The following is a 50,895-nucleotide window of genomic DNA, read 5'->3' as shown; positions in this document are numbered from 1 at the left end:
AAATACAAAATCCCTCAGGTTTTTACGTTGATCCACTTTTCGGACTGCCCCTTGACTAGTATAGCAACAAAAAGCCTCTGCAATTTTTATAGCAGAGGCTTTTGTGATCGCGACAGGATTCAAACCTGTAACCGGCTGATCCGTAGTCAGCTACTCTATTCAGTTGAGCTACGCGACCTTGATTATTTTATGAAAATTTGTGACCGCGACAGGATTCAAACCTGTAACCGGCTGATCCGTAGTCAGCTACTCTATTCAGTTGAGCTACGCGGCCCTCATTAATCGAAATTTGTGATCGCGACAGGATTCAAACCTGTAACCGGCTGATCCGTAGTCAGCTACTCTATTCAGTTGAGCTACGCGACCTTTTCTCTTAACGGGTGCAAAGGTACGTTCTTTTTTTGAATTAGCAAATAAAACGAGATTTTTTTTCTTAAAATATTATTCAACAAAACGATAGTTAAAGAGCTGCCAGCCGATGGTTAGCCCGACATTCCATTCCTTTTTCGGTGAACTATAATGATTTACATACGCAGATATAGCTCCAAAAGGCAGATGGCAGATGACTGAGACTTCTCCCATGTATTCAAAACGGGAAAAGGCTTTCCCATAAAATGCCCTATTCAACGTATTCTTTTCTATTGGAAATATCGGCATGAATCCATAGAATTCGGTACGGAATTGGAACATGTCATTCAACACATAGATAGGTTTAATACCTGCTGCCATATACTGGTTGGCACGAAAAGCTTCATTATACATCAATTTGCTATGTGGGGTCGGTGCAAATTCTCCCGCCTGCATCATTGTAGCCGTATAATTCTCTGAAAAATTCTTCGATGAATACAAGGCTTCCACCATCCAACCCAACGTAAATTTGGGACTCATAGAGTGGTAGGCTTCCTTCATGTATGATATCTGCAACCACGATTGCCGCTCTTTCGTAGAACTTTGCTCAATAGGTGACGGGTTGCCGGGAATAAACTTCTCCTTACCTGTAAATATTTGAGCTATCAACTTTTCAAAGTATCCTCTCGTCGCATATTGACGTGTGTTCAATGTACTTCCATAAAAGCCTATAGCTCCTCCCAACAGCTTATATGAACTCTTATCGGACCGGTCCTTATCGAAATCAATCACATTGGACTGGAAGTAATTATCCTCCAACCTGCCATACCCTAAACTAAACTCTGCACGTTTGTTAGCCAAAAAAGGTAAAGCTACCATCAACTTTACAAAACGTTCGTCTTTTGAATTAAATGACGGCTTATCGTTCCTTGAGAACAATTTATCCTTCTTATAATAGTCAAAGGTACTGATGGATGCAATAAAACGATAAGATGTAGGAATATGGGTAGGCAAATCAAACCTCGCCATCAACTGGGCATTATTGTAAATCTTGCCCAACTGACCGTCAAAAGTGATTTCCTTCGAATAATAATTCAAGTTTTGATAACCCAATCCCAAATAAATTTGATTCGAACTGGTAGTAGAAACACTTCCCCCCAAACGTACAGAGAAATTATCCTCCATCTTCACCTTCAGATGCAATTCATACAAATCACTCTCGGTATCGTAAACTGCATGAGGAATAATCTCCGAAATCATATTATCCGCCAATAAACGGAAGTATCCCCGTTTCAAGTCTTCATAAGTAAATACTTCATGGGCTTCATCGTGAAATTCTTTTCTGATATAGGCTTGCTGCTGTGCATTGGCTCCTTCAATATAGATATCCCGAAACCGAAGTTGCGGTAAGTTACTCCGGTAAACCAAGCGCCTTAAACGCACATTATCAGCGTTTACCCGCCGATGGATACGCCTCTTTATGGAGTCCATCATACTGACAGTACGATTATAACCGATATCATGCAGTTCCTGCAGACGGTCAAAGTCCAACAAGTTTACGTCATCGTACTTGAAATTCATGACAATGCCTAATGAGTCAGGAATGGAATAGTCCGTTTTTTGCATGACCATGTTCTCTATCTGGCTCATCAGTTCATTCTCTTTAGGTTTACTCGGATTGGCTGCAACTACGCTGCCTATAATAATATCCGGATGAAAGTCTTCCCGCATCACATCTGTCGGGAAATTGTTATAAATGCCTCCGTCGTAGGCCAGAACACTATCTATCTCTATGGGTTTAAATACAAACGGAAAACTCATAGAAGCACGGACAGCATCTCCCAAATCACCTTTTCTCAGTATCAGAGGCTTTTTATTATAGACATCGGAAGCTACACAACGGAAAGGAACGAATAAATTGTTGAAATTGCCGTCACAAGCCGCTGTTGCGCGTGCAAACAACTCCACAAACACCAAGTTCATCTGTATGGGATTAACCATACTGGTAGGGATTATTTGTGGCTTTACATGCAATGAGTCTTTAAAAGTAAAACGAATGTTAAAAAACTCGGGGGTAGGGCGTCCTTTCTTGAAATAATATTCATATTTCGATTCTACCTTTCCAGAATACCAGCGTTTGAAGTCCGGCGAACGCAACAAAGCCTCCATGTCATCCGGAGAATAGCCCATGGCATATAAAGAACCGATGATTGCCCCCATGGACGTTCCTGTGATATAGTCAATGGGAATGTTATTTTCTTCCAACGCTCGGATTATACCAATATGTGTCATGCCTTTCGCTCCGCCGCCGCTTAGGACAAGTCCCACTCTCTGAGCCTGCAACATCGGCAAAAGGCATAGCAGAAACGACAAAAACAAAAGAAACCTTTTCATGATTATGTAATTCCTAGTAAAATATATTAAATATTCAAAGCTCAAATATAGGCAATTGTTTCCAAAAACCTCGTATTCAACGAAGAAAAACATATTATTATTGGCAAAATAAATAAAAAAAGGGTATTACAACTCTTGCGAATCGTAATACCCTTGCATCTATTATGCAAATTTAAAGGGGCTTATTTAATAAGATCAATACTTCTTTTGACAAAGTTATTCAAGGCTTCACCTTTCAACATTCCATTCTGAAGCAATGCCAAATCAATCAACTGGCGAACGACTTTATTTTTAGTTGCATAATCTGCAAAAACACCTTCTTTCCGAACTTTAAGCTCGTCCCATTTCTTATCCAGTGCTTCTACCTCGTCTTTTTCAGCAGTAGAAATGTCTTCAGCTTTCTTGTCTTCCTGTTTCTTTCTCAACTTTTCACGAAGTTGATTAACCTCATCCATTTCTTTCTGAACAGGAGCGATCACTGAGGCACATTCCTTGTCTTCTTCCGCCAGAACTTCTTTCACCAACTTATGGTCGGAATTCAATACCAAGTTAAACATATCCGGCATTTCGCCATAGAAGCTCATACCCGCTTGTATATTGGCCATTTCCTTCATGCGGCGCATATACTCGCTTTGGGTAATCATTATTGGAGAAGCATTCTCACCCAAAGCCTGTGCTATGACATTGAATTCTGTTTTTTCCATTTTCGGCAACTGACTCTTGAAAATGGAAGAAAGGGCTTCTTTTTTGCCTGCTTCCAAGGTTTCGTTCTTCTTTTCTTCTTTGACAATCAAATTATCAATCACGTCACTGTCTACACGAGTAAAACGAACCTTCTCAAACTTTTGCTCCAACATACTTACCAGTGCAATGTCCAGCTGCCCATCCATTAAAAGCACATTATAGCCTTTATTCTTGGCAGCTTCAATATAGCTGTATTGCTCGTCTTTGTGGTTGGCATACAGATAAATCAAATTGCCCTCTTTGTCAGTCTGGTTATCTTTAATCAAGGTCTTATACTCTTCAAAAGTATAGTATTTGTTATCCGTATCAGTGAAAAGGGAAAAGTCCTTCGCTCTATCATAGAAATCTTCTTGTGTAAGCATTCCATAATTGATAAAGATCTTCAAATCGTTCCACTTCTCTTCAAACTGCTTGCGATCACTCTTAAAGATGGACTGCAGGCGATCAGAGACTTTCTTTGTAATATAAGTAGAAATCTTCTTCACATTCGCATCACTCTGCAAGTAAGAACGAGATACGTTCAAAGGAATATCCGGAGAATCAAGCACGCCATGCAACAAAGTCAAGAAATCGGGAACAATGCCTTCTACTGAGTCTGTCACATATACTTGATTACAATAAAGCTGTATCTTATTCTTATTCAGCTCTATATTGCTCTTCACTTTCGGGAAATAAAGAATACCGGTCAGATGGAACGGGTAATCCACATTCAGATGAATCCAGAACAACGGTTCATCCGACATCGGATACAAGTCGCGATAGAACTTTTTATAATCCTCATCCTTCAAATCGCTGGGTTTCAAAGTCCATAACGGATTGGACTCATTTATAATATTATCCTCTGCTGTTTCCACCTGCTTGCCATCTTTCCATTCTTTCTTTTTGCCGAATGCAATGGGAATAGGGAGAAAACTGCAATATTTCTTCAACAAGGAGGAGATACGCGACTCTTCAAGAAACTCCTTACAGTCATCATCAATGTAAAGAACTATGTCAGTACCACGATCTGCTTTATCAGAATCCTCAATTGTAAACTCAGGACTGCCATCACAGGTCCATTTTACAGCTTGAGCACCTTCCTTACAAGACTTAGTGATGATTTCTACCTTCTTAGCCACCATGAAAGCGGAGTAGAAACCAAGTCCGAAGTGACCAATAATGGCATTCGCGTCATTCTTATATTTCTCAAGAAAATCATTTGCACCGGAGAATGCAATTTGGTTGATATATTTATCAATTTCTTCCGCCGTCAGACCAATACCACGGTCAGATACAGTAATTGTATCTTTTCCTAAGGAAACATGAACAGTCAAATCGCCCAATTCACCCTTGAATTCACCGATGGAAGATAATGTTTTCAACTTCTGTGTAGCATCAACGGCATTAGAAACCAACTCACGGAGGAAAATTTCATGATCACTGTATAAGAATTTCTTGATAACGGGGAAAATGTTCTCTGTAGTTACCCCAATATTTCCTTTCTGCATATTACTATTTATATTTTTAAGTTTATATTTTTATTCTCTGGCAAGCAGGAAACAAAAAAAATGCCAGTCCCTCAGGACTGACATTTTGACGGTCTTTTATAGAAATTTATTGTGCTTTCTTTAAGCTCAATTCATCCTTTTCCTTATCGACGGAAACATTTACCATGTCTCCGGGTTCCAGTCCGGAAGATATAATCAGTTCCGAAAGTCCGTCCTCCAGATAATTCTGAATAGCCCGCTTCAACGGACGCGCACCAAACTGCACATCATAGCCTTTTGTGGCAAGAAATCTTTTTGCGTCATCATTCACAACAAGTTTATAACCAATAGCTTCGATACGATCATACAAGCCTTTCAATTCAATATCGACAATTTTTGTAATTGCCTCCAAAGACAATTGATCGAAGGTGATGATTTCATCAAGACGATTCAAAAATTCAGGAGCAAACGTTTTATTCAATGCTTTCTGTATCACATTACGAGAATGTTCCTTATCATCCGTCCGGTTCTGTGCGGCAAAACCGACGCCACGTCCAAATTCTTTCAATTGGCGAGTACCGATATTGGATGTCATGATGATAACCGTATTCTTGAAATCAATAGTTCTGCCATAATTGTCAGTCAAACGACCTTCGTCCAACACTTGCAACAATATATTGAATACATCCGGATGCGCTTTCTCTATTTCATCCAGTAATACGATAGAATAGGGTTTACGACGTACCTTCTCAGTCAGTTGCCCACCTTCTTCATACCCCACATATCCGGGAGCGGCACCAATCATGCGGGATACAGTATATTTTTCCATATACTCGCTCATATCAATACGTATCAGCGCATCGGAAGAACCAAACATATAATTGGCCAACTGCTTGGCTAAATGCGTCTTGCCAACACCCGTAGGACCAAGAAACATAAATGTTCCTATGGGGCGGTTGGGGTCCTTCAAACCGACACGGCTACGTAAAATTGCCTTTACCAGTTTCTCGATTGCAGGATCCTGGGCGATAACCTTGGCCTGCAATTCTTCTTTCATCCCAGCCAGTTTCACGCCTTCAGCCTGTGCCATCCGTTGCACCGGTACTCCGGACATCATCGAAATAACATTTGCAATTTCCTCTTTACCCACAATCTGACGATCATCTTTCAAACGAGCCTCCCATTCGGCCTTCATTTCATCCAAACGGGATGCAAGTTCCTTTTCACGGTCACGATAACTCGCCGCTAACTCAAAATTCTGTGATTTTACAGCTTCAGCCTTTAAATTACGGGCTTCCTCTATCAATTTTTCCTGTTCTTCTATTTCTTTCGGGACATTTATATTCGTCAAATGCACACGTGAGCCTGCTTCGTCCAACGCATCAATGGCTTTATCGGGAAAATTACGGTCTGTAATATAACGGTCTGACAACTTGACACATGCCTCAAGAGCTTCATCCGTGTAGGTCACATTATGATGATTCTCATATTTTTCCTTGATATTCTTCAATATCTGAAGTGTCTCTTCAGCAGTAGTAGGCTCTACTATTACTTTCTGAAAACGGCGTTCCAATGCCCCGTCTTTTTCTATATTCTTCCGGTATTCATCAAGGGTAGTGGCTCCGATACATTGGATTTCACCACGTGCCAAAGCAGGTTTCAACATATTGGCGGCATCCATAGATCCTGCCGCCGCTCCGGCTCCCACAATAGTATGAATTTCATCAATGAAAAGAATTACATTCGGATTCTTCTGCAATTCATTGATAATAGAGCGAATACGTTCTTCAAATTGTCCACGGTATTTGGTTCCGGCCACTACAGAAGCCATATCAAGCATTACAACTCTCTTGTCAAACAAGATGCGGGAGACCTTTTTCTGTACAATGCGCAACGCAAGTCCTTCCACTATTGCAGACTTGCCGACACCCGGTTCACCAATCAACACAGGATTATTCTTCTTACGACGGCTCAGAATCTGCGCCAAACGCTCAATTTCCCGCTCGCGGCCTACTACAGGATCAAGCTTGCCTTCTCCTGCCGCACGAGTCATATCCATACCAAAATTATCCAATACCGGAGTATCATTGGACGACTTCTTTGCTGCCGTTCGCGCAGAGGGTTCTGCACCCGGATTACGTGAAGCGCGGGACGTATTCATGTCTTCCTCCTCATCTTCATCATCTTCAGTAAATCCCATGCCTGCATTCGGATTGGTTGATTTCATCGAAAGCTGCTCAAATACAGATTGATAATCGACACTGTTTTCTTCCAGTACAGTTGCAGCCAAATTATCACCGTCTTTCAATATCGCCAATAAAACATGTTCCGCATCGGCTGTCGCACTCTTTAACAGACGTGCTTCCAGCATACACATTTTCAAAATTTTAGCCGCCATAGGAGACAGGGGTACCTCTGCGTCAGGCAATAAGGTATCATCCTCTGCATCTTTCAAAAAACTCTCCAAACGGCTCTTTACCCGCTTTAAGTCTATATCAAGCTTCATCAATATCTCAATAGCTTTCCCTCCGCCGTCACGTAACATGCCAAGCAAAAGATGCTCCGGACCGATATATCTATTTCTCAATCTGTTAGCTTCTTCTTTGCTATAGGTTATAATATCTGAAACTCTTTGTGAAAATTGATTGTTCATATTCTTTTTTTCTCCTCAATTAAAGGTTATCAACAACAAAGATACGCAATTATTAATTCAACGTATCATATATTTAACTGATTTGATAATAACAAATCCTGTGCCACAAATTATACGGATTTATTTTATCTCCATATACCTTATAATAATATCAGCAACATCTGATACAACACAAATTTTGATGGCAATCCAAAGTAGCAACAAAGTTTATGCAGGAAAACTTTTGTATATCGTAAAAAAGCAGTACTTTAGCGTGGTTTTTCATGAACCCGAAAATGTATAATTAATAATCTTTTTAAATGCTTGAACAAGACAGAATTATAAAGATTAACATCGAGGAGGAAATGAAGTCATCGTACATTGACTACTCTATGTCGGTCATTGTTTCGCGTGCCCTTCCGGATGTTAGAGATGGTTTTAAACCCGTTCACCGAAGAATTCTTTTCGGAATGATGGGATTAGGAAACACGTCAGATAAACCTTATAAAAAATCAGCCAGAATTGTAGGTGAAGTTTTAGGTAAGTACCACCCTCACGGTGACTCTTCCGTTTATGGCGCACTTGTACGTATGGCACAGCCTTGGGCCATGCGATATATGATGGTGGACGGACAAGGTAACTTTGGTTCGGTAGATGGTGATAGTGCAGCCGCTATGCGTTACACAGAATGCCGCTTAAGAAAAATCGGTGAAGATATGATGCAAGATCTCGACAAAGAAACTGTTGACATGCAAAACAACTTTGACGATTCTCTACAGGAGCCTACCGTCATGCCAAACCGCATTCCCAATCTTCTGGTAAATGGAGCATCTGGTATTGCTGTAGGTATGGCTACCAATATGCCGACCCATAACTTATCAGAAGTAATCGATGCTTGTGTAGCGTACATTGACAATAATGAGATAGATATAGAAGAACTCATGAATTATGTCAAAGCTCCTGACTTTCCTACAGGAGGTTACATATATGGCATGAGTGGTGTACGTGAGGCTTATCTTACAGGACGCGGACGTGTCATCATGCGTGCAAAAGCCGAAATTGAAACTGGTTCTACACATGACAAAATCGTTGTAACGGAAATCCCTTATGGAGTTAACAAGGCGGAGTTAATCAAAAACATAGCCGATTTAGCCAACGAAAAGAAAATAGAAGGTATTGCCAATGCCAATGATGAATCGGATCGTGAAGGCATGCGCATCGTGATTGATGTAAAACGGGATGCAAATGCTAGTGTAGTACTGAATAAGCTCTACAAAATGACATTACTGCAAACCTCTTTCGGGGTAAACAACGTAGCATTGGTGCATGGCCGTCCACGTTTGTTGAACCTGAAAGACTTGATCAGATACTTCATAGAACATCGTCATGATGTGGTTATTCGCCGTACACAATATGATTTGCGCAAAGCCAAGGAACGTGCGCATATCTTGGAAGGTTTAATTATTGCATCAGATAATATTGATGAAGTAATCAAGATTATTCGTGCCGCTAAAACCCCTAACGATGCCATTACCGGCTTGATGGAACGATTCCAATTGACTGAAATCCAGTCTCGTGCCATTGTTGAAATGCGTTTGCGACAGCTTACTGGGCTTATGCAGGATCAGCTTCATGCTGAATATGAGGAAATTCAGAAGCAGATTGCTTATTTAGAAGAAATTCTTGTTAACGACGAATTGTGCCGTAAAGTCATTAAGGACGAATTAGTTGAGGTAAAAGAGAAATATGGCGATGAACGCCGTTCTGAAATCGTTTATTCATCTGAAGAGTTCAATCCGGAAGATTTCTATGCGGATGACGAAATGATTATTACCATTTCGCACATGGGATATATCAAACGTACTCCATTGAGTGAGTTCCGTGCACAAAACCGTGGTGGAGTAGGTTCTAGAGGTACCGACACTCGAGACGAAGATTTCATTGAGCACATATATCCTGCAACCATGCACAATACCATGATGTTCTTTACACAAAAAGGTAAGTGTTATTGGCTGAAAGTATATGAAATACCTGAGGGGACAAAGAATTCCAAAGGACGCGCTATTCAGAATTTGTTAAATATTGATTCGGATGATGCTGTAAACGCTTATCTTCGTGTCAAGAACTTAAACGATCAAGAGTTTATCAATAGTCATTATGTAGTATTCTGTACAAAGAATGGTGTTATTAAGAAAACTCTTCTTGAACAGTATTCACGTCCTCGTCAAAATGGTGTTAACGCCATCACAATCCGCGAAGACGACCGTGTTATTGAAGTCCGTATGACAAATGGAGATAATGAAATCATCATAGCTAACCGTAACGGACGTGCTATCCGTTTCCACGAGAGTGCTGTTCGTGTCATGGGACGTACTGCCACTGGTGTGCGCGGCATGACATTAGATGAAGACGGACAAGACGAAGTAGTAGGTATGATTTGCATTAAAGATCCGGATACGGAGACTATTATGGTCGTATCTGAACAGGGATATGGAAAACGTTCTGATATTGAAGATTATCGTAAAACCAATCGTGGCGGTAAAGGTGTCAAAACGATGAATATCACTGATAAGACAGGTAAATTGGTAACAATCAAGTCTGTAACCGATGAAAATGATTTGATGATTATCAATAAATCTGGTATTACTATTCGTCTTAAAGTGGCAGATGTACGTATTATGGGACGTGCTACACAAGGTGTACGACTTATCAACCTTGAAAAACGTAATGATGAAATCGGCTCTGTATGTAAGGTTACTTCTGAAAATGAAGATGAAATTTTAGAAGAAGGGAATGAAATCATTCCGGAAAATTCTCAGAATACAAAAGATTCTCAGGATGAGATAAATAATGTAAATGAAGAATAGACATAATATTAATTTAAATTTTCTACAATCATGAAAAGAGTACTATTTTCAATGGTTTTACTACTTGTTGCAAGCTTGGCTTTCGCTCAAGAAAAGAATGTGAAAGAAGCAAAGAGCATTGCCAATGGAGTAAACCCGGACTTTGCCAAAGCAGAGGAATTAATTAATCAAGCTTTGACTAACCCTGAAACAAAAGACAATGCTGAAACTTGGGATGTAGCAGGTTTTATTCAGAAAAGAAGAAGCGAGAAAGAAATGGAGAATGCTTACCTAAGAAAGCCTTATGACACCCTTCAGGTATATAATAGTGCATTGGATATGTGTAAATTCTATTTCAAATGTGATGAACTTGCACAAATTCCTAACGAAAAGGGTAAAATCAAAAATAAATATAGAAAATCAAATTCTGCTGCAATTTTAGCTGAACGTGGTAATCTGATTAATGGTGGTATCCAGTTCTTCAATCAAGATAAGAACAAAGAAGCACTTGAATTTTTCGCAACTTATGTTGATATTGCAGTCAACCCTATGTTTGAGAAAGAAAATCTATTGAAAACTGATACGGTATTACCTCAGATTGCTTACTATGCAAGCTTAGCAGCTGCAAAAATGGAAGATTATCCAAGTGTATTGAAATATGCTCCATATGCACAAGATGATAAAGAAGTAGGAAAATACGCTATGGAATTTATATCTACAGCATTAAAAGCTGAAGGTGATACAGTTAAATGGGTAGCTTCTCTAAAAGAGGGTATTCAAAAGTATCCTGAACATCCGTTCTTTTTCGGTCATTTGATTGATTATTACAGCAATAACAACAAATATGACGAAGCAATGCAGTTTGCTGATGATATGTTAGCTAAAGATCCTAATAATACATTCTATCTATATGTAAAAGGGTATCTTTATCATAATATGAAAGACTATGATAAGGCTATTGAATTCTACACGAAAACTATTGAAGTAGATCCAAATTATGCCGAAGCATACTCTAACTTAGGCTTAATCTATTGTTTGCAAGCACAGGATTTCTCTGAAAAAGCTACTACCGATGTGAATGATCCTAAATACAAAGCAGATCAAGATGCATTGAAAGTCTTCTATGAAAAAGCAAGACCTAACTATGAAAAGGCTAGAGAATTAAAACCCGATCAAAAAGATTTGTGGTTAAATGGTCTTTACAGAGTGTATTATAACCTGCAAATGGGGCCGGAGTTTGATGAAATTGAGAAGATGATGCAATAAATATTCTTCTTATTAAATAGAAGAGCGTCTGATCAAATATGTGGCCAGACGCTCTTTTATTTTTCTCCTTTTTAAAGCTTATTTATCCATAGAAAAACAGCAAGAGGGAATATTGGTATTTAATAATGTTCTTTTCATATTAAACATAATACTGATATTGGATAAATAATACAATGTTTTATTTATCAGCTTGGTCTTCCATAAATAACCAACAATGGCGTATCTGAATGGAAAATCATTTTCCTGGCAATACCTGGATTAAACAGACGAGAAAATATATTCCTTTTGTAAGAAGTCAATGATATTATATCAATATGATTATTTTTAATATATTTATCCAAACTATTAAGAAAATCATCATTCTGCACAACATCATAACAAATATCCAATGACGGATATTGCTTTTGAAAATATTCTTTGATACCACCTAATTTTATTTCACTCCAGGTATCTTTTACATCTGCAAGATGAATTAAGGATACTGAGAATTTGAAAGGTTTCAAGCTATTGATTAAAGAATCAAAAGCAATTAGATCCCGTTGGTCAAAATTAGTGATAAATGCAATTCGCTTAGCCTCAGAAAATTGCTTAAATGGAGTATTTTCAGGAATAGCTAAAACAGGCACACGACTACGTTCAATAACCTCAGCGGTTACACTACCTATTAAATCAATATCTTTCTGGTTCTTGCCTCGAGTACCCATCACAATGATACGAGGACTATATTCCTTAGAATACCGTAAAACTTCCTCTTCAGGAATACCTTCACGTAAAACACATGTATATTTTACGTTAGGAAGCTCTCCAGCTACAACTTTTTCTTTTATCTTATCAGACAAAGCATTTAAATCTGCATGTACTTTTTGTAAGATGTTTTTTACATTCTCTTCATCACTAAGCTGATAATTAAAAACATCACCGTACGGCAAAGAAGTGGCATATATCGGCGTAAAATAAACATGCAATAGTATAACTTCTGCTCCAATATTATGAGCAAAATTGAAACCAAACTCACATGCTTTTAAAGAGTAATTAGAAAAATCAACAGGAATCAGAACCTTATTACCTGCTTTTTCAATCTTAGGATACTTCTCTCCTACTACCTCTTCAGACAACCATGCCGAACTTTCAGTAATTTTTAGGGCATGAGGCAAATCACTTTCTCTAATGCGTACGCGCACACCAGAAGATACAACAGGCTGTATCTGATTCACATTGTGAATATAAGTCTCAATACCCTCATTCTCAAGTACATTTTTGAGAATTTGGGCTTTTGCATACGTCAATATTGCTAATGTTACTAATTTATCTTCCATAAGCTACCTATTTTGAATTTGAAACAAATAAGAAATCCCAATTGTTTTATCAGCAATTGGGATTTTTTTACTTTCTTTTATTAGGCCCGAACGGCTTCTGTAGTTTCACTAGCAACCTCATCTAATATCTTTAAAGCCCGATCCAGAACAGTAGTATCATCTATCATAACCAAACCTCCATCCGGTCCAGGCTCTAGATGAATCCCTACACTTTTACCTTCCTTAAAGTTATGACCACCGAAGAAATTCCTTACTGTATCAACATTAAGTCCAAGTTCATCGGCTATTCTATGCATGCTACCACTAGGTAATGCGTCTTTAATTTTACGAAGCTCATTAAATGTTATTGTTCTCATATTCATAAATTTAATGGTTAGTACTCTATATTTTTATTATCACGCTATAAACTTAAGGAAAAAAAAAGATAAAACAAACTATTTCATTGACTTTTTTCGAAAAGAATAATGACCAATCAGAAGGCCATCATTTTTTTATATATAAAAAGGCTCATATAAGTAAAGATTTAAAGAACCTCACTTATACGAGCCTTGATAATTTTTAGTTAATACCGCTTATATCACTTCTATTGTAGCTGAAGGTACCCATCCCACTTTACCATCTTCCAAACGAATTTCTTTCCATTCACGCATTGAATTATCTTTAATCTCAACTTTATGACCTTCATGCAAGATAAATAAACTCGTACCACTCTCGCTTGGTGTACTACGTACCGTTACACTTGGTGATAATACAATGGCTGAATTACGATTTGTCAACTCACTCTTCTGCTGAGATGCAAAGACATTACTCAATACTACAAAAATCAGGAAAACTATCCCGGCAATAAATCCTGTTTTCTTCCATATGATCTGTTTGGAAAAGAAGAAAAGATAAGAGGATATAAGTAATAGAATAAAGAACACAACCCCACATTTAGCCCATGCATCTACACTCAAGCTATTTATTAATGATTTAGCCCATGAAACAAAGAATATTTCAGGTACTGGAACTACTTTATCAATTGTTTTTGACTGAGCTATCTCTAAATTAGCTCGAATATCGGCATTACCGGGTTGTAATAATAAAGCACGCTCATAATTCAAAATAGCTTTAGCTATATCATCCGCTTTATAATAACTATTTCCTAAATTATAATAAACCTCGGCTGCTTCCCCCTGCTTCAATAAATTTTCATAAATTTGAATGGCAGAGGCATAATCATTTCTCATATATGCGCTGTCGCCTTCAGCTTTCGTAACATTACCCTGCTGTTTTGCGGCAGAAAATTCTGCTTGTGGAACTGCAGCCATAGAATCAACCTGCAATGTATCAGTAGAATCCTGCGCAAAACTATTTGTTGACATTACCAAGCTAAGGGTAAAAAATAGTATTTTCTTCATCATCATACCCTCCCAATTAATGTTTTATTGAATTTTCCATCTTGCTGATTACTTCCAAAGAAGCAGAATATACCTTATCCATGGCTTGATTGTCATCTCCAGGAGCAAAACGGGCAAATTCACAATTATTCAATGTATCAAGGAACTCCTTGATCAATACATCGTTCACACCATAATTACGAAGTTTTTCTTCAATATTATCTTTGGATAATTGAGAAATCGGAATATTCAACTTATCACTGATATATCCCCACAACGCTTTTAGAACTTCGTCATAGAATGCATCTTTCTTATTATCAGCCAATAATTTACCAGCCTGTTTCATTCGTCTTACAGCAACTTTATTGGCTTTCTTAGTCCGCATTCTCGCAACATTAGCATTGGCAGCTATCTGTTTACGATAAACCATGAAAAAGGCAATGAATGCAATACCTGGAATCAAATAAAGCAACCAATACGTCAATGAACCAAAGAAGAAATCACCTCTCTGAACAAGAGCCACCTCATTTTGCTTAATGTAGCGAATGTCCTCATTCAGAATCTTAAGGTCTTCCTTACTTGTAAAATTAGCAATGGTTTGTGCGGCATTTCCTGCTCCTTTTTCTACATGCAATTCATATTCTTCTGTACTCAAAGTCTTGTATGAACGAGTATTAATATCGAAATAGCTAAATTTCACAGCAGGAATCTTATAAGTTCCGGCATTACGCGGAATTGCAAGATATTCAATAACCTTACTTCCTGAAAGTCCCGTATTAGTCAGACGGAACTTATTATCTACTTTCGGGTCATATACTTCAAAATCTTCAGGAAATTTTATCTCAGGATTAGACACAAGCTTCAGATTACCGGTACCGGAAATTACAAGCTTTACCGTAACAGCATCATTTGTCTTTACATTTGTGCTATTGATAGAAGAAGTTATGTTGAAGTCTCCCACTCCACCTGAAAAATCAGCCGGCTTGCCAGCAGGCAAAGATTTTACATCAATAGTCAGTTGAGGAGTCAACAAAGTCTTTTTGACTTCTACATAATTATTTCCTCCATTGAAGAATGCCTCAAATGGGTCAGCCACTTGTGTAGCTTTAGCAATAACCGCATCAAAACGGGCTGCGTCAATCGTTAGTTTTCCGGATTGTTGCGGAAACAGTACAAATTGCCGATAAACGGTAGTCTGATAATTTCTACCTTTATAATGTTCCAATCCCCATCTTCTGTCATTAGGCAGTTCTACCTCTTGCGAATGGAATCCTTTAAAATCGGGTAACTTCACATTATCAAACATACGCAAATCTACCAATGTATATATCTTATATGTAAGCAAGAAAGCTTCCTGTTCATATACAGTAGTTTTATTTGGAGTAACAGTAATAAACAGATCACTATTCGATACTGCCGTTCCTGACGAAGCACGACTTGTTGTGCTACCTTGCTTACCGCCACCATTTTCGGAAGATGCATTATTTGCCTGATCAGCCGGCAACACTTTGATTTGTAGTGAATTTGAAACCATTTGATTACCGTCAGCCGTAATGGTAGCACCCGGAATAGTAAAATTTCCTTCCGTATTAGCCATCAGAATGTAAGTAAATGTAATGCTACTGGTAGAAGTGGTCTGACCATTAATCATCTGTACACTACTCTGCTGTGAGCGACTTGGTCCCATCAAGACATCAAATCCCTTGATAGACGGTGCCCTAAAATCTCTCACTTTTTGTGTGGTCACCGTATATGACAGCCTAAACTGATCGCCCACTGCTACTGCATCGGGAGCAGATGCCGTAAATGACACCTTGTCATCAGCAAAAGCATGCATGCTGGCTATTATCAGCATTATCCATAAGAAAACGATTTTTCTCATATATTATTCCTATTATATTTAATTACCAATCTTTCTCCAGACGCCCGCCTTGAAGAACCTGTTGTTTCTTCACCTTATCTTGTATGTCCTTCTCATCCTGCATTACAGAGTTCAGCAACTGTTCAGCATTTTCTTTTGACATTTCATTGTCTTTTTTCTCCGGTTGGGATTTCTGTTGCTGGTCTTGATTCTGTTTTTGGTCTTGTTTATTCTGATCCTTCTTATCTTGCTCTTTCTGCTGGTCTTGCTTGTTTTGATCCTGATTCTGGTTCTGTTGATCCTGTTGTTGATCTTTCAGCATTTTTTGAGCCAATGCAAGATTATACCGGGTTTCATCATCTTTCGGATTATTACGCAATGACTGTTTATAAGCTTCTACAGCCTTTGCATAATCTTTTTGTGAATGGAAAATTACTCCCATATTATGATAAATTTGAGCCAAGTTTGATTTGCCTTTCTCCACTTTCGTAGCTCCGACATACTGTTCCATGGCTTCCTGCAATTTATTCTGCTGTGTCAAAGTATTTCCCAAGTTAAACATAGATACGGTAGATTGGGGATTGGCTTCCAATGCCTTCCGATAATTTACTTCCGCATCTACATATACACTATCCTTGAAAAAACGGTTTCCTTTACGAATAAAATCACGTTCTGCTTTTTGTGCAGACACTGAAACTGCCATAAACAGCAGCAAAACCATTCCAATATAATTTTTCTGTAACATACGCATCATTTCTTATTTGAAAACAAATGAATGTTGCGGAACAGAGGATTTTTTCGTTCCAATACCAGCATTTCTACCAACAATAGCAGCAAGATAATCCATGCCACTGCTTGGAATTGCTCATTGAATTCCGTATAAACCTGTGTTTCCACATCTGCTTTTGCCATCTTATTGATTTCTTGGCTAATTGCCTTTTGTGCACTATTGGTATTATCCACACGCACATAAATACCATTTCCGGCTTTAGCTATTTCCTGGCACATTTCTTCATTCAAGCGAGTGACGATTACATTACCGTCGCGGTCACGACGATAATCATTGGTTCCTTCCATAGGAATAGGCGCCCCGTCAGGCATACCTACTCCCAAAACATTCACTTGAATGCCCTTCTCTGTAGCCGCTTTAGCCGCTTCCACTGCACCACCTTCATGATTCTCACCATCAGTAATAACAATGATTGCACGCCCTACACCTTCCTGTGGTGTAAAGCTACGGGTCGCCAAATTAATTGCAGCCCCAATAGCAGTGCCCTGCTTGGATATCAATGAAGGATCGATAGACTCCAAAAACATTTTGGCAGAAATATAATCACTTGTTATTGGAAGTTGCGTAAATGCATCACCCGCAAAAACAATCATACCTACTTTATCATTTTGCATCTTATCTACCAACTGCGCAACCAATCGCTTGGCTTTCTCCAAACGGCTGGGTTGTACGTCCTGTGCCAGCATTGAATTGGATATATCCAATGCAATCATTACTTCCACTCCTTGACGCTTCACCGTTTCAAGTTTGGAACCAAATTGCGGACGTGCCAATAATACTGCAAACAGTCCAATGGCAACGAATACCAGCCAAAATTTCACATCCGGACGATATTTTGACACATCCGGCATCAATTGCGCTATCAATTCCGGATCACCGAACTTACAGATAGATTTCCGCCTCCGGTAATTGGAATACAAGTAGAAAGCAGCCAAAAACGGCAATACCAACAACAAGTACAAATAGGCAGGTTCTTCAAATCGAAACATCTTCTTATTTACTATTTTACAATTTACTATTTATATTCTGCCCTATACGGCCCACGCTACACAAAACAAGTCCCTTTTACGGGATTTTCTTCAATATCGAGTTACGTAACAGAACTTCCAACAATACACACAAAAATGCCGCTAACGCAAACCAACGGTATTCTTCCTGACGTTTGCTGTACTCCTTCACGTTCAATTTAGTTTTCTCTAATTTGTCAATTTCCTCATATACCTCTTTCAATTTAGAATTACTGGTGGCACGAAAATAGTTGCCATCCGTTGTTCCGGCAATTTGAGTCAAGGTCTTTTCATCGATTTCCACCGGCATATTGACGTATTGTACAGTACCGCCTACCGGATAAGGATAAGGTGCCATGCCATTGGTTCCCACACCGATCGTATATATGCGGATACCGAAACTTTTAGCAATTTCGGCAGCAGTCAAAGGGGAAATGTCGCCCTTGTTATTGACACCATCGGTCAAAAGAATTATGACTTTGGATTTAGCCTTACTGTCTTTCAAACGGGTAACCGCATTAGCAATACCCATACCAATGGCTGTTCCATCCTCAATCAAACCGCATTTCATGTCTTTAAGCAAGTTCAATAATACAGCATGATCCACTGTAAGTGGACACTGCGTAAAGCTTTCTCCGGCAAACAAAGTTATACCTATATTATCATTCGGGCGTCCGTTGATGAATTCTGCTGCGACATCTTTAGCAGCTTCCAGACGATTAGGTTTCAAATCTTCTGCAAGCATACTCGTAGAAACGTCCATAGCAAGCATGATATCTATACCTTCAATCTCACTATTTTGCCAACTATCAGTAGTTTGCGGACGTGCCAGCACAAGTATTATCAATACTAAAGCAATTATCCTCAACGCAAACGGCACATGCAACAAATAGTTTTTATAACTCTTCGGAGTATGGGCATACACACGGGCATCCGATATTTGAAGCGTAGCCTCACTATTCTTTCGCCTCATAATATACCATACTATATAAGGTATAAGCAACAGCAGCAAAAATAAATATTCAATATTGGCAAAAACCATGATATTTATGATTTAACGATTTACAATTTACGATTGAAGTTACTCTCCTACCTCGCTACTAAGCAAAGTAATTGTATAACTCCAAACCTACATATATCAATGACCCGATTAGTGCTGCAACCAACAACACAATACCTGCGCCAAGCAGTATCTTGGTCCGTAAAGAACGTTTCTCTATAATAGTAATTTCAGCAGGCTGAGGTTTTACATTTTCATCCTCCTTCTCCTTTGTCTCGTTGATGAAATCAATGGCATTAATCAAATTGGCATCATTTTCATTCATCATCGGATTATGTTTGGCAAATTTTACCAAATCGGCTGTCTGGAACAATTCACGCAAATCAGAAATAGCCTCTTTGTCTTTCATTTCCAATAGTTTATCAATAATCTCGGAGGAAGTCATCTCCAAAGCATTAAAGCCAAAACGTTCTTTGATATATACACGAAGGGTATCTGTTAACTCTGTATAATATTCCTTCGGCTCTCCCTTTTGCCAGACCTTCTCATTTTTTATACGCTCAATTTCCTGCATAGCCAATTGATGCGGCGGCAATTTCGGCTCTACCTTCACCTTACGTATAATCGGCTTATTGTCACGAATACGTTTTACAAGATAAATAAGCAACAAAAGGAAAGGAACAAACAATAGCACACAAGCAATCGTAACGTACCAGTCCTCCCATGCAAAAGGTGCTTGCATCACTGTTTTAGGACCAAAGAACTGGTCAGGATGCAATGTATCCACCGGCATGGAATAAACCTTTAAAGCCAAGGCCTTGGAACGATACGGTTTATTGTCAACCGTTACTTCCATGGGCGGCAAATAGTAAAGAGCCGAATCAAAAGAAGTTATCGTATATTCCTGGGTAATCAGCGAACGCCTGCCGTCATTCAGCAGCTGCGTATCCGGTTTGGCCACATCAATAATCTCAACTCCACGCACCAACGTATCGGTATATACAGGAAATACTGCACGCTTATCCGTATCCAATGATACCTGAAGCTTGATCTTCGCCTGCTCTCCAATAAGAATCTGCAGAGAATCAATAGTTGCATCTACCGTTACCGACTGGGCCGTCACCCTGCCTGCCAATGTCACTAACAGCGTTATCAGAAATAAATATCTTTTCATTTTCCGCTTAATTTCGTTTCGCAAACAAATTCATCAATGCCTTGACATAGTCCTGATCCGTACGTACCGACACATTATCGACATTACTTTTGGTAAAGGTTTCATTCAGTTCCGCCTGCTTGTTTACCCACCAGTCATGATGAGCCCGGCGCACAGCGCGTGAAGATGTATCAATCCACTGCTCATGCCCGGTTTCGGCATCCTTTATTTTCATCAGACCAACAGCCGGAAGTTCTTCCACACGACGGTCATAAATCTGGATGGCAACCAAATCATGCTTACGGTTGGCAATGGTCATGGCATTCTTAAAACTATCTTGATCTATGAAATCTGACAAGACAAAAGCTGTACAACGGCGTTTCATCACATTAGTCAGATACTCCAATCCGAGACGGATATTCGTTCTGCGGCTTTCCGCATGAAAATCAATCAATTCACGGATGATATAAAGTATATGCTTACGCCCTTTCTTGGGGGGAATGAATTTCTCGATCCGGTCCGAGAAGAAGATGACACCAATCTTGTCATTATTCTGAATGGCAGAAAAAGCTAAAGTCGCAGCTATTTCGGTCGCCATATCTTTCTTCATCTGCTTTATCGTACCGAATTCCAAACTACCGGAAACATCTACCAACAACATTACGGTCAGTTCACGCTCTTCCTCAAAGACCTTCACATAAGGCTTGTTGAAGCGTGCAGTCACGTTCCAGTCAATGTCGCGTATATCATCACCAAACTGATATTCACGCACTTCCGAAAATGCCATACCTCTACCTTTGAAGGCCGAATGATACTGCCCCGCAAAGATATTATTGGACAATCCGCGCGTTTTTATTTCAATTTGACGGACTTTCTTTAAAAGCTCTGTTGTTTCCATTGATTTATTTAAATAATCTCATTAACAAAAGGCTTGCGCCCCAAGTTTCTGCAATTCCCCAAACATCAGGGCACCTCAACTTTATTCAATATCTTGCTGACGATTTCGTCTGAGGTCATATTGCTGGCTTCAGCTTCATAAGTCAAACCGATACGATGGCGCAATACATCATGTGCCACGGCACGCACGTCTTCAGGAATTACATAACCGCGACGTTTGATGAATGCATAGCTACGGGCAGCCAATGCCAGATTGATGGAAGCACGGGGTGAACCACCAAAACCTATCATATCCTTTAGTTCTTTCAAATCATATTTCTCCGGAAAACGTGTAGCAAATACAATATCCACTATATATTTTTCAATCTTCTCGTCCAGATAGACCTGACGAACTACTTTACGCGCCTCGATAATTTCTTCTGCCTTCAAGATTGGCCGCACATTAAATTTCTCACCATTGATATTCTGACGGATGATCAGCTTTTCTTCTTCCAACTTCGGATAATCAATGACTACCTTCAACATAAAACGGTCAACCTGTGCTTCAGGTAATGGATAAGTACCTTCCTGTTCGATAGGATTCTGAGTTGCCAATACAAGAAATGGCTCAGGCAATCTGAATGTTTCATTACCGATAGTAACCTGACGTTCCTGCATGGCCTCCAGCAAGGCACTCTGAACTTTGGCCGGAGCACGGTTAATTTCATCAGCTAAAACGAAATTGGCAAAAACAGGACCTTTCTTTATTTGGAATGTTTCATCTTTCTGACTGTAAACCATTGTACCGATAACATCGGCAGGCAGCAAGTCGGGCGTAAACTGAATACGGCTATACTGTGCGTCAATCAATGAAGCCAGTGTCTTGATAGCTAACGTCTTTGCCAAACCGGGCACACCTTCCAACAATACGTGTCCGTCGGATAACAGACCAATTAACAACGACTCTACCAGGTGTTTCTGACCTACAATGACTTGGTCCATGCCTGTGGTAAGATTGGTAACGAAAGCACTTTGTCTTTCAATCCGCTCATTCAGTTCGCGGATATCAATTGTTTCAGCCATAAATCTATACTATTTTAATGTTTAATTTCCTTGTTTGTCCGGCTTGATACCGGTAATTATTTTTTCGCTTCCAAAAGTACACGAATAAATTAACCATGCCAACTAATTTTTATTAAAAAAACTATGAGAAGCCTTTAGATTAAGCTACTTTCATAGAGTTTAGGATTTGACAAAAAAGAAGCAGTAACTTTTTACTGCTTCTTAGCCAATTTAGGTATCTTGATAGTAGTACCGAACGGTACGTTATCCGGATTCTTGATTACCCCCGGATTATGTTTCACAATATACGGCCATAAAGCCTTTGTTCCATAAAAACGGAGAGCGACTTTTGTCAAAGTTTCCCCTTCCTTTATAGTATAGGTTGCCTCTGTACCGACAATTGTGTACCCCACAGAATCTGGAACAAATGGTGCAGCAGGTTTCTTTTGTTCTTTTTTAGCTACCGGTTGGGGAACATTCTTTTTCGGTGTATCCTGTTTCTTCGCTATGACAGAAAGACTTTCAGCCACTGTATCAACTTTTACCGGCTCTGCAGTATCTTTAGCGGAAAGAGTGTCAGCCAAAGCCGTTTCATCAGCCGGTTTCTCCACTATCGGTTCAGCTGTTGCTTCCATAACCATTTCAGACGTCATTGTTTCCAGCAAATCCGGATAATACATAAAGACGACAGCACCTCCACATAAAGCCACAACGAAAACCACTATACCAATAAAATACTTCATCGAAGGAGAATCCACTGCTTCCGTTTTAGAATCTGCAGGCTCTTTTTCTATCGTTTGCGGGAAAACCTCCGACGTAGTTTGCGGAAGCAGTTCCGTTCCTTCCTGCACCTCCCCTTCTGCGGAATCTGCCATTTCCTCAGCCTTTGTATCCTTAACCAATACCTTCCCAGTCACTTCCGCCTGTTCGGCTATACGGGTTGGAGAAATCTCAGCTGAATTCGACACGACTTCCTCTTCCTCATCATTCTCATTCTCATTTTCAAGAAGAGTATCCTCAAGTACCGTATTCTCATTGAGGACAACAGTCTCAAAATGCGAAAAAGGTCTATTGATAACCTCCTTCAGGCTTGGTTCCGGAGTAAAAGTTACTTTTGTATGGCCTTGTATCTCAATTCTTTCCCCCGTATTCACATTGACGCTCTCACGACTTTCCACATCAATCAGCTTGAAAGTACCCAGCCCCTTTATCTTCACATACTTATCTTTCTCCAATGACTCTTCAACCAGCAGAAAGAATTCTTTTACAAAGCTGTCAGCGTCCTTTTTGCTCATGCCATGCTTTTCAGCAAGTAAATCTATCAAGTCCTGTATATTCAGTTTCTCATTCATATTATATGGGAAGAATTAAAAAAGGAAGACTATTTAAACTTATCTTTCAGCAGCGTGCTGGGTTTATAGGTCAGCACCAATTTCGGAGGCACCAACATACGTTGTCTGGTGGTCGGATTCACAGATATACGTTCTGCTTTCTTCTTTACTTCGAATGTACCGAATCCTTGTATGGATATGACATTACCCTCTTCCAGCTGCCGTGTCATACTTGACAGTAGAGATGTAACCAGTTCAGAGGTATCTTTCAAAGTGTACCCCAACCTCCGCGACAATTCAGAAGTAAACTCTTTGTTATTCAAAATACAAACTTTTAAATTGAACTACGGTGCTATATTAGCAAAACTTCGCCATATATACAAGAAGTTCGGGAAAAATCTTTAAATAATACGGCCAAAAAGGTCGAAATCATCGGAATTAATCACTTCTACTTGGTAAAAGTTACCTATATGCAAGGTCTCGTCTTCACATTCAATCAAAACTTCAGGATCTACTTCCGGAGAATCAAATTCCGTACGTCCGACATAATAATCCCCCTCCAAACGGTCTATTATTACTTTCATACGCTTTCCGACCTTCGCTGCACTCAGTTCTGCAGAAATACCTTGCTGAATCGCCATCAATTCATCCAGACGAGCCTGCTTGACTTCCCGAGGAATAACATCCTCATATGTTGCCGCCGCATAAGTTCCCTCCTCCTCAGAATAAGCAAAAGCCCCCATTCTATCGAAACGCGCCTTGCGTACAAACTCTTTCAGTTCTTCAAAATCGGCCTCCGTCTCTCCCGGATGCCCCACCATGAGCGTTGTGCGTAAATGAATACCGGGTACCTCCTTGCGGAATCTCTCTATCAGCTGATATGTCTCGGCCTTAGTGACATGACGACGCATCTTTCCAAGCATATTATCACTGATATGCTGCAAAGCTATATCCATGTATTTGCAGACATTAGGCCGTTCCCTCATTACCCGGAATAAATCTTCAGGAAAATGAGCCGGATAGGCATAATGCAGACGTATCCATTCCACTCCCGGAATATCCGATATACGCTCAATAAGTTCAGGCAACATCTGCTTTTTATACAAATCCACACCGTAATACGTCAATTCCTGGGCAATTACCTGAAACTCTTTTACACCGCCTGCCACCAAGTATCTTACCTCATCCAGAATTTCTTCCATCGGGCGTGATACATGCTTGCCGGTAATGATAGGAATGGCACAATACGAACATTTACGGTCGCAACCTTCTGATATTTTCAGATAAGCATAATGTTTGGGAGTAGTCAGCGTGCGTTCAATATGCAATTCATCATGATAAGCCTTGCCCAAATCCTGCAACAGTTCCTTCCAATTGAATTTGCCATAAAATTTGTCAACTTGCGGTATTTCAATGGCCAGTTCTTTTAGGTAGCGCTCTGAAAGACACCCCATGACATACAGTTTCTCCAAACCACCTTCTTCCTTGGCCTGCGCAAATTCAAGAATCATATTGATGGATTCCTCCTTGGCGTCACCAATGAAACCGCAGGTATTAATCACCGCTATCTGGCCTTTCGGATGTTGGGCATCATGCGTCACATGGTAGCCTGCCTCTTCCAACTGACGCATCAGATGTTCCGAATCCACTAAATTTTTAGAACAGCCTAAAGTAATAATATCTATGGTCTTCCGTTTCATGCGTTCCCTCCAAACAGTGAATCAACAAATTCTTTCTTGCGGAACACCTGCAAATCTTCCATGCCTTCGCCCAAGCCGATGTATTTGACAGGAATCTTGAACTGGTCGGATATACCAATTACAACACCACCCTTAGCCGTACCATCCAGTTTGGTGACAGCCATGGCAGTAACTTCCGTTGCCAAAGTAAACTGACGTGCCTGTTCAAAAGCATTTTGTCCCGTAGATCCATCCAATACAAGCAATACCTCATCGGGAGCTCCAGAGACCACTTTCTTCATCACATTCTTGATCTTAGTCAGCTCATTCATCAATCCCACTTTATTATGAAGACGACCGGCTGTATCTATAATCACCACATCAGCATGATTGGCTACAGCCGAGCTTAACGTATCAAACGCTACAGAAGCAGGATCAGACCCCATTTTCTGCTTAACGACGGGCACTCCTACCCGCTCGCCCCAAATCATCAGCTGTTCCACGGCAGCAGCACGAAAGGTATCGGCAGCACCCAAATAAACAGACTTGCCGGCTTTCTTAAATTGATAAGCCAACTTTCCGATGGTGGTTGTCTTGCCCACACCATTGACTCCGACTACCATAATAACATAAGGCTTCTTCGTAATCGGCGCCTCAAAATCATCTACGTCATCCGAATTGTTTTCAGTCAATAAAGCAGCGATTTCATCGCGCAAAATCATATTCAGTTCTTGCGCATTCATATATTTTTCGGCAGCGGCACGTTTCTCTATACGTTCAATTATTTTCAACGTAGTTTCCACGCCCACATCCGAGGTAATCAATACCTCTTCCAGATTATCCAGAACTTCATCATCGACTTTTGACTTTCCAGCCACTGCACGAGCTATCTTGCTGAATACACTCTCTTTGGTCTTAGATAATCCTTTATCTAATGTTTCCTTCTTTTCCTTTGAGAAAAAACTAAAAAATCCCATACTCTAATTGTTTGTACAATACATTATTATCACAAAGATAATGCAAAATAAACACCTATCCCTGCTTTTTCGCAAAGATATAACAAAACTGACGAATAATAAAAACTTCGTCCCCTTTTTAAAAAGAAATCCCCTTGCCGGCATTTACGGCAAGGGGACCTTTATCAGTTTCAGCGCCTTACGGCTCTGTATTTATCTTATTTCTTGAAAAAGTCTTGTACTTTTTCGTTTTGTACCATTTGTTCATCAAAGATGTAAGCACCTGTTTTCGGAGACTTCACCATTTTGATAACCTTAGTATAAGCACGACCTTCTTTAGATCCTTCGTGCAAACTTGCTACTGTTTTCTTTGCCATGAGTTATACTCTATTATTTGATTTCTTTATGTACTGTCACTCTCTTCAAGATGGGGTTGTATTTTTTCAACTCCAATCTCTCTGTGGTATTTTTTCTATTCTTCGTCGTAATATAACGAGAAGTTCCGGGCATACCGCTATCCTTGTGTTCTGTGCATTCCAGAATCACCTGTACTCTGTTACCTTTTGCTTTCTTTGCCATAATCAGTAATTCTCCTCTACTTTTTAGCCAATAACTTTAATGCTTTTCCAATCACAATAACCTTTAGCTACTGCATCTTTCAAAGCAGCGTCCAGTCCTTTTTTATTAATAATGCGCAAGCCGTTAGCGCAGATGCTAAGGCTGATCCAGCAATCTTGCTCTACATAGTAGAACTTTTTGTTAAACAAGTTCAAATCAAAGGTTCTTTTTGTTCTTCTCTTTGAGTGTGAAACATTGTTGCCAATCATGGCCTTCTTTCCGGTAATTTGACAAATCTTTGACATTTCTATCTTAATTTTATAGTTTTCTTTTATGCCTATTTCAAACAGAGCGCAAAGTAAGCACTTTTATCATTACCAAACAAGTTTTTCATAAAATAATTCACTGTATGATAGCAATTTTTCCTCATTTCAGCCTATCTCTAAGCATAAAAAGAGCATTTTGAATCGCTTTTTGCACATTTCCCGCTCTGCCGAGGTCTCCTTCCTGCTTCACGGCCATAATTTCATTTTTATAAGCAGCGGCAATCCATACAGTACCCACAGGCTTTTCCGGAGTGCCTCCTCCGGGGCCTGCAATGCCCGATGTAGCCACTGCACAATCCGTTTTCAGCGTTTTCATCGCACCTTTCACCATTTCCGTTACGGTCTCACGGCTGACAGCGCCATGTTTTTCCAAGGTTTCGGCTGAAACATGAAGCAAAGACATCTTCACCTCATTGGAATATGCCACGATTCCACCGTTGAAATACTCCGAACTTCCCGGAACGGAAGTTATCAAGGCGGCTATTCCTCCACCCGTACAACTTTCTGCGGTGGAAAGGGACAATTTCTTCGATTTCAGCAATTCTCCGATTTCTTCTTCCAGTTTCATACCTTATTATATATAGCAGCACATATTTACCCCAAGGTGACCCGCGAATAAGCAGGCGCCTCCATTGGGCAGAAATCCTTGTCCAGATACTTGAAATACCCCGTAATGGCAATCATGGCCGCATTGTCCGTCGTATAGCTGAACTTCGGTATAAAGATATTCCATCCATACTTTTCCGCATGTTCACGGAAGGCATTGCGCAACCCGTTATTGGCAGAAACGCCTCCGGCAACCGCTATTTCCTTAATCTTATATTGCTTAGCCGCCTTACGCAGCTTATCCATCAAAATATCCACGACGGTCGCCTCCAGAGAGGCAGCCAAATCCATCTTATGATGTTCGATAAAATCAGGATCCTCTTTCATCCAGTCACGCAAGGAGTACAGGAACGAGGTCTTTAGCCCGCTAAAGCTATAGTCCAGTCCCGGAATGTGCGGTTTACTGAATGCATAAGCCTTCGGATTTCCCTGACGTGCCAATTTATCGATGATAGGACCGCCGGGATACCCCAGTCCCATTACTTTGGAACATTTGTCAATGGCTTCACCTGCCGCATCGTCAATGGTCTGCCCCAGAATCTCCATATCATTATAAGCCTTCACCAAAATTATCTGAGAATTTCCACCGGAAACCAACAGGCAAAGGAAAGGGAATTTCGGTTGTATGTTCTCTTCTCCTTCAGCTTTAATAAAATGAGCCAACACATGCCCTGTCAAGTGATTAACATCTACCATGGGGATTCCCAAAGAACGGGCAAACCCTTTGGCGAAAGATACCCCCACCAACAAAGATCCCATCAAGCCGGGACCACGTGTAAAAGCTACCGCGCTCAATTCCTCTTTAGCCACTCCGGCGCGTTTCAAAGCTTCATGCACTACCGGAACTATGTTTTGCTGGTGCGCCCGGGAGGCCAGTTCGGGCACCACACCGCCATAAGCCTCATGCACGGCCTGGCTGGCCACTACATTTGAAAGCAGATAACCATCCTTGATGACTGCTGCAGAAGTATCGTCACACGAAGATTCTATTCCTAAGATTATTGTACTCATAGTGTTTATACGTTTAAGTGTTGCAAAAATAGTGATAAAGTACGATGTTATGTCATTTTACGTAATAAAAGTACTGTTTATAACGTATTATTTCCTATTTTTGTTGGCTGAATCTAAAATTCACTGCCTATCAGAAAACTAAAAAAGACAGTACGCTGGGTACTCGGTATCGTGCTGGGAGTGTATATCGGTACTATTCTATTACTGAACATACCTTATGTTCAGGCAAAGATTTCTGTACTTGTCTCTAAAGAACTTGTTTCTGTATTAGGCAGTAACATCACCATCAAGCGAATAGATATCGGGCTGTTGAACCGCATTATCATTGACGACCTTTTACTGAACGACCGGTCCGGGAATGAGATGCTGAAGATAACCCGCCTTTCGGCTAAATTTGATATTCTTCCCCTGTTCAACGGCAAAATATCCATCAGCAACGTACAATTATTCGGTTTCAATATCAATCTGGAAAAGGAAACTCCCCAAGCCCGACCGAATTTTCAATTTGTGCTGGATGCGTTCGCTTCTAAAGATACCGTACAGAAGAAGAGTAATCTGGATCTTCGCGTCAATTCCCTGCTGATACGCCGTGGAAAGGTTTCCTATGATGTCCGTTCCGAAAAGGAAACCCCAGGAAAGTTCAATCCCCGACACATCCGTCTGAAAAACATTATAGCCAACATCTCGCTGAAGGCACTGCAAAGCGACTCTATCAATGCCGCCATCAAACGTTTAAGCATCGAGGAAGAACACTCCGGGTTCGAATTGAAGAAATTAAGCTTGAAAGTGGTCGGCAACAACCAACAAATGAAGATAGAAAACTTCTCCATAGACATGCCGCACACTTCCTTGGCGATGGATACCATACGCATGGAATACGACAGCCTGGGTGCTTTCAACAATTTCGCTCATGACGTACGTTTTTCCTTCCGCATGCTCCCCTCCCGGATTACGCTACAGGACTTGTCGGCCTTTGTCCCGGCATTCAGTCCCTTCAAAGAGAAGCTGCAAGTAGAGGTAGAGGCCAACGGAACCATTAACCAGCTGAACTGCCCCCGCCTTGCCATTTCTGCAGGCAATCATTTTCATCTGCGGGGAGATATGTCCCTGCAAGACCTGTCAAGTCCGGAGAACGCCTATATTTTCGGTAATTTGTCCAGCTTGTATGCCGACCCGGAAGGAGTCGCCTTCTTTGTCCGCAACTTGAGTAAGAACTACAACGGTGTCCCTCCAGCGCTGCAGCATCTGGGAAGTATTTCATTCCGTGGAGAAATCTCCGGTTATTTCACAGACCTCGTAACTTACGGGCAAGTGCGTACAGACATCGGTAGCATCAAGACCGACCTTAAATTAAGTTCGGACAAGGAGAAAGGATATTTCGCCTATTCAGGTGCCGTAAAAACAAAAGACTTCGAATTGGGCAAGATGCTGGGAAACGATAAATTCGGCAAGGTAACTTTCAATCTGGACGTCAACGGCAACCATAAAGAGAAGCAATATCCTTCCATTATCCTGAAAGGGCTGGTCGCTTCCTTTGACTATAGTGACTACAACTACGAAAATATCACCCTGGACGGAGAGTACAAACAAGGCGGCTTTACCGGAAAGCTGGCGTTGGATGACGAAAACGGTTCGGTCATGCTGAACGGTACCATCAACACGGCAAGCCGGGTACCGACTTTCAACTTCCTGGCAGATATCAGTAGAATACGTCCCCATGACCTCCATCTGACACCCAAATACGAAGATACCGAAATATCCGTAAAAGTAAAAGCAGACTTCACCGGCGGTTCCATCGACGAGATGAACGGTGAGATCAATATAGACAGCCTTCAGTTCCATGCTCCGGACAAGCACTATTTTCTGGAGAACTTGAAAGTGGCCGCCATCCGCAAAGACGAAAAACAAAAACGTCTGACCGTCACTTCCAATTTCCTGCAAGGAAGCATCGAAGGAGACTACTCCTACCGCACCCTGCCCGCCAGCGTACTCAATATTATGCGGCGTTACATCCCGGCTTTAATCCTGCCGGACAAAAAGACGAGGGAAACGGAGAACAACTTCAATTTCGATTTGCACATTTATGATACGGAACTGTTGTCCACTGTTTTCCAGATTCCCATAAAGGTATATACACACTCAACCCTTAAGGGATACTTCAATGACAAGGTTCGCCGCCTGCGCGTAGAGGGCTACTTCCCCCGTTTGCGCTATGGAGAAAAGTTTATTGAATCGGGAATGTTGCTTTGCGAGAATCCCGGTGACAAGTTCCATGCACGCCTGCGGTTCACCAACCGGAAATCGAGTGGCGCCGTCAATGTGGCCTTAGAGGCGCAGGCGCAAGACGACTGCGTGCAGGCAACTCTGGACTGGGGCAACAGCAGCACTGTAACTTATAGTGGAAAGTTGGCTACCGTAACCCGTTTTATCCGCCAACAAGGAATAGAGGATGATAAAAAGCCCGCACGGCATTCCGGAAGAAAAGAGACGGCCCCATTGAAAACCATTGTCGATATCCAGCCCACAGACATCATTCTGAATGATACCTTGTGGAAAATACATCCGTCACAGGTAATGCTCGACTCCGGAAAGATACATATCGACAATTTCTATTTCAGTCATAAGGAACGCCACCTGCGCATCAACGGCACAGTATCCAAGCAACCTGAAGATACGGTGCGCCTCGACCTGCAGGACATAAATATAGGATACGTATTTGACATCGCAGACCTCGGCGTCAATTTCAAAGGAGAAGCCACCGGCCCCGCATTCGCCAGCGGAGTACTGGAGACTCCCGTAATGAGCACCGACTTGTTCATCCGTAACCTCGGATTGAACGAAGGGTTGCTTGGTGACGCCCACATCCATGGAGAATGGCACCATGACGTGAAAGGCATCTACCTTGATGCCCGGATCCGTGAAAAAGACATTGCCAAAAGCCATGTGCACGGTTACATCTATCCCATAAAGCCTACCAGTGCACTCGACCTTCAGATTGAAGCAGACAGCACCAACCTGAAGTTCATACACCATTACATGAGCAGTATCACTCCGGAATTTACCGGGCGTGCTACCGGACATGTCCACTTCTACGGCAAATTCAAGGCACTGACTATGGAGGGGCGCGTGTTCGGCGACGCTTCCATGAAAGTAGATGTGCTGAACACTACATTCTCCGTAAAGGACAGTATCTACATCGAACCCGGCGGCCTGACTTTCAAGGACAACCGCATTTTTGACACGCAAGGACACCAGGGCAGGATGAACGGGTATCTGCATTACCGGCATTTCAAGAATCTGGAATACCGCTTCAATTTCAATGTCAACGACATGCTGGTCATGAACACAAAGGAGTCTCCCGACTTCCCGTTCTACGGCACGGTCTATGGTACCGGGAACGCAACCATTGCAGGCAACGCCCTGGATGGTGTCAACATAGATGTGGCCATGACCACCAACCGCAATACGAACTTTACCTATATAAAGGACAATGTATCTACCGCCATCAGCAACCAGTTCATCAAATTTGTGGACAAGACGCCGCGCCGCGCCGTACAGGATTCCATCCACCTTTCTGATTACGAAATTGCACAGAAAGAGATAGAGGAAGATAAAGAAAGCGACACGGATATCCGTCTGAATCTGTTGGTGGACGCTACGCCGGACGCTACCATGAGAATCATCATGGATCCCATCGCCGGCGACTACATCAGTGGAAAGGGAACCGGAAATATACGTACCGAATTCTTCAACAAGGGAGATGTGAAAATGTTTGGCAGTTACCGCATCAGCCAGGGACTTTATAAATTCAGCCTGCAGGAAGTGATCCGCAAGGACTTCGTCATCAAAGACGGAAGTACCATCGCTTTCAACGGAAATCCGTTGGATGCCATTCTCGACATACAAGCCAGTTATACGGTCAACTCCGCCTCGCTGAACGACCTGTTGCCCAGCAGCATGACTGCCGACAATACACTTATCGGCCAGACCAACGTCAAGGTAAACTGTATGATGAACCTGACGGGACAGCTGACCTCGCCCACCATCAAAATGGGAATTGAACTCCCCAACGAACGCGAGGAAGTACAAGCTATGGTGCGGAACTATATCCCCACGGAAGAGCAAATGAATATGCAGATTCTCTACCTCCTGGGAATCGGCAAGTTCTATGCATCCGAATATGCAGACGCCACCAATTCCAACATGATGTCCAGCGTACTCTCTTCCACCCTTTCGGGACAGTTGAACAATGCCCTCTCAAGCATCATTGACAATAATAACTGGAACATCGGTACCAACCTCAGCACCGGTGAAAAGGGTTGGACAGATGTGGAGTTCGAAGGCATCCTTTCCGGACAACTGCTGAACAACCGGTTGCTTATCAACGGTAACTTCGGCTATCGTGACAACCCACTGGCAAACACTAACTTTGTAGGGGATTTTGAAGCAGAATGGCTGGTAAACCGCTCCGGTGACATCCGCCTGAAAGCTTATAACGAGACCAATGACCGTTATTACACCCGTACCAATCTGACCACACAGGGCATCGGCATCATCTTCAAGAAAGATTTCAATAAATGGAATGAACTGCTCTTCTGGAACAAATGGAAACTCAGACGGCTGAAAGCCGGACAAAGCAAGAAGGACACTCTTTCTACCGGCAAGAAGATTCCCGTCAAGAGTCCCGAACGGTGATTCCGTATTCGCATTCTCCTTCAAAATCCGTTCAAGCCGCACGGACATGTATTCGCACGGCTTGAACATATATTCAAAGCCTGCGAATATATATTCACAAGCTTTGAACAGAGATCTTACTTAAGAGAAAAGAAGTTTCCTTCTTGCATTAAAGACTTTTTCTCTTAGCATCGAAGACTTTTCTTACTTACATCTTTCATAAGGTATCCAGATTAAGACACGAATACGGAGAAGCCGATTTCGGATAGCGCAACTCATCCATGGCAGTTTCTATACAACGCAAAATTCTCCAATCACAACTACGCACCCAATAACGGAAAGAAGTATCCGGACGATAACTCCCGGAAAATGCCAGCAAGCGTTCCAAATCAAATCCATCAGAAATAACTCCTGCACCGCTACGAGCCGCATCATAAGCGTTACAATCCTGTTCGATATGGGCGGGAACCATCAACAGAGGTTTACCCAGGTACATTGCTTCACAAACCGATTCGAATCCGGCTGTTGTGGCGTATGCCTTGCATCCTGCCATGTAACGCAGGAACTTCACGTCATCAATCTGATGGAAAGTCAGCGTTTCGTCCACTCGGCAGACCTCTTCTTCATCCTGCTTGTCCCAAAAGAAATGAAGCGGTACTTCGGGATGAGCCCCATGCCATATTTTGATATTTTCACCAAAGCCGGCATTGACCATATAGCCGTGAAGATAGTCTCCCTGTGTACCCTCGCACGAAAGGACTTCTTTGCGCAACAATGGCGGAACCACACGAACATGTGCCGTTCCATCATCTTCCATCTCCCGGAAGGACAGTGCCAACTTTTCCTGTGCCCCTATGCAAGTGAGACGGGTAAAAAAACGCAGTAAGCAAAGATTCAAACGGTTCTTGCCGGGAAATTCAAAATCGCGATGAAGAAAAAGATACTGATGCCCGATACTGATTTGAGGCACGGCGGGCCGGTACAACAGATAAGTCAGCCCCGTGAGCAACTCATAGAAATTGATGACAAGCTCCGCCCCACTCTCCTCAATGCGGGTATGTATATAGTGCATACTCTTTATATAGGTCGGCAATTTCATGACATTGTATGCCACACTACGTGACAGGCTGGCACGCTTGTTGGCGGTCGTAGGCAAAAAATTGGGACTCAAAAAACGCTTCACCGGTGCCTGGATGCTGCGGTTGAAGAAACCGGGCAAACGGCGTGAATTGCTTTTGCCTACCAATACCTCCACAACCTCGTATCCGTTGCGGCGCAACAAATCTTCCATGGCAATGGCCTGGGTAAGATGCCCCCGGCCTTCTCCTTGAACTATAAAAAGAACTTTCATCAGCTATAAGTTATTAGTTACGGTAAATGTCGTACTTACGCATTACGGGAAAATGTAAAGGATATCAGACAAACTCTTCTACCATATACATGTCACTGATGAAATCGTCAACGATTTGTTCCAGATTCTCGCAGGCTTCGTCCGGTGTTTCACCATAAGCGCTGCACAAAACGTTGTTCATGAAATAAGCGAAAAAGCCACCGCCGGCTGCCGCCTCTACGGTATAATCATTTCTGTTCAGTTTCATATTCGGGTCTCCTTTCTTTTTTACACTGCAAAAATGTAGGAAAGTTGTTACGGCGGGATGTAAGGAAAGTTACAAAAATGATAAAATAAAAGGGATATAACCTTTGAGAGCTATATCCCTTCTATAAGAAACACTTAGTTTCTTGATTAAAAACTGTTTCGAACCAGTTTAAGAGTTTCTAATAGGAACGCGCAAAAATCACGCGGCAGGCAGAAGGCTTTCCGGTAACCATACATTTGCCCGGTTCCTTGTCACCCGGCACGAAAGAATCGAACGGAATGCAACGGATGGTCGCTTTAGTTTCCTCTTTAATCTTTTCTTCCGTTTCGGGAGTACCGTCCCAATGGGCCAGTATAAATCCACCTTCTTCAATCTTTTCCTTGAATTCATCGTAACTATCCACACTCGTGATTTTGCTGTTACGGAAATCAAGCGCTTTCTTATAGACATTTGCCTGGATTTCTTCAAGCAAGTCCTTTACATATTCTTCAATGCCCTCGCAAGAACGGGTTTCCTTTTCCAGTGTATCGCGGCGCATGATTTCCATTGTATTGTTCTCCAAGTCGCGGCCACCCATTACCAGACGGACGGGAACACCCTTCACCTCATAGTCGGCAAACTTGAAGCCCGGACGTTTGTTGTCGGCATTGTCGTACTTCACGGAAATGCCCATTGATTTCAATTTGGCAACAATGCCTGCCACCTTCTCGTCAATCTTGGCCAACATTTCCGCATTCTTGTAGATGGGAACGATGACTACCTGTATCGGAGCCAGATGCGGAGGAAGTACCAGACCGTTGTCATCGGAATGCGTCATGATAAGCGCACCCATCAGACGGGTGGAAACACCCCAGGAAGTAGCCCAAACATACTCCAGCTTGTTCTCCTTATTGACGAACTGCACGTCGAATGCCTTGGCGAAATTCTGTCCCAAGAAGTGGGAAGTACCGCTCTGCAGAGCCTTTCCGTCCTGCATCATCGCTTCGATGGTATAGGTGTTAAGGGCACCGGCAAAACGCTCGTTGGCAGACTTCACGCCTTTTACCACGGGCACTGCCATGTATTTTTCGGCAAACTCGCCATATACGTTCAACATTCTCACTGCTTCTTCTTCCGCCTCTTCACGGGTGGCATGGGCAGTGTGGCCTTCCTGCCACAAGAACTCAGCCGTACGCAAGAACAAGCGGGTACGCATTTCCCAACGGAATACGTTTGCCCACTGGTTGCACAGGATAGGCAGGTCACGGTATGAATTGATCCAGTTCTTATAGGTATTCCAGATGATGGTCTCGGAAGTAGGACGGATAATCAGCTCTTCTTCCAGTTTTGCGGCGGGATCCACTACCACACCACCTCCATTCGGGTCATTCTTCAAACGATAATGTGTCACTACGGCACATTCTTTGGCAAATCCTTCTACATGTTCTGCCTCGCGGCTGAGGAATGATTTCGGAATAAGCAAGGGGAAATAGGCGTTGACATGTCCTGTTTCCTTGAACATATCATCCAATTGACGTTGCATCTTCTCCCAAATAGCGTATCCGTAAGGCTTGATTACCATACAGCCACGTACAGCCGACTGTTCTGCCAAATCGGCTTTTACCACCAACTCGTTATACCATTGAGAATAATTCTCGCTACGTTTGGTAAGGTCTTTCAATTCTACTGCCATTCTATTTCGTTTTTAAAGTTTTCATTCTATTTATTCAAACAGTCGGCAAAAGTACAAATTTTTAAGGGAAAAGGACGAATACACAGATTATTTTTATACATACGGATAAGATTACTCCGGAAAATAACATAAAAAAAAGCAGCTACCTTATTCTGTAACTGCTTTTTCCATTATGAGCGGCAAACGAGGCTCGAACTCGCGACCCTCAGCTTGGGAAGCTGATGCTCTACCAACTGAGCTATTGCCGCAAACCAAATTTTAATTCTATACTATGAAAACGGTGACAAAGATAGTGAAATCCTGTTGAAAAAGACAAGAGTTTTTGCATTTAATTTCCAAATTTTCGTGTATTCATCAAAATATCAGCCACTATGAGTATAGAAAATTCCAGAGATTACTGCCTGTCCGTGAAAGGAGCAACGGAATGTCTCCCCTCTTGATGATATTTCTTTTCAACGGTATTTCTTGCCACTGCCATGGAATTCACGTACATTTGCCCTACTAAATATCCAGGCAGCATGAAACGAATAATATTAATCACCGGAGGAGCCCGCTCGGGAAAAAGCACGTATGCCGAGAAATTGGCACTCAGTCTCTCTCCCAACCCCGTTTATATTGCCACGGCACGCATTTGGGACGAGGAATTCCGTCAACGGGTCATCCGGCACCAAGAACGGCGCGGGCCGGAATGGACTAATATAGAAGAAGAAAAGGAACTTAGCAGACACCGGCTGAATAACCGTGTCATCTTGATAGATTGTGTCACATTATGGTGTACTAATTTCTTTTTCGATTTAAAATCCGATACAGACCGTGCACTTGCTGCCATCCGGGACGAATTCAATCTATTCACCTCACAAGATGCCACTTTCATCTTCGTCACCAATGAAATAGGCATGGGAGGTACATCAGAGAATGAAATACAACGCAAATTCACGGATATGCAGGGGTGGATGAACCAATATATCGCCTCGCATGCAGATGAAGTGATACTGATGGTATGTGGTATTCCCGTCCGGGCCAAATGACAAATATGTAACAATTAACAAATCAAACAATGAAAACATTTCATATCACCCGTCCTGACGCATCAATCCGTCCGGCACTGACAGACAAAATCAATAATCTGACCAAACCCAAAGGATCTTTGGGAACTCTGGAAGAACTTGCCCTCCAGATCGGTCTTATCCAACAAACCTTGACTCCCTCCCTACAACATCCCCAAAACATTATTTTTGCAGCCGACCACGGCATTGTAGAAGAAGGTGTCAGCCTCTCACCCAAAGAAATCACCTGGCAGCAGATCAGTAATTTTCTTCATGGAGGTGCCGGAGTCAACTTCCTCTGCCGCCAACACGGCTTTACTCTGAAAATTGTCGATGCAGGGGTAGATTATGACCTTCCTTATGACAAGGGCATCATCAATATGAAGGTGCGTAAAAGTTCCCGGAATTACTTGCACGAAGCCGCCATGACAGAAGATGAAATGGAACTGTGCCTGGAACGGGGCGCCGAAGTGGTGCGCCGTTGCCGTCAGGAAGGAAGCAATATCCTCAGTTTCGGTGAAATGGGTATCGGAAATACCTCCTCCTCTTCATTGTGGATGACCTGCTTCACCGGCATTCCTTTGGAACAATGCGTCGGTGCAGGCAGCGGACTGGACAACGCCGGAGTCCGCCATAAATATGAAGTGCTGAAACAAGCACTCGATAATTATCAAGGAGACAGTTCCCCCCGTGACATCATCCGCTATTTCGGCGGTCTGGAAATGGTGATGGCCGTAGGTGCCATGTTGCAGGCAGCTGAATTGAAAATGGTGATTCTTGTAGATGGATTTATCATGACCAACTGCATTCTTGCCGCCGGAAAACTTTATCCGGAAGTATTGGATTATGCCATTTTCGGGCATTGCGGAGATGAGTCCGGTCATAAACTGATACTTGACAAGATACAAGCCAAACCGTTATTAAACTTGGGATTACGATTGGGTGAAGGTACCGGGGCAATCTGTGCATACCCCATCGTTGACTCCGCTGTCCGCATGATAAACGAGATGGATAATTTTGCTCATGCCTCCATCACCAAATATTTTTAATCTATGAATATCTTAGCTGCGCTTATATTCTTTACCCGCCTGCCTTTTTGGAAAATCAGGGAGGTACCGGCAGAATGCTTCAAACATGTAGTACCCTATTGGTCACTGGCAGGCTGGCTGACAGGAGGTGTCATGGCAGGTACATTATGGCTGGCAGGGCAACTGTTGCCCATATCCCTTGCATGGATTATAGCCATCATCACCAGACTGCTCATCACAGGATGCCTCCACGAGGACGGGTTAGCCGATTTCTTCGATGGATTTGGCGGAGGAAGCACCCGCGAGCGTACACTTACCATCATGAAAGATTCGCACATAGGAAGTTACGGAGTCATTGGCCTGGTATTCTACTTTCTGCTGTTATTGCAACTGCGCAACCTGCCTCTGAACTTCCTCTGCATCCTCGTTTTCTGTGGTGACTGCTGGTCGAAGTTCTGTGCCTCACAAATCATCAACTATCTGCCATACGCCCGTAAGGAGGAGGACAGCAAAGCCAAAGTGGTATATAACCGCATGAGCCGTACAGAGCGGCTCACGGCCTTTGCCTGTGGTGTATTGCCTTTTGTGTTGTTCCTGCCCTTCCGGATGTGGCCCGCCCTCCTTTTCCCCGTACTGACTTTCGTGTTTTTATACCGGTTGATGAAACATCGTCTTCAAGGATATACAGGAGATTGTTGCGGTGCCACCTTCCTGCTTTGCGAACTTTCGTTCTATATGGGAAGCCTTGTACTGGCCTATATTTATGCCATTTACAACATTGATTTCTTGATGGAATATACTTCCATGCCCTTATCTATTCACTAAAAAACAAAGTAATTATGGAAATTATATTGATTCGCCACACTTCGGTAGATGTTCCTCCGGGGATATGCTACGGACAGACAGATGTCCCTTTGAAACCGACCTTCGAACAGGAAGCCGCCGTAACAAAGGAAAATCTGAAAACTGACCTGCCATTCGATCATGTATATACCAGCCCCCTTACCCGTTGTGTACGTCTCGCTACCTATTGTGGCTTCCCGGATGCTGAAAGGGACAGACGGATTATGGAAATCAATTTCGGAGAATGGGAGATGAAACCCTTCGACGGTAACGACGACCCCCGTCTGAAAGAATGGTATGCCGATTATCTGAATGTAGTTGCCACCGGAGGCGAGTCTTTTGCCATGCAGTACCAGCGTGTCAGCCAATTTCTGGACGAATTGAAACGAAAGAACTATCAGCGGGTAGCCATATTCGCACATGGAGGCGTACTGATCTGCGCACAGATTTACGCAGGGCTTATCAAAGCGGAAGAGGCCTTCAGTGCACTGACGCCGTATGGGGGAATTATCCGGATGCAGGTGTGTCAAAATAAAGATTTAGAACACAAATTACACAAATTACGCAACCCCTGCTTTTTAATGACTACTGATAATCAGCGATTATCAGATTCGCTTTTTTTTGCGTAATTTGTGTAATTTGCGTTCTTTTATCAGTTTTGACACACCTCCGTCTCAAGAACAAAAGGAAATCAAGGAAACCGTCAGGATAACCGCCATTACCATCAGCCACTCGGCACACCGGTTGATGCGGATGGCCCTATACATATCCTCAGTTGTCAGCATCCGGTTGTTGAAGCCGATATAAGGTTTCCATACTTCCTGCCCGAAATAATCGTGCGGTCCTCCAAACCTGCAGTCCAGAATACCGGCAAGGGCAGATTCGGGATAACCGGAATTCGGGCTGGCATGCCGGTTACCGTATCTGCCGACAAAAGCCAGCAAGGAAAGACGTCCCGAGGCCAATACCATCAAAAAGGCGGTGAGCCGTGCCGGAATATAATTAGCCGCATCATCCATGCGGGCGGCAAAACAACCGAATTGGCGGTAACGTTCATTCTTATAGCCAATCATCGAGTCCAGTGTATTCACCATCTTATAGGCAAGCATTCCCGGTACCCCCAATAACAGATACCAGAATAAAGGAGCAATGACTCCGTCACTAAGATTTTCGGCCAACGTTTCCAATGCAGCAGTACGCACTTCCTGTGCGGTCAATCGGGAAGTGTCACGGCCTACTATACGTGCCACTTGTTTCCGGCCTTCCTCCAAAGAACGGTCCACTGCCTTAAATACCTCACGGACCTCACGTACCAAGGTAGTACCTGCCAGGCAATAGAATATCAAGAGAACCTGCAGAGTCAAAAGCAGTCCCGGAGAAATGTACGATACCCGGCGAAGCAGGAGAAACGTTGTCAGATATACTCCTGCCACAAGGAAAAGAGACACCAACGCACCTTTCATCCGGCGGTGTTTCCCCCGGTTCAGGCGATGTTCGAAAAAAGAGATGGCCTTGCCGAAGCCCACTACAGGATGGGGCATCCAAAGCGGGTCTCCCAACCAGTGATCAAGCAGCCAAGCCGTGAGCAAGGGCAGATTCAAATTAAAGGCAATGCCAAGAAATATCAGTATATTCTCCATAACCATTTACTCTTCAAACCATTTCGCAACGGCTTCTACCAGCCGGTCATTCTCTTCGGGCGTCTGAGTGGCTATACGGAAGAAATGCTCGTCAAGCCCATCGAAGTTGGAAGCGTCACGAATCAGAATTCCATATTCTCCGGCAAGATAGTCCTTCAGGGCAGAAGCCTTGCCCATACGAAGACGTACCAGCATAAAATGAGTTTCCGTAGCCCATACTTCCAGACCGCCAAGAGCTTCAAGGGCCTCACGCAAGCGGGCTGTTTCCTGCAGATAGGCACCTACATCAAGCGGATTGGGTACATCATGCTCCAGCAAATGAAGGCCTGCCTCAATGGCGAGCTGGTTCACGGACCAGGGCATGCGGTTGGTACGCAAACGTTTCAAAAGTCCGCTGTCCCCCGTCACATAGCCTAGGCGTAATCCGGGCACAGCATATCGTTTGGTCATGGAATGCAACAACAGCACATTGGGAAACTCAAATGCTTCAACCGGAGAAAACAAAGGGCATAAAGTGAAATATTCGTAAGACTGGTCTATGACAAAACAGACTTGCGGATTTCGCTTGATGAGCTCTTTCAGGTGTGATTTGCCGGTCACCGTCCCTGTAGGGTTATTCGGATTGCAGAGCCACACCATCCGCACCTCTTCCGGCAAAAGCCATCCCTCCGCTTCTGCAGGAAGCCGATACAGGGAAGTTACCTTATGTCCGTGCATCCGGCACGCATCGGCATATTCACTGAAAGTGGGTTGTACAATGGCAGTATTCGTTCCCCGAAAAGTCTGCGCAATCAGATAAATGGCTTCTGTGGCGCCGTTTGTCACACATACCGCACCGGCAGGCAAATGATATTTGGCGGCAAGGCGGGCTTCGAGCGTATAGGGTTCGGGTTCGGGATAGTTTCCTATTCCCTCAATCCTAGCACAAAGATGCGCTTTCAAGTCAGAAAGATCTACCCGGCTATATACATTCGAACTGAAGTTGGCCGTAATCGGACGGCTGTATTTATAGGAATCGTCCCCGTGTCCTTCAATCATGGCTTTCTGTAAGTATTTGGTAGATAAGCGGCATATCCACATGTTTGCGTACATGCTCTGCCAGCTTATCATATTGTTCTTCTTTGAAACGATGGTAATCGAATGTTTCCGCAGTCTCGGAAAACTTGTCGGCAAAAGGCTCAAGCAGGAAATCTATGAACTCCGGATTGTCCAGGATACCATGGATATAGGTGCCCATACAGGTGGCATCTACCATATAGCCGTCCGTCTTTCCATCTTCCAGGATATTCAACGGAGAAGCAGGGGCATCGAAAACGGGGACAGTAGTACCCATGTGGATCTCATAGCCGTTCATCAATTTGAGTGAAGGCCTTGATTTTTCATTCAATCCGAACCTTACCTGCCTCGTCACCTTCTCCCCCATCATCTGTGTGCTCACAGGCAGCAGTCCAAGACCGGGCAGGCGTTCGATATCTCCTTCCACATGGTCGGGGTCAAGCACCTCCTGCCCCATCATCTGGTAACCTCCGCAGATACCCATGACGGTAGCTCCCTCCCGGTGTGCGCGGATGACAGCCTGCGCCACGCCATTACGACGAAGTTCATATAAATCGTCAAGCGTACTCTTGCTGCCGGGCAACAGGATAATATCCGCCTTTGCCAACTCCTCTACATTATTGGTATAGAACAAATGTACACGAGGGTCACGCTCCAGCACATTGAAGTCGGTGAAATTACTGAGATGCCGCAGCAGGACAACGGCAACATTCACTTTACCATGTTCCGCCCTTACGGACTTGGTGGCAAGTGCCACAGAGTCTTCCTCTTCGATATAGATCTCCTTATAATAAGGTACGACACCGACCACCGGAATACCGCAAAGTTCTTCCAGCATCTTGATACCGGACTCGAAAAGCCGTATGTCACCACGGAACTTATTGATAAGAATGCCTTTGATGCGTTCCCTTTCATTAGGACGGAGCAACATCATCGAACCATACACACTGGCAAAGACCCCGCCCCGGTCAATGTCTCCCACAAGGATTACATCAGCTCCCGCATGAATGGCCATAGGCAGATTCACCAGGTCGGTATCACGCAGATTGATTTCGGAGATGCTTCCGGCACCTTCCAGCACTACCGGATTATACCTTGAAGCCAGACGGTCATAAGCGTCACAGACTTCACGGCGTAATTCTTCCCGCCCCTCCTTGCGGAAATAGTCATAAGCATTGCGGTTGCCGATGGGACGTCCGTTAAGCACCACCTGGGAAGTATGATCCGATTGGGGCTTCAGCAGCAACGGGTTCATATCCGTATGACAGGGAATACCGGCGGCTTCAGCCTGTACGGCTTGCGCACGTCCTATTTCCAGTCCCTCCGGTGTGGCAAATGAGTTAAGTGCCATATTCTGCGCCTTGAACGGGGCAGGCCGATAGCCGTCTTGCTTGAATATACGGCAGAAAGCAGCAGTGATTATACTTTTACCGACATCGCTACCGGTTCCGGCAAACATGACGGGATGAAGTTTTTTCATATCTTTATCTGTTTAGTAACTGAATTCCGGATTCAGCGCCGGCAAAGGTACTAAAAACCTTTCAAAAATCATGCTATCCGCATCCCATACCCTTAATCGGTTATTTACACGATTCATCCTTATCCCGTTTCGCTGTTACACTGACAGCCCTTGATGCGGAAGAGTGGCATGGGAAGTAATACTGCGGATAATCATTTTGATTTATACTCTTACGATATGAACAATCCTTACCCCCTCTTGTTTAAAAAAGCAAGAAATACCTAAACCGAACGAACTCATGAATAATCAATTATGTCCGATGCTTGTCACGGTAATAGCCTGTACTGCCTTGACCGCAAGCGGTACGGCGGTAGCCCAATCCTCCTCCGGCAGCACGTTCTCTCTCAGCTTCGGAGATGCCCTGCGACAGATGCAGCAAGGTAACCGTAGCCTGCAAATAGCCGACAAGGGCATAGAGACCGCCCGTGCCGAACGCGATAAGCTGAATGCTCTCTGGTATCCTTCCCTGCAAGGTGCCGGGACTTTCGTACATCTGTCCGAAAAGATAGAAGTCAAACAGCCGCTCTCCACATTTACCGACCCTGCCAAGGACTTTGTACACAACATTCTGCCGGACGATAAATTCATCAGCGGCATATTGGACCAGATAGGTTCCCATACCCTCGCTTTTCCCCTTGCTCCACGAAACCTGACCTCCGTCGGACTGACTGCCGAATGGGTGGTATTCTCCGGAGGAAAACGAATCCGTGCCTCCAAGATCGGAAATAGCCTGATTGACCTTGCCCGCGAAAACCGTGAACAGACGGATGCCACACAACGCACCCTGCTTGCCGAAAGCTATTTCGGGTTACGTCTGGCCCGGGAAGTAGCACGTGTGCGGCAAGATACCTACAACAGTCTGAAACGCCATTATGAAAATGCCCTCAAACTGGAAGCTGCCGGCATGATAGACAAGGCGGGACGTCTTTTCGCCCAAGTAAATATGGACGAAGCCCAACGGGCATTGGAAGCGGCCCGGAAAGAAGTCACCGTAGTGCAAAGTGCCCTGCGTACCCTTTTGAATCTGAAAGATACCTGCAGCATACTGCCCACTTCTCCTCTGTTTATCAATACCAGTCTGCCCGTCAAAGAAGAGTTTGTACAAACCATGCAGATGGAAAACTATATAGTAAACCAACTGCAACTTCAATCCCAAATAGCCAGGCAACAACTTCACATTGACCAAAGCGGATACCTGCCGGACATCGCCCTGTTTGGCAAACAAACCCTCTATGCCCATGGCATACAGAGCAATCTTGTTCCCCGTACCATGGTAGGTGTAGGCTTCACCTGGAACTTGTTCGACGGTCTGGCACGCGAGAAGCGTATCCGTCAGTCCAAGATAGTCCGGCAGACCCTTGCCCTGGGACAAGAAAAAGCCAAAGAAGACTTAAGTGTCGGCATAGACAAGCTCTACACCCAACTCCAAAAAGCGCAAGACAATGTACGTGCCCTGAACACCACCATCGAACTGAGTGAAGAGCTGGTACGTATCCGCAAGAAATCATTCGCCGAAGGCATGGCAACCAGTACGGAAGTAGTGGATGCCGAAACCATGCTGGCAACTGTGCGCGTGGCACGGCTTGCCGCCTGTTATGAATACGATGTGGCCTTGATGAATCTCCTTGCCCTTTGCGGGACACCGGAACATTTCGAGCAATACATCGTGGAGGATTCCCCTTCATCCATCATTAACCATTAACCACCAAACCATCCATCATGAAAGTCAATAATAAAAGCATCAGCATTGCATTTATCGTTATCCTGGTCATTACGGTCATCGTATCCGCCGCAGGAATGTTACTCATGAGCAGACAGCCATTGGTACTGCAAGGCCAGATAGAAGCTACTGAAATCCGTATCAGCGGCAAACTTCCGGGACGTGTGGATTCGTTCCTTGTGCAAGAAGGGGATTGGGTAAAAGCCGGAGACACACTGGTCGTCATCAACAGCCCTACCATTGAGGCCAAATACCGCCAAGTAAATGCATTGGAACAAGTAGCTAAGGAACAGAACAAAAAGATAGATGCCGGTACCCGACGCCAGATTGTCGCTACCGCCCGCCAATTATGGAACAAGACCCAAAGCGACCTTACCCTTGCCAAAACCACCTATCAGCGTATTCTGACTCTATACAAGGACAGCGTGGTCACTTCCCAAAGAAAGGATGAAGTAGAGGCTCTGTATAAAGCCGCACAGGCAGCCGAACGTGCCGCCTATGAACAATACCAGATGGCGGTAGATGGTGCGCAAAGCGAAGACCGTGCCGCTGCCCGCAGTCTCGTGGATGCCGCCCGCAGCACAGTGGATGAAGTATCTTCTCTTTTGGTTGACTCCCGCTTGACAGCTCCCGAAACCGGGCAGATAGCTACCATATTTCCGAAACGGGGTGAACTGGTTGCTCCGGGCACTCCCATCATGAGCCTCGTAGTCATGGGCGACGCACACGTTGTACTGAACATACGCGAGGATCTGATGCCCCGATTCAAGATGGGAGAAACATTCAAAGCCGATGTTCCCGCTATCGGCAAAAAGGAAATAGAATTCCGCATCTATTACATCAGCCCGCTGGGCAGTTTCGCCACCTGGAAATCAACCAGGCAGACTGGCAGTTACGACATGCAGACATTTGAGATCCATGCACGGCCCACACAGGCGGTCGAAGATTTACGTCCCGGAATGTCAGTGCTCTTAACCTTGAAAAGCAAACCATGAAGAATAAAGAATCCTGCTGCGCCATGCAAGCACTCCGTATGGTCATTCTCCGCGAATGGCACCGCATGACCTCCCGCCGTCTCTATTTCGGCGTATGTATCGTGCTACCCTTGTTCTGCCTTTTCTTCATGGCTACGATCTTTGGAAACGGGCAGATGGAGAATATCCCCGTAGGCATAGTGGACCAGGACAACACGGCTACTTCACGCAACATATCCCGCCGAATCTCCGCCACCCCTACCTTCCGGGTAACCAAACGCTACACCGATGAAACGGCTGCGCGGCGTGACTTGCAACGGAAAGAAATATACGGATATCTCGTTATCCCTCCCCAATTCGGGCAAAAGGCGGTAACGGGTACCAATGCCACCCTTGTCTATTATTACCATTACGCCCTTCTTTCCGTTGGCAGCGAACTCATGGCGGCATTTGAAAACACCCTTGCTCCCGTCGCACTCTCCCCCATCGTAGTACAGGCAGAAGCATTGGGCACAGGCCGGGAACAGATACAGACATTCCTGTTACCGGTAGAAGCCAGTACACACCCGCTGTATAATCCGGACATGGACTATTCCGTCTATCTGAGCCAACCGTTTTTCTTCGTACTTTTCCAGATATTGATTCTGCTCCTCACGGTCTATTCCATAGGCAGCGAACTAAAATCCGGTACGTCACAAGAGTGGATGGCAACTGCAAACCACAATATCCTGACTGCCATTACGGGAAAACTGCTGCCCTACACTGCCATATTCTCACTAATCGGCATACTGGCAAACTATGTATTATTCGGTGTACTGCACATACCTTTCCAAGGCAGCCTGTGGATGATGAACCTAATGACAGTACTGTTTATCATCGCCACACAAGCCCTTGCGGTATTCATTTTTTCCATTTTTCCGAAAATAGCCTATATCATCAGTGTAGTATCCATGGTAGGTTCCTTGGGAGCCACCCTGTCCGGTGTCACCTTCCCCGTCACGGCCATGTACGCGCCGGTACACGCTGCCTCCTACCTCTTTCCTGTACGCCACTTCACAGAAGCCGCGCAGGCCATCATTTATTTTGATGCCGGATATGCCTACTATTGGCAATCGGCAGCCATTCTTTTCACATTCCCATTGGTGGCATTACTGCTGCTGCCGTTGCTAAGATGGTGGATTTCCAAATCGGGAAAAAGCTCTGAGGCAGAATATGCGGAACCTCTTGCCTCCGTTTCCATCCCTGCTGTCATCCGGCATGAATGGCGGAATATCTCCACCAATCCTGCCATCCTCCTGGTATTGGCCGGCGGCATTTTCCTCTACGGACTGCTTTACAACTATATGTATGCTCCAAACCTGGTGCGCAAAGCTCCCGTAGCAGTGGTCGATCTCTCACATTCCACCCTTAGCCGTGAATATACCCGCCTGCTGAATGCTACTCCGCAGACGGCCGTTTACGGACAGACGTCCAATATCCTCGAGGCCCGTAAATGGATGAAGCAGGGGGATGTGGCAGGCATTCTCTATTTGCCCGCTGATTTTGAGGCACGCGTAGCACGTGGTGAAACTTCCGTATTCATCCTTTATGCAGCAACCGACGCATTTCTGAACTTCAAAGGCCTGCAAGAATCCAGCACCCGGGTAATGCTTGCCGTAAACGATGCCCACCGTCTGGAGGGTACTGTTTTCCTGCCTCCGCAAGGATTACTGGCTGTGGCTTCTTCGGCCCCTGTCAACGTATCGGGAACAGCCCTCTATAATTATACGGAAGGCTATGGCTCCTATCTGATTCCCGCAGTTATGATCGTCATCATCTTCCAGACATTACTGATGGTCATTGCCATGCTGACAGGCGAAGAAGCAGAAGCACGGAGAAAAGGTATTGTCTTGATGAGTGGCGGTTCGCTGAAAGATGCTTTACGTATTGTTTCGGGAAGAACTTTTGTATATATCATGCTTTATGCCGTATTTTCCTTATTCCTGCTGGGATTATTGCCACATATATTCAGCATTCCCAATATCGGGAACGGATGGGACATTACCATCCTAATGATTCCTTTCCTGTTGGGCACAAGTTTCTTTGCCCTTGCTGTTTCACGTTGGTTCACGGATTCAGAAGCTCCTCTGTTGATGATAGCCTTTTTCTCCGTGGGATATATTTTCCTATCCGGAGTTTCCTATCCTCTGGAACTGATGCCGTGGTATTGGCAGGCTGCGCACTACATATTCCCGGTAGCTCCCGCCGTGCTCGCCTTCGTAAAACTAAACTCCATGGGTGCCAGCCTGTCCGACATCTGGCCGCAGATGCTGATTCTTTGGATACAAGTCTTTGTTTATGGGGCGTGGGCTCTGCACACCACAAAAAAAAAGGCTATCTATCCCAGACAGCCAATCTTTCGTTAACCTTAAATCTAATACTATGAAAAACACATTGCAAATATACGGAGTTCTATGATTTCTCCAAAATTTCTACCCGTAACAGATTCTTTTATAACATGGTTTAATAGGAATATTCTGTTGTTAACAATTTAATGACAACAAAATGAGAAAAAGTCGCTATCTTCATGCCCGAAATCAATTTTCTAATTCAAAATACTGAACAATGATTCATACAATATTAGATACGGACCTATACAAGTTCACCACTTCGTATGCCTACATCAAGTTGTTTCCCAATGCTATGGGAACATTCAGTTTCAAGGATAGGGACGAAACGGCTTACACGGATGAGTTTCTGAAAAGACTGAAAGCGGCAATCACTCAGTTGGAACAAGTTGCATTGACCGATGAAGAACGGGAATATATGGTCTGTCATTGCCGATTTCTACCCGGAGTTTATTGGGAATGGCTCTCCTCTTTCCGCTTCCAGGCAGAGAAAATAAAGGTCCATCTAGACGAAGGAGGGCATCTAAATATTGAAATAACGGACTATCTGTATAAAGCAACCCTTTATGAAGTACCCTTGCTTGCCATCGTATCGGAAATAAAGAACCGGGCTTTGGGTAATGTAGCTGACTGGGACAATATCCTCAGCAAATTATCGGAAAAGGTCAAACTCTCCAATGAACATCAATTGTCTTTTTCCGAATTCGGAACGCGCAGACGTTTCTCCCTCGACGTGCAGGACAAAGTGATCGGTTACCTCAAACAAACTTCAAAATACTGTACCGGGACTTCCAACTGTCACTTTGCCATGAAGTATGGCATGAAACCTATGGGGACGCATCCACATGAATGGTTCATGTTCCATGGCGCACAATTCGGGTACAAGCATGCCAATTACATGGCACTGGAAAACTGGGTGAATGTATATGACGGTGATTTAGGCATTGCACTGTCAGACACCTACACTTCCGGCATCTTTCTGAGCAACCTGAGCCGCAAGCAAGCCAAGCTGTTCGACGGGGTGCGCTGCGATTCCGGCAATGAATTTGATTTTACCGATAAGCTTGTAGCCCGCTATCGTGAATTGGGAATTGACCCGACTACCAAAACCATCGTATTCAGCAATGCGCTGGATTTCGGCAAGGCACTTGACATACAGAAATATTGCTCCGGAAAAATCCGTTGCGCTTTCGGCATCGGCACAAATCTGACCAATGATACCGGCTTCAAGCCTTCTAATATCGTAATGAAACTGACCCGGTGCAAAATGAATGTCAACCAGGAATGGCGGGAATGCGTAAAATTATCGGACGATGTGGGAAAGCACATCGGCAGTAAGGCAGAGGTACAGGCTTGTCTGTACGATTTGCGGCTGACGATTAATGATTGATTATCCTATACCGGCATGCATGAATTATACCAATCCTTGGTCATCATTTCCCGCTCTTTCTTTTATACGCAAATTCCTGCCACTTCTCCTCCGTCCAGTCCTGGCGTTGCATCTCCATGCGTGCCATCACAAAGAACAAATCGGAAAGACGGTTTACGAGGCGCAGGATATCTCCATTGACAGGTTCCCGGCGGTTGAGTGTCCATAAGCGACGTTCAGCACGGCGGGCTACAGTGCGGGCAAAATGAAGTTGGGCAGATACGGGCGTTCCGCCCGGCAAAAGAAAATAGCCGTTCTCCTGCAATTGTCCGGTCATGGTATCCATTTCTTTTTCACAACGCAAGACAAGTTCCGCTGCCGAGACAGGATTAGGATTCACCACCCCCGGAGGAGTCGCCACGTGACTCATTACAACCATCAACTCCCGCTGAACCGTATGCAACAGATTCTGCCACTCATCATCAGCCGGAAGCATGGAACGTACAATGCCGATTATAGCATTCAGCTCATCCAGGCAGCCATTAGCTTCAATACGGATATCATCTTTCGGGACACGTGCACCACCGTGAATGCCGGTCATTCCTTTATCTCCGGTTCTGGTATAGACTCTTTTCATTATGATTCCATTATATTATTCTTCCATAATATACCTGTCCACATTCCGTGTCTCCTTGCTGAAGTTCACCCCTACCTTCACAAGACGTTTCCCGTCCAGTTTGAATTCGAAGACATAAATGGCAT

General features: G+C 43.5%; 39 protein-coding genes, 4 tRNA genes and 2 pseudogenes. 11 read left to right on the top strand and 34 right to left on the bottom strand.

Features of this window, described 5'->3' with window-relative positions; all coding sequences use genetic code 11:
- Positions 1-104: 104 nt before the first annotated feature.
- The 6 genes from HMPREF9446_RS11895 to HMPREF9446_RS11870 all read right to left on the bottom strand — a co-directional run bounded on the left by HMPREF9446_RS11895 (position 105) and on the right by HMPREF9446_RS11870 (position 7,605).
- Positions 105-178: transfer RNA gene (locus HMPREF9446_RS11895), tRNA-Arg, on the bottom strand.
- Between the two features lie 22 nt (positions 179-200).
- Positions 201-274: transfer RNA gene (locus HMPREF9446_RS11890), tRNA-Arg, on the bottom strand.
- 18 nt (positions 275-292) lie between these two features.
- A tRNA-Arg gene (locus HMPREF9446_RS11885) sits at positions 293-366 on the bottom strand.
- 75 nt (positions 367-441) lie between these two features.
- Positions 442-2,742 carry a patatin-like phospholipase family protein gene (locus tag HMPREF9446_RS11880; RefSeq protein ID WP_039969310.1) on the bottom strand — a complete coding sequence of 767 codons (2,301 nt, stop codon included), beginning with the start codon at positions 2,740-2,742 and terminating at the stop codon, positions 442-444.
- A gap of 182 nt (positions 2,743-2,924) precedes the next feature.
- Entirely contained in the window at positions 2,925-4,973 is a 2,049-nt protein-coding gene (gene htpG / locus HMPREF9446_RS11875) for a molecular chaperone HtpG (protein WP_009125913.1), read from the bottom strand.
- A 106-nt stretch (positions 4,974-5,079) separates the two neighbouring features.
- Complete coding sequence (locus tag HMPREF9446_RS11870; RefSeq protein WP_009125912.1) at positions 5,080-7,605, bottom strand: ATP-dependent Clp protease ATP-binding subunit; 2,526 nt, start codon at positions 7,603-7,605, stop codon at positions 5,080-5,082.
- 299 nt (positions 7,606-7,904) lie between these two features.
- Here HMPREF9446_RS11870 and gyrA point away from each other — a divergent pair, with 299 nt between their 5' ends.
- On the top strand, positions 7,905-10,451 hold the full coding sequence (gyrA, locus tag HMPREF9446_RS11860; protein ID WP_009125911.1) for a DNA gyrase subunit A: 2,547 nt from the start codon (positions 7,905-7,907) through the stop codon (positions 10,449-10,451).
- A 30-nt stretch (positions 10,452-10,481) separates the two neighbouring features.
- A complete protein-coding gene (locus HMPREF9446_RS11855; protein ID WP_009125910.1) occupies positions 10,482-11,696 on the top strand; it encodes a tetratricopeptide repeat protein in 1,215 nt (404 codons plus the stop codon).
- 185 nt (positions 11,697-11,881) lie between these two features.
- Here HMPREF9446_RS11855 and HMPREF9446_RS11850 read toward each other — a convergent pair whose 3' ends face one another.
- The 19 genes from HMPREF9446_RS11850 to tsaD form a co-directional block, all read right to left on the bottom strand.
- Entirely contained in the window at positions 11,882-13,012 is a 1,131-nt protein-coding gene (locus HMPREF9446_RS11850; protein ID WP_009125908.1) for a universal stress protein, read from the bottom strand.
- Positions 13,013-13,092: 80 nt separating this feature from the next.
- Positions 13,093-13,374, bottom strand: a complete 282-nt coding sequence (locus tag HMPREF9446_RS11845) for a hypothetical protein (protein WP_009125907.1) — start codon at positions 13,372-13,374, stop codon at positions 13,093-13,095.
- A gap of 210 nt (positions 13,375-13,584) precedes the next feature.
- Entirely contained in the window at positions 13,585-14,418 is an 834-nt protein-coding gene (locus HMPREF9446_RS11840; RefSeq protein WP_009125906.1) for a tetratricopeptide repeat protein, read from the bottom strand.
- Positions 14,419-14,428: 10 nt separating this feature from the next.
- Positions 14,429-16,273, bottom strand: a complete 1,845-nt coding sequence (locus HMPREF9446_RS11835) for a BatD family protein (RefSeq protein WP_009125905.1) — start codon at positions 16,271-16,273, stop codon at positions 14,429-14,431.
- A gap of 22 nt (positions 16,274-16,295) precedes the next feature.
- Positions 16,296-17,006, bottom strand: a complete 711-nt coding sequence (locus tag HMPREF9446_RS11830; RefSeq protein WP_009125904.1) for a tetratricopeptide repeat protein — start codon at positions 17,004-17,006, stop codon at positions 16,296-16,298.
- The gene (locus HMPREF9446_RS11825; RefSeq protein ID WP_009125903.1) at positions 17,003-18,031 is read right to left on the bottom strand and encodes a vWA domain-containing protein; all 1,029 of its coding nucleotides are present in this window, start codon (positions 18,029-18,031) and stop codon (positions 17,003-17,005) included. Before HMPREF9446_RS11825 ends, HMPREF9446_RS11830 begins: the two co-directional genes overlap by 4 nt.
- Before the next feature lie 76 nt (positions 18,032-18,107).
- Entirely contained in the window at positions 18,108-19,091 is a 984-nt protein-coding gene (locus HMPREF9446_RS11820) for a vWA domain-containing protein (RefSeq protein WP_009125902.1), read from the bottom strand.
- Positions 19,092-19,149: 58 nt separating this feature from the next.
- Positions 19,150-20,223, bottom strand: coding sequence for a hypothetical protein (locus tag HMPREF9446_RS11815; RefSeq protein ID WP_009125901.1), 1,074 nt, complete (start codon positions 20,221-20,223; stop codon positions 19,150-19,152).
- Positions 20,224-20,230: 7 nt separating this feature from the next.
- Positions 20,231-21,100 carry a DUF58 domain-containing protein gene (locus HMPREF9446_RS11810; protein ID WP_009125900.1) on the bottom strand — a complete coding sequence of 290 codons (870 nt, stop codon included), beginning with the start codon at positions 21,098-21,100 and terminating at the stop codon, positions 20,231-20,233.
- Between the two features lie 65 nt (positions 21,101-21,165).
- Positions 21,166-22,161 (bottom strand): AAA family ATPase, encoded by a 996-nt coding sequence (locus HMPREF9446_RS11805; RefSeq protein WP_009125899.1) that lies wholly within the window; start codon positions 22,159-22,161, stop codon positions 21,166-21,168.
- Positions 22,162-22,352: 191 nt separating this feature from the next.
- Positions 22,353-23,492, bottom strand: a complete 1,140-nt coding sequence (locus HMPREF9446_RS11800; RefSeq protein ID WP_009125898.1) for an HU family DNA-binding protein — start codon at positions 23,490-23,492, stop codon at positions 22,353-22,355.
- Between the two features lie 29 nt (positions 23,493-23,521).
- The gene (locus tag HMPREF9446_RS11795) at positions 23,522-23,794 is read right to left on the bottom strand and encodes an HU family DNA-binding protein (protein WP_039969301.1); all 273 of its coding nucleotides are present in this window, start codon (positions 23,792-23,794) and stop codon (positions 23,522-23,524) included.
- 78 nt (positions 23,795-23,872) lie between these two features.
- Positions 23,873-25,171: a 30S ribosomal protein S12 methylthiotransferase RimO gene (gene rimO, locus HMPREF9446_RS11790; RefSeq protein ID WP_009125895.1), complete on the bottom strand. Its 1,299-nt coding sequence runs from the start codon at positions 25,169-25,171 to the stop codon at positions 23,873-23,875.
- On the bottom strand, positions 25,168-26,127 hold the full coding sequence (gene ftsY / locus HMPREF9446_RS11785; protein ID WP_009125894.1) for a signal recognition particle-docking protein FtsY: 960 nt from the start codon (positions 26,125-26,127) through the stop codon (positions 25,168-25,170). The genes rimO and ftsY overlap by 4 nt, the downstream gene beginning before the upstream one ends.
- Before the next feature lie 197 nt (positions 26,128-26,324).
- Positions 26,325-26,483 carry a DUF4295 domain-containing protein gene (locus tag HMPREF9446_RS18375; RefSeq protein ID WP_009125893.1) on the bottom strand — a complete coding sequence of 53 codons (159 nt, stop codon included), beginning with the start codon at positions 26,481-26,483 and terminating at the stop codon, positions 26,325-26,327.
- A 13-nt stretch (positions 26,484-26,496) separates the two neighbouring features.
- Positions 26,497-26,685 (bottom strand): 50S ribosomal protein L33, encoded by a 189-nt coding sequence (rpmG, locus tag HMPREF9446_RS11775; protein ID WP_002560155.1) that lies wholly within the window; start codon positions 26,683-26,685, stop codon positions 26,497-26,499.
- A gap of 23 nt (positions 26,686-26,708) precedes the next feature.
- The gene (rpmB, locus tag HMPREF9446_RS11770; protein WP_004291052.1) at positions 26,709-26,969 is read right to left on the bottom strand and encodes a 50S ribosomal protein L28; all 261 of its coding nucleotides are present in this window, start codon (positions 26,967-26,969) and stop codon (positions 26,709-26,711) included.
- 121 nt (positions 26,970-27,090) lie between these two features.
- Complete coding sequence (locus HMPREF9446_RS11765; protein WP_009125892.1) at positions 27,091-27,558, bottom strand: CinA family protein; 468 nt, start codon at positions 27,556-27,558, stop codon at positions 27,091-27,093.
- A 26-nt stretch (positions 27,559-27,584) separates the two neighbouring features.
- Positions 27,585-28,607: a tRNA (adenosine(37)-N6)-threonylcarbamoyltransferase complex transferase subunit TsaD gene (tsaD, locus tag HMPREF9446_RS11760; RefSeq protein ID WP_009125891.1), complete on the bottom strand. Its 1,023-nt coding sequence runs from the start codon at positions 28,605-28,607 to the stop codon at positions 27,585-27,587.
- 231 nt (positions 28,608-28,838) lie between these two features.
- Here tsaD and HMPREF9446_RS11755 point away from each other — a divergent pair, with 231 nt between their 5' ends.
- Complete coding sequence (locus HMPREF9446_RS11755) at positions 28,839-33,302, top strand: translocation/assembly module TamB domain-containing protein (RefSeq protein ID WP_039969320.1); 4,464 nt, start codon at positions 28,839-28,841, stop codon at positions 33,300-33,302.
- A gap of 196 nt (positions 33,303-33,498) precedes the next feature.
- Here the strand turns inward: HMPREF9446_RS11755 and HMPREF9446_RS11750 are convergent, their stop codons facing one another.
- The 4 genes from HMPREF9446_RS11750 to HMPREF9446_RS11735 all read right to left on the bottom strand — a co-directional run bounded on the left by HMPREF9446_RS11750 (position 33,499) and on the right by HMPREF9446_RS11735 (position 36,799).
- Positions 33,499-34,632 (bottom strand): glycosyltransferase family protein, encoded by a 1,134-nt coding sequence (locus HMPREF9446_RS11750; protein WP_009125889.1) that lies wholly within the window; start codon positions 34,630-34,632, stop codon positions 33,499-33,501.
- A 64-nt stretch (positions 34,633-34,696) separates the two neighbouring features.
- Positions 34,697-34,879, bottom strand: coding sequence for a hypothetical protein (locus tag HMPREF9446_RS11745; protein WP_009125888.1), 183 nt, complete (start codon positions 34,877-34,879; stop codon positions 34,697-34,699).
- A gap of 178 nt (positions 34,880-35,057) precedes the next feature.
- Positions 35,058-36,551 (bottom strand): proline--tRNA ligase, encoded by a 1,494-nt coding sequence (gene proS, locus HMPREF9446_RS11740; protein ID WP_009125887.1) that lies wholly within the window; start codon positions 36,549-36,551, stop codon positions 35,058-35,060.
- Between the two features lie 175 nt (positions 36,552-36,726).
- Positions 36,727-36,799, bottom strand: a tRNA-Gly gene (locus tag HMPREF9446_RS11735).
- Positions 36,800-37,069: 270 nt separating this feature from the next.
- Here HMPREF9446_RS11735 and cobU point away from each other — a divergent pair.
- From cobU to cobC, 4 genes and pseudogenes are all read left to right on the top strand, one after another.
- A complete protein-coding gene (cobU, locus tag HMPREF9446_RS11730; RefSeq protein WP_039969318.1) occupies positions 37,070-37,579 on the top strand; it encodes a bifunctional adenosylcobinamide kinase/adenosylcobinamide-phosphate guanylyltransferase in 510 nt (169 codons plus the stop codon).
- Between the two features lie 29 nt (positions 37,580-37,608).
- Positions 37,609-38,646, top strand: coding sequence for a nicotinate-nucleotide--dimethylbenzimidazole phosphoribosyltransferase (gene cobT / locus HMPREF9446_RS11725; protein ID WP_009125885.1), 1,038 nt, complete (start codon positions 37,609-37,611; stop codon positions 38,644-38,646).
- Between the two features lie 3 nt (positions 38,647-38,649).
- Positions 38,650-39,450, top strand: coding sequence for an adenosylcobinamide-GDP ribazoletransferase (locus tag HMPREF9446_RS11720; RefSeq protein ID WP_009125884.1), 801 nt, complete (start codon positions 38,650-38,652; stop codon positions 39,448-39,450).
- Between the two features lie 14 nt (positions 39,451-39,464).
- Positions 39,465-39,992, top strand: a pseudogene (cobC, locus tag HMPREF9446_RS11715) (alpha-ribazole phosphatase); the annotation flags it as partial.
- A 150-nt stretch (positions 39,993-40,142) separates the two neighbouring features.
- On the opposite strand, the gene cbiB reads toward cobC, so the two are convergent.
- From cbiB to HMPREF9446_RS11700, 3 genes are read right to left on the bottom strand one after another with little or no spacing between them, the layout of a single operon-like run.
- Positions 40,143-41,108 (bottom strand): adenosylcobinamide-phosphate synthase CbiB, encoded by a 966-nt coding sequence (cbiB, locus tag HMPREF9446_RS11710; RefSeq protein ID WP_039969312.1) that lies wholly within the window; start codon positions 41,106-41,108, stop codon positions 40,143-40,145.
- A 6-nt stretch (positions 41,109-41,114) separates the two neighbouring features.
- Entirely contained in the window at positions 41,115-42,146 is a 1,032-nt protein-coding gene (locus HMPREF9446_RS11705) for a threonine-phosphate decarboxylase (RefSeq protein WP_009125881.1), read from the bottom strand.
- Entirely contained in the window at positions 42,139-43,644 is a 1,506-nt protein-coding gene (locus HMPREF9446_RS11700) for a cobyric acid synthase (RefSeq protein ID WP_009125880.1), read from the bottom strand. The genes HMPREF9446_RS11705 and HMPREF9446_RS11700 overlap by 8 nt, the downstream gene beginning before the upstream one ends.
- A gap of 277 nt (positions 43,645-43,921) precedes the next feature.
- On the opposite strand from HMPREF9446_RS11700, the gene HMPREF9446_RS11695 reads away from it, so the two are divergent.
- From HMPREF9446_RS11695 to pncB, 4 genes are all read left to right on the top strand, one after another.
- The gene (locus HMPREF9446_RS11695; RefSeq protein WP_039969294.1) at positions 43,922-45,385 is read left to right on the top strand and encodes a TolC family protein; all 1,464 of its coding nucleotides are present in this window, start codon (positions 43,922-43,924) and stop codon (positions 45,383-45,385) included.
- A gap of 17 nt (positions 45,386-45,402) precedes the next feature.
- Entirely contained in the window at positions 45,403-46,398 is a 996-nt protein-coding gene (locus tag HMPREF9446_RS11690; RefSeq protein WP_009125878.1) for an HlyD family secretion protein, read from the top strand.
- A complete protein-coding gene (locus HMPREF9446_RS11685; protein ID WP_009125877.1) occupies positions 46,395-48,782 on the top strand; it encodes an ABC transporter permease in 2,388 nt (795 codons plus the stop codon). Before HMPREF9446_RS11690 ends, HMPREF9446_RS11685 begins: the two co-directional genes overlap by 4 nt.
- Before the next feature lie 199 nt (positions 48,783-48,981).
- Positions 48,982-50,154 (top strand): nicotinate phosphoribosyltransferase, encoded by a 1,173-nt coding sequence (gene pncB / locus HMPREF9446_RS11680; protein ID WP_009125876.1) that lies wholly within the window; start codon positions 48,982-48,984, stop codon positions 50,152-50,154.
- Positions 50,155-50,197: 43 nt separating this feature from the next.
- On the opposite strand, the gene HMPREF9446_RS11675 is transcribed toward pncB, so the two are convergent.
- Together HMPREF9446_RS11675 and HMPREF9446_RS19525 are read right to left on the bottom strand one after the other, a co-directional pair.
- Positions 50,198-50,770 carry a cob(I)yrinic acid a,c-diamide adenosyltransferase gene (locus HMPREF9446_RS11675; protein ID WP_009125875.1) on the bottom strand — a complete coding sequence of 191 codons (573 nt, stop codon included), beginning with the start codon at positions 50,768-50,770 and terminating at the stop codon, positions 50,198-50,200.
- A 15-nt stretch (positions 50,771-50,785) separates the two neighbouring features.
- Positions 50,786-50,895: pseudogene (locus tag HMPREF9446_RS19525) on the bottom strand (PD-(D/E)XK nuclease domain-containing protein); the annotation flags it as partial.

This window comes from Bacteroides fluxus YIT 12057 (assembly GCF_000195635.1).
Classification (GTDB): Bacteria; Bacteroidota; Bacteroidia; order Bacteroidales; family Bacteroidaceae; genus Bacteroides; species Bacteroides fluxus.
This window is presented reverse-complemented; position numbering and strand designations above follow the sequence as displayed.

Bases quoted from the DNA above. Each gene is read 5' to 3' on its own strand.
- HMPREF9446_RS11805 (WP_009125899.1), bottom strand. From the start codon at position 22,161: ATGGCTGAAACAATTGATATCCGCGAACTGAATGAGCGGATTGAAAGA.
- HMPREF9446_RS11845 (WP_009125907.1), bottom strand. From the start codon at position 13,374: ATGAATATGAGAACAATAACATTTAATGAGCTTCGTAAAATTAAAGAC.
- HMPREF9446_RS11870 (WP_009125912.1), bottom strand. From the start codon at position 7,605: ATGAACAATCAATTTTCACAAAGAGTTTCAGATATTATAACCTATAGC.
- HMPREF9446_RS11800 (WP_009125898.1), bottom strand. From the start codon at position 23,492: ATGAATGAGAAACTGAATATACAGGACTTGATAGATTTACTTGCTGAA.
- HMPREF9446_RS18375 (WP_009125893.1), bottom strand. From the start codon at position 26,483: ATGGCAAAGAAAACAGTAGCAAGTTTGCACGAAGGATCTAAAGAAGGT.
- HMPREF9446_RS11880 (WP_039969310.1), bottom strand. From the start codon at position 2,742: ATGAAAAGGTTTCTTTTGTTTTTGTCGTTTCTGCTATGCCTTTTGCCG.
- cbiB (WP_039969312.1), bottom strand. From the start codon at position 41,108: ATGGAGAATATACTGATATTTCTTGGCATTGCCTTTAATTTGAATCTG.
- HMPREF9446_RS11705 (WP_009125881.1), bottom strand. From the start codon at position 42,146: ATGATTGAAGGACACGGGGACGATTCCTATAAATACAGCCGTCCGATT.
- HMPREF9446_RS11675 (WP_009125875.1), bottom strand. From the start codon at position 50,770: ATGAAAAGAGTCTATACCAGAACCGGAGATAAAGGAATGACCGGCATT.
- rpmG (WP_002560155.1), bottom strand. From the start codon at position 26,685: ATGGCAAAGAAAGCAAAAGGTAACAGAGTACAGGTGATTCTGGAATGC.
- HMPREF9446_RS11685 (WP_009125877.1), top strand. From the start codon at position 46,395: ATGAAGAATAAAGAATCCTGCTGCGCCATGCAAGCACTCCGTATGGTC.
- HMPREF9446_RS11835 (WP_009125905.1), bottom strand. From the start codon at position 16,273: ATGAGAAAAATCGTTTTCTTATGGATAATGCTGATAATAGCCAGCATG.
- HMPREF9446_RS11855 (WP_009125910.1), top strand. From the start codon at position 10,482: ATGAAAAGAGTACTATTTTCAATGGTTTTACTACTTGTTGCAAGCTTG.
- htpG (WP_009125913.1), bottom strand. From the start codon at position 4,973: ATGCAGAAAGGAAATATTGGGGTAACTACAGAGAACATTTTCCCCGTT.
- HMPREF9446_RS11700 (WP_009125880.1), bottom strand. From the start codon at position 43,644: ATGAAAAAACTTCATCCCGTCATGTTTGCCGGAACCGGTAGCGATGTC.
- ftsY (WP_009125894.1), bottom strand. From the start codon at position 26,127: ATGGGATTTTTTAGTTTTTTCTCAAAGGAAAAGAAGGAAACATTAGAT.
- HMPREF9446_RS11810 (WP_009125900.1), bottom strand. From the start codon at position 21,100: ATGGAAACAACAGAGCTTTTAAAGAAAGTCCGTCAAATTGAAATAAAA.
- HMPREF9446_RS11815 (WP_009125901.1), bottom strand. From the start codon at position 20,223: ATGAAAAGATATTTATTTCTGATAACGCTGTTAGTGACATTGGCAGGC.
- HMPREF9446_RS11840 (WP_009125906.1), bottom strand. From the start codon at position 14,418: ATGATGATGAAGAAAATACTATTTTTTACCCTTAGCTTGGTAATGTCA.
- HMPREF9446_RS11820 (WP_009125902.1), bottom strand. From the start codon at position 19,091: ATGGTTTTTGCCAATATTGAATATTTATTTTTGCTGCTGTTGCTTATA.
- HMPREF9446_RS11745 (WP_009125888.1), bottom strand. From the start codon at position 34,879: ATGAAACTGAACAGAAATGATTATACCGTAGAGGCGGCAGCCGGCGGT.
- cobT (WP_009125885.1), top strand. From the start codon at position 37,609: ATGAAAACATTTCATATCACCCGTCCTGACGCATCAATCCGTCCGGCA.
- tsaD (WP_009125891.1), bottom strand. From the start codon at position 28,607: ATGAGTACAATAATCTTAGGAATAGAATCTTCGTGTGACGATACTTCT.
- rimO (WP_009125895.1), bottom strand. From the start codon at position 25,171: ATGAAACGGAAGACCATAGATATTATTACTTTAGGCTGTTCTAAAAAT.
- HMPREF9446_RS11765 (WP_009125892.1), bottom strand. From the start codon at position 27,558: ATGAAACTGGAAGAAGAAATCGGAGAATTGCTGAAATCGAAGAAATTG.
- pncB (WP_009125876.1), top strand. From the start codon at position 48,982: ATGATTCATACAATATTAGATACGGACCTATACAAGTTCACCACTTCG.
- HMPREF9446_RS11695 (WP_039969294.1), top strand. From the start codon at position 43,922: ATGAATAATCAATTATGTCCGATGCTTGTCACGGTAATAGCCTGTACT.
- HMPREF9446_RS11850 (WP_009125908.1), bottom strand. From the start codon at position 13,012: ATGGAAGATAAATTAGTAACATTAGCAATATTGACGTATGCAAAAGCC.
- gyrA (WP_009125911.1), top strand. From the start codon at position 7,905: ATGCTTGAACAAGACAGAATTATAAAGATTAACATCGAGGAGGAAATG.
- HMPREF9446_RS11825 (WP_009125903.1), bottom strand. From the start codon at position 18,031: ATGTTTCGATTTGAAGAACCTGCCTATTTGTACTTGTTGTTGGTATTG.
- cobU (WP_039969318.1), top strand. From the start codon at position 37,070: ATGAAACGAATAATATTAATCACCGGAGGAGCCCGCTCGGGAAAAAGC.
- HMPREF9446_RS11750 (WP_009125889.1), bottom strand. From the start codon at position 34,632: ATGAAAGTTCTTTTTATAGTTCAAGGAGAAGGCCGGGGGCATCTTACC.
- HMPREF9446_RS11720 (WP_009125884.1), top strand. From the start codon at position 38,650: ATGAATATCTTAGCTGCGCTTATATTCTTTACCCGCCTGCCTTTTTGG.
- proS (WP_009125887.1), bottom strand. From the start codon at position 36,551: ATGGCAGTAGAATTGAAAGACCTTACCAAACGTAGCGAGAATTATTCT.
- HMPREF9446_RS11830 (WP_009125904.1), bottom strand. From the start codon at position 17,006: ATGATGCGTATGTTACAGAAAAATTATATTGGAATGGTTTTGCTGCTG.
- HMPREF9446_RS11690 (WP_009125878.1), top strand. From the start codon at position 45,403: ATGAAAGTCAATAATAAAAGCATCAGCATTGCATTTATCGTTATCCTG.
- rpmB (WP_004291052.1), bottom strand. From the start codon at position 26,969: ATGTCAAAGATTTGTCAAATTACCGGAAAGAAGGCCATGATTGGCAAC.